The sequence below is a fragment of the Streptomyces sp. NPDC006687 genome (genome assembly GCF_040636215.1).
Taxonomy (GTDB): Bacteria; Actinomycetota; Actinomycetes; order Streptomycetales; family Streptomycetaceae; genus Streptomyces.
The window spans coordinates 56,310-113,980 of record NZ_JBEYJJ010000004.1 but is presented as its reverse complement, the minus strand read 5'-3'; the positions used below and the strand labels follow the sequence as shown (position 1 = coordinate 113,980).

Annotated in this window: 45 protein-coding genes (2 of these 45 cut by a window edge); 18 read left to right on the top strand and 27 right to left on the bottom strand. The window is 72.6% G+C overall.

From position 1 onward, the window contains the following. Nucleotides 1-507, top strand: partial view of a dipeptide ABC transporter ATP-binding protein gene (locus tag ABZ716_RS06970; protein WP_351880312.1) — the end only. Its footprint begins 516 nt before the window's first position; the window shows 507 of its 1,023 coding nt (coding positions 517-1,023); its start codon lies beyond the left edge, outside the window; it ends in the stop codon at nt 505-507. A 74-nt stretch (nt 508-581) separates the two neighbouring features. On the opposite strand, the gene ABZ716_RS06965 is transcribed toward ABZ716_RS06970, so the two are convergent. Then, on the bottom strand, nt 582-2,645 hold the full coding sequence (locus ABZ716_RS06965) for a prolyl oligopeptidase family serine peptidase (protein WP_358957233.1): 2,064 nt from the start codon (nt 2,643-2,645) through the stop codon (nt 582-584). Nucleotides 2,646-2,775: 130 nt separating this feature from the next. On the opposite strand from ABZ716_RS06965, the gene ABZ716_RS06960 reads away from it, so the two are divergent. Next, the gene (locus ABZ716_RS06960) at nt 2,776-4,320 is read left to right on the top strand and encodes an MFS transporter (RefSeq protein ID WP_358957454.1); all 1,545 of its coding nucleotides are present in this window, start codon (nt 2,776-2,778) and stop codon (nt 4,318-4,320) included. A gap of 34 nt (nt 4,321-4,354) precedes the next feature. Then, on the top strand, nt 4,355-4,825 hold the full coding sequence (locus tag ABZ716_RS06955; protein ID WP_358812178.1) for a hypothetical protein: 471 nt from the start codon (nt 4,355-4,357) through the stop codon (nt 4,823-4,825). A gap of 40 nt (nt 4,826-4,865) precedes the next feature. Here the strand turns inward: ABZ716_RS06955 and ABZ716_RS06950 are convergent, their stop codons facing one another. The 17 genes from ABZ716_RS06950 to ABZ716_RS06870 all read right to left on the bottom strand — a co-directional run bounded on the left by ABZ716_RS06950 (nt 4,866) and on the right by ABZ716_RS06870 (nt 24,366). Next, nucleotides 4,866-5,264, bottom strand: a complete 399-nt coding sequence (locus ABZ716_RS06950) for an excalibur calcium-binding domain-containing protein (protein WP_358957231.1) — start codon at nt 5,262-5,264, stop codon at nt 4,866-4,868. Nucleotides 5,265-5,375: 111 nt separating this feature from the next. Next, the gene (locus ABZ716_RS06945; RefSeq protein WP_358957229.1) at nt 5,376-6,320 is read right to left on the bottom strand and encodes a cupin domain-containing protein; all 945 of its coding nucleotides are present in this window, start codon (nt 6,318-6,320) and stop codon (nt 5,376-5,378) included. Between the two features lie 44 nt (nt 6,321-6,364). Next, nucleotides 6,365-8,089, bottom strand: a complete 1,725-nt coding sequence (locus tag ABZ716_RS06940) for an AMP-binding protein (RefSeq protein ID WP_358957226.1) — start codon at nt 8,087-8,089, stop codon at nt 6,365-6,367. Beyond that, nucleotides 8,086-9,498 (bottom strand): AMP-binding protein, encoded by a 1,413-nt coding sequence (locus tag ABZ716_RS06935; RefSeq protein WP_358957223.1) that lies wholly within the window; start codon nt 9,496-9,498, stop codon nt 8,086-8,088. Before ABZ716_RS06935 ends, ABZ716_RS06940 begins: the two co-directional genes overlap by 4 nt. A 6-nt stretch (nt 9,499-9,504) precedes the next feature. Then, nucleotides 9,505-9,765 (bottom strand): acyl carrier protein, encoded by a 261-nt coding sequence (locus tag ABZ716_RS06930; protein WP_358812173.1) that lies wholly within the window; start codon nt 9,763-9,765, stop codon nt 9,505-9,507. Nucleotides 9,766-9,802: 37 nt separating this feature from the next. Beyond that, nucleotides 9,803-11,140 carry a condensation domain-containing protein gene (locus ABZ716_RS06925; protein ID WP_358957220.1) on the bottom strand — a complete coding sequence of 446 codons (1,338 nt, stop codon included), beginning with the start codon at nt 11,138-11,140 and terminating at the stop codon, nt 9,803-9,805. After that, entirely contained in the window at nt 11,128-13,410 is a 2,283-nt protein-coding gene (locus ABZ716_RS06920; protein WP_358957218.1) for a peptidase domain-containing ABC transporter, read from the bottom strand. Before ABZ716_RS06920 ends, ABZ716_RS06925 begins: the two co-directional genes overlap by 13 nt. Before the next feature lie 79 nt (nt 13,411-13,489). Continuing rightward, entirely contained in the window at nt 13,490-13,612 is a 123-nt protein-coding gene (locus ABZ716_RS06915) for a hypothetical protein (protein WP_358957216.1), read from the bottom strand. A 308-nt stretch (nt 13,613-13,920) separates the two neighbouring features. Beyond that, nucleotides 13,921-14,823, bottom strand: coding sequence for a class I SAM-dependent methyltransferase (locus tag ABZ716_RS06910; protein ID WP_358957214.1), 903 nt, complete (start codon nt 14,821-14,823; stop codon nt 13,921-13,923). Nucleotides 14,824-14,892: 69 nt separating this feature from the next. Then, nucleotides 14,893-16,101: a cytochrome P450 gene (locus ABZ716_RS06905; RefSeq protein WP_358957212.1), complete on the bottom strand. Its 1,209-nt coding sequence runs from the start codon at nt 16,099-16,101 to the stop codon at nt 14,893-14,895. A gap of 11 nt (nt 16,102-16,112) precedes the next feature. Continuing rightward, complete coding sequence (locus tag ABZ716_RS06900) at nt 16,113-17,186, bottom strand: Gfo/Idh/MocA family oxidoreductase (protein WP_358957209.1); 1,074 nt, start codon at nt 17,184-17,186, stop codon at nt 16,113-16,115. Nucleotides 17,187-17,232: 46 nt separating this feature from the next. Next, nucleotides 17,233-18,060 carry a phosphotransferase gene (locus ABZ716_RS06895; protein WP_358957206.1) on the bottom strand — a complete coding sequence of 276 codons (828 nt, stop codon included), beginning with the start codon at nt 18,058-18,060 and terminating at the stop codon, nt 17,233-17,235. A gap of 43 nt (nt 18,061-18,103) precedes the next feature. Beyond that, nucleotides 18,104-19,714, bottom strand: coding sequence for a radical SAM protein (locus tag ABZ716_RS06890; RefSeq protein WP_358812166.1), 1,611 nt, complete (start codon nt 19,712-19,714; stop codon nt 18,104-18,106). Nucleotides 19,715-19,763: 49 nt separating this feature from the next. After that, nucleotides 19,764-21,029: a radical SAM protein gene (locus ABZ716_RS06885; RefSeq protein WP_358957204.1), complete on the bottom strand. Its 1,266-nt coding sequence runs from the start codon at nt 21,027-21,029 to the stop codon at nt 19,764-19,766. Further along, a complete protein-coding gene (locus tag ABZ716_RS06880; protein ID WP_358957202.1) occupies nt 21,026-22,189 on the bottom strand; it encodes a Gfo/Idh/MocA family oxidoreductase in 1,164 nt (387 codons plus the stop codon). Before ABZ716_RS06880 ends, ABZ716_RS06885 begins: the two co-directional genes overlap by 4 nt. After that, nucleotides 22,186-23,832: an NAD(P)-dependent oxidoreductase gene (locus ABZ716_RS06875; RefSeq protein WP_358957200.1), complete on the bottom strand. Its 1,647-nt coding sequence runs from the start codon at nt 23,830-23,832 to the stop codon at nt 22,186-22,188. Before ABZ716_RS06875 ends, ABZ716_RS06880 begins: the two co-directional genes overlap by 4 nt. Nucleotides 23,833-24,144: 312 nt before the next feature. After that, nucleotides 24,145-24,366, bottom strand: coding sequence for a hypothetical protein (locus ABZ716_RS06870; RefSeq protein ID WP_358812162.1), 222 nt, complete (start codon nt 24,364-24,366; stop codon nt 24,145-24,147). 202 nt (nt 24,367-24,568) lie between these two features. On the opposite strand from ABZ716_RS06870, the gene ABZ716_RS06865 reads away from it, so the two are divergent. Beyond that, nucleotides 24,569-25,645 carry a helix-turn-helix transcriptional regulator gene (locus tag ABZ716_RS06865; RefSeq protein ID WP_358957198.1) on the top strand — a complete coding sequence of 359 codons (1,077 nt, stop codon included), beginning with the start codon at nt 24,569-24,571 and terminating at the stop codon, nt 25,643-25,645. A 69-nt stretch (nt 25,646-25,714) separates the two neighbouring features. Here the strand turns inward: ABZ716_RS06865 and ABZ716_RS06860 are convergent, their stop codons facing one another. Together ABZ716_RS06860 and ABZ716_RS06855 are read right to left on the bottom strand one after the other, a co-directional pair. Further along, the gene (locus ABZ716_RS06860) at nt 25,715-27,244 is read right to left on the bottom strand and encodes a UDP-N-acetylglucosamine 1-carboxyvinyltransferase (protein ID WP_351891788.1); all 1,530 of its coding nucleotides are present in this window, start codon (nt 27,242-27,244) and stop codon (nt 25,715-25,717) included. Nucleotides 27,245-27,393: 149 nt separating this feature from the next. Next, complete coding sequence (locus ABZ716_RS06855; protein ID WP_358957195.1) at nt 27,394-29,286, bottom strand: amidohydrolase; 1,893 nt, start codon at nt 29,284-29,286, stop codon at nt 27,394-27,396. A gap of 156 nt (nt 29,287-29,442) precedes the next feature. Between ABZ716_RS06855 and ABZ716_RS06850 the strand changes: the two genes are divergently transcribed. The 11 genes from ABZ716_RS06850 to ABZ716_RS06800 all read left to right on the top strand — a co-directional run bounded on the left by ABZ716_RS06850 (nt 29,443) and on the right by ABZ716_RS06800 (nt 45,634). Beyond that, the gene (locus ABZ716_RS06850; protein ID WP_358957192.1) at nt 29,443-30,435 is read left to right on the top strand and encodes a LacI family DNA-binding transcriptional regulator; all 993 of its coding nucleotides are present in this window, start codon (nt 29,443-29,445) and stop codon (nt 30,433-30,435) included. A gap of 217 nt (nt 30,436-30,652) precedes the next feature. Beyond that, nucleotides 30,653-33,370, top strand: a complete 2,718-nt coding sequence (gene acnA / locus ABZ716_RS06845; RefSeq protein ID WP_358957189.1) for an aconitate hydratase AcnA — start codon at nt 30,653-30,655, stop codon at nt 33,368-33,370. A 218-nt stretch (nt 33,371-33,588) separates the two neighbouring features. Beyond that, nucleotides 33,589-35,013 (top strand): N-acetylglucosamine/diacetylchitobiose ABC transporter substrate-binding protein, encoded by a 1,425-nt coding sequence (gene ngcE, locus ABZ716_RS06840; protein ID WP_358957186.1) that lies wholly within the window; start codon nt 33,589-33,591, stop codon nt 35,011-35,013. Between the two features lie 39 nt (nt 35,014-35,052). Continuing rightward, the gene (locus ABZ716_RS06835) at nt 35,053-35,997 is read left to right on the top strand and encodes a sugar ABC transporter permease (protein WP_358957184.1); all 945 of its coding nucleotides are present in this window, start codon (nt 35,053-35,055) and stop codon (nt 35,995-35,997) included. Between the two features lie 12 nt (nt 35,998-36,009). Beyond that, entirely contained in the window at nt 36,010-36,936 is a 927-nt protein-coding gene (locus ABZ716_RS06830) for a carbohydrate ABC transporter permease (RefSeq protein ID WP_358812156.1), read from the top strand. Nucleotides 36,937-37,129: 193 nt separating this feature from the next. Next, nucleotides 37,130-38,344 carry an ROK family transcriptional regulator gene (locus tag ABZ716_RS06825; RefSeq protein ID WP_358812155.1) on the top strand — a complete coding sequence of 405 codons (1,215 nt, stop codon included), beginning with the start codon at nt 37,130-37,132 and terminating at the stop codon, nt 38,342-38,344. Nucleotides 38,345-38,472: 128 nt separating this feature from the next. Next, nucleotides 38,473-39,579 (top strand): substrate-binding domain-containing protein, encoded by a 1,107-nt coding sequence (locus ABZ716_RS06820; RefSeq protein WP_358812154.1) that lies wholly within the window; start codon nt 38,473-38,475, stop codon nt 39,577-39,579. A 206-nt stretch (nt 39,580-39,785) separates the two neighbouring features. After that, the gene (locus ABZ716_RS06815; protein WP_351891807.1) at nt 39,786-40,574 is read left to right on the top strand and encodes an ATP-binding cassette domain-containing protein; all 789 of its coding nucleotides are present in this window, start codon (nt 39,786-39,788) and stop codon (nt 40,572-40,574) included. Nucleotides 40,575-40,603: 29 nt separating this feature from the next. Next, nucleotides 40,604-41,863, top strand: a complete 1,260-nt coding sequence (locus tag ABZ716_RS06810; protein WP_358957451.1) for a sugar ABC transporter permease — start codon at nt 40,604-40,606, stop codon at nt 41,861-41,863. 252 nt (nt 41,864-42,115) lie between these two features. Next, on the top strand, nt 42,116-44,032 hold the full coding sequence (gene dxs, locus ABZ716_RS06805) for a 1-deoxy-D-xylulose-5-phosphate synthase (protein WP_358957449.1): 1,917 nt from the start codon (nt 42,116-42,118) through the stop codon (nt 44,030-44,032). 99 nt (nt 44,033-44,131) lie between these two features. Next, nucleotides 44,132-45,634 (top strand): amino acid permease, encoded by a 1,503-nt coding sequence (locus ABZ716_RS06800; protein ID WP_358957181.1) that lies wholly within the window; start codon nt 44,132-44,134, stop codon nt 45,632-45,634. On the opposite strand, the gene ABZ716_RS06795 is transcribed toward ABZ716_RS06800, so the two are convergent. Beyond that, nucleotides 45,631-46,761 carry an LCP family protein gene (locus ABZ716_RS06795; protein ID WP_358957179.1) on the bottom strand — a complete coding sequence of 377 codons (1,131 nt, stop codon included), beginning with the start codon at nt 46,759-46,761 and terminating at the stop codon, nt 45,631-45,633. The two genes, ABZ716_RS06800 and ABZ716_RS06795, sit on opposite strands and share 4 nt — an antisense overlap. A gap of 147 nt (nt 46,762-46,908) precedes the next feature. Here ABZ716_RS06795 and ABZ716_RS06790 point away from each other — a divergent pair, with 147 nt between their 5' ends. After that, nucleotides 46,909-48,036: a hypothetical protein gene (locus ABZ716_RS06790; protein ID WP_358957176.1), complete on the top strand. Its 1,128-nt coding sequence runs from the start codon at nt 46,909-46,911 to the stop codon at nt 48,034-48,036. Here ABZ716_RS06790 and ABZ716_RS06785 read toward each other — a convergent pair. From ABZ716_RS06785 to ABZ716_RS06770, 4 genes are read right to left on the bottom strand one after another with little or no spacing between them, the layout of a single operon-like run. Then, nucleotides 48,010-49,074 carry a hypothetical protein gene (locus ABZ716_RS06785; RefSeq protein ID WP_351891819.1) on the bottom strand — a complete coding sequence of 355 codons (1,065 nt, stop codon included), beginning with the start codon at nt 49,072-49,074 and terminating at the stop codon, nt 48,010-48,012. The genes ABZ716_RS06790 and ABZ716_RS06785 overlap by 27 nt on opposite strands. Continuing rightward, complete coding sequence (locus ABZ716_RS06780) at nt 49,071-49,988, bottom strand: N-acetylneuraminate synthase family protein (protein ID WP_358957447.1); 918 nt, start codon at nt 49,986-49,988, stop codon at nt 49,071-49,073. The genes ABZ716_RS06785 and ABZ716_RS06780 overlap by 4 nt, the downstream gene beginning before the upstream one ends. A 6-nt stretch (nt 49,989-49,994) precedes the next feature. Then, entirely contained in the window at nt 49,995-50,783 is a 789-nt protein-coding gene (locus tag ABZ716_RS06775; RefSeq protein ID WP_358957173.1) for an acylneuraminate cytidylyltransferase family protein, read from the bottom strand. Next, the gene (locus tag ABZ716_RS06770; RefSeq protein WP_358957171.1) at nt 50,780-52,057 is read right to left on the bottom strand and encodes a DUF6716 putative glycosyltransferase; all 1,278 of its coding nucleotides are present in this window, start codon (nt 52,055-52,057) and stop codon (nt 50,780-50,782) included. Before ABZ716_RS06770 ends, ABZ716_RS06775 begins: the two co-directional genes overlap by 4 nt. A 248-nt stretch (nt 52,058-52,305) precedes the next feature. On the opposite strand from ABZ716_RS06770, the gene ABZ716_RS06765 reads away from it, so the two are divergent. After that, nucleotides 52,306-53,283 carry a glycosyltransferase family 2 protein gene (locus ABZ716_RS06765; RefSeq protein WP_358957169.1) on the top strand — a complete coding sequence of 326 codons (978 nt, stop codon included), beginning with the start codon at nt 52,306-52,308 and terminating at the stop codon, nt 53,281-53,283. Next, the gene (locus tag ABZ716_RS06760) at nt 53,280-55,019 is read left to right on the top strand and encodes a polysialyltransferase family glycosyltransferase (RefSeq protein ID WP_358957166.1); all 1,740 of its coding nucleotides are present in this window, start codon (nt 53,280-53,282) and stop codon (nt 55,017-55,019) included. The genes ABZ716_RS06765 and ABZ716_RS06760 overlap by 4 nt, the downstream gene beginning before the upstream one ends. A gap of 63 nt (nt 55,020-55,082) precedes the next feature. Here the strand turns inward: ABZ716_RS06760 and ABZ716_RS06755 are convergent, their stop codons facing one another. Both ABZ716_RS06755 and ABZ716_RS06750 read right to left on the bottom strand, forming a co-directional pair. Continuing rightward, a complete protein-coding gene (locus tag ABZ716_RS06755) occupies nt 55,083-57,212 on the bottom strand; it encodes a 3-hydroxyacyl-CoA dehydrogenase NAD-binding domain-containing protein (protein ID WP_358957163.1) in 2,130 nt (709 codons plus the stop codon). Further along, nucleotides 57,209-57,671, bottom strand: partial view of an acetyl-CoA C-acyltransferase gene (locus tag ABZ716_RS06750; protein ID WP_358812145.1) — the 3' end only. It continues 764 nt past the right edge of the window; 463 of the gene's 1,227 nt are visible here — the last part of the coding sequence; the start codon falls outside the window, past its right edge; it ends in the stop codon at nt 57,209-57,211. Before ABZ716_RS06750 ends, ABZ716_RS06755 begins: the two co-directional genes overlap by 4 nt.

Here is a 57,671-nt window from a genome sequence, read left to right as displayed (position 1 = left end):
TCCGGCGGCCAGGCCCAGCGCATCGGCATCGCCCGCTCGCTGGCCACCAGCCCCCGGCTGGTGATCGCCGACGAACCGGTCTCCGCCCTGGACGTCTCCGTACAGGCGCAGATCGTCAACCTGATGGAGCGTCTGCGCACCGAACTCGGCCTGGCCTACGTGTTCATCGCGCACGACCTCTCGGTGGTCAAGCGGGTCAGCGACCGGGTCGCGGTGATGTACCTCGGCCGGATCGTCGAGATCGGGGACAAGAAGTCCCTCTACGAGAACCCGCAGCACCCCTACACCCGGGCGCTGCTGTCCGCCGTCCCGCTGCCCGACCCGGCGGCGGAGCGGCGGCGGGAGCGGATCGTGCTGCTCGGCGACCCGCCGAGCCCGGCCGCCCCGCCCCCGGGCTGCACCTTCCACCCGCGCTGCCCCAAGGCGCAGGAGATCTGCCGCACCGAACGGCCGCTGCTGCGGCCCGCCGCCTCGCGCGAGGTGGCCTGTCACTTCCCGGGTGACTGACGGGGATCACGGGAAGAAAGGAGGGCCCCGCGGACGCCGGCGTCCGCGGGGCCCTTCACCGTGCCCCGGGGCCGCTAGACCGCGAGGGTGCGGCGGAAGAACTCCAGCTCCAGCGCCATGATCTTCTCCCGGGCGCCGCCCGGGGTCATGTGGGTGACGCCGGGCAGGGCCAGCAGTTCGTGCGGGCGGCCCGCGTCCGTGAGGGCCTGCGAGAGCCGCAGGGTGTGGGACGGGTGGACGTTGTCGTCGGCCAGGCCGGTGACCAGCAGCAGCGGGCGGGTCAGCCGGGGGGCGTCGGGGATCAGGGAGTCCCGCTCGTAGACGTCCGGGTGCTCCTGGGGCAGGCCCAGGTAGCGCTCGGTGTACGCGGTGTCGTAGTGCCGGAAGTCGGTCGGGGCGGCCCCGGCGGCCGCCGCGTGGAAGACGTCCGGGCGGCGCAGCACCGCCATGGCGGAGAGGTAGCCGCCGTAGGACCAGCCGCGGATGCCGACCCTGCCGAGGTCGAGGTCGCCGTGGCGGGCGCCGAGCGCCCGCAGGGCGGCGACCTGGTCGTCGAGGGTCACCTCGGAGAAACCCCGGTACATGGCGTGGGTGTGGGCCGGGGAGACGCCCGCGGTGCCCCGGTTGTCGACGGTGACCACGGCGAAGCCCTGGTCGGCCCACCACTGGCGGTACTGCCAGCGGCGGGGCTCGGCGCTCACGTCCTGGGCGCCGGGGCCGCCGTAGCTGTCCATCAGGACGGGCAGCCGCCGGCCCGGGACGTGGCCGCGGGGCAGCACGAGCGCGGTGGGCAGGGCGAGTTCGGTGACCCGCTCCAGGACCGGCGCCACCCGGTGGGGCAGCGGGGCGGACAGGTCGCGGGGGGTGAGCTCGCGGCCGTCGGCGGTGCGCAGGATCCGCCGGAAGCCGTCGGCGTCGGCGGAGGTCAGCAGCAGCGCCCCCGCCGCCGAGGCGGCCACCGAGTGCACGCCGGGCCCGTCGGCCAGCGGGGTGTGCTCGCCGGTGGACGGGTCCAGCAGGAGCACCTGCTGCTCCGAGGGGTCGCGCAGGGCGGCCTCGACGAGCAGCCGCCCCTGGTGGATCCCGGCCACGGAGCGGATCTGGACCTCCTCGCCGGTGAGCGGCTTGCCGTCCACGGCGAGGCCGCGCGCGGCCTGCCCGGCGATGTCCGCGGAGGTGAGCAGCGCGCCGTCGGGCAGCCGGGCGGGGGTGCCGGGCAGGGGGTCCACCCACTGGGGGTGCGTGGTGCGCGAGAGCTCGCGGGTGCGGCCGGTGGCGGGGTCGGCGCTGAGCAGGAGGACGGTCTGCTGGAGGCGGTCCTGGACGGTCAGCAGGATCTCGTCCCCGGACTCCCAGTCCGCGTCGGAGACGTACGGGTAGGTGTCCGCGTCCCACTCCAGCCGGACCCCCTCGCCGCCGGCGGCGGGCAGGACCCACAGCTGGACGTCGGCGTTGGGGCCGCCCGCCTCGGGGTAGGCGAAGTCCTCGCCCGGGAGCTCGGGATGCGCGGGGTCGGTGAAGTGGCGGCGCTGCAGGGCGCTCTCGTCCACCCGGGCCGCGAGCAGGGAGTGCCCGTCGGGGGACCACCAGTGGCCCCGGGTGCGTCCGAGTTCCTCGGCGGCGGCGAACTCCGCGACGCCCCAGCGGGCCCCGTCGTCGGGGCTGACCCGGCCGCCGGGGACGGTGTACAGCACGTCGTCCGCCACGTACGCGGTGCGCGAGCCGTCGGTGCCGGGGCGGGGGTCGAAGGCGGGGCCGGAGGTGGGCAGCGGCACGGGGGCGCCGCCGCCCTCGCAGGTGACCTCGTAGAGCCGCCCATGGAGGGGAAAGACGGCGCGGCGGCCGTCGCCGGAGAGGGCGTACGTGCCGATCCCGGCGGCCACGAGCCGGGTGCGCTCCCGCAGCCGGCGCTCCAGGACGGGGAGTTCACCGGGTTCGGGGCACAGGGCGTGGGGGTCGGCGAGGAGGGTTTCGACGCCGGTGGCGGTGTCGAGGACCCAGAGGCCGTCGAGGGCGTCGGTGGGGCCCGTCGAGCGCAGGAACCACAGGAGACGGCCGCCGTCCCCGAAGGAGAAGGCGCGGGGAGAGCCGTGGGTGAACCGGGCCGTGGCGGCGGATTGCCTGAGGAAGTCGTCCATGATCTCAGTCTGCCATGTGAAATATCACATGGCCTAGCCCATTCGAGTGGTGACCCGGGGTGGGCGGGCGTAGCGTCGACGGGTGGACCCGAACGCATCGCCGCACAGCACCGGGACCGGCGAGGGCACGGTGCGCGGGGCCGGCAAGGGCAACGGGAGCGGGAACGGCAACGGGCTGGCCCTGTTCGTGATCGCGTCCTGCCAGCTCATGGTCGTCCTCGACGTCACGATCGTGAACATAGCCCTTCCGCACATCCAGACGGCACTGGATTTCTCCACCGAGAGCCTGTCCTGGGTGGTCAACGCCTACACCCTCACCTTCGGCGGCCTGCTGCTGCTCGGCGGCCGCACCGGTGACATCCTCGGCCGCAAACGGGTCTTCATCTCCGGCGTCCTGCTCTTCGGCCTCGCCTCCCTCCTCGGCGGCCTCGCCCAGACCTCCGGCCAGCTGATGGCCGCCCGGGCCCTCCAGGGCGTGGGCGGCGCCATCGCCTCCCCGACCGCCCTCGCGCTGATCACCACGACCTTCCGTGAAGGACCCGCCCGCAACCGGGCGTTCGGCGTCTTCGCCGCCGTCTCCGCCGGGGGCGGCGCCATCGGGCTGATCGCGGGAGGGCTGCTGGTCGAGTGGCTCAACTGGCGGTGGGTGCTCTTCGTCAACGTCCCCATCGCCGTGGTCATCGCCCTGATGGCCCGCAGGGTCCTGCGGGAGTCGGAGCGCCACCCCGGGCACTTCGACCTCGCGGGCGCGCTGCTGGGCACCGCGGGCATGGTCGCGCTGGTCTACGGGTTCATCCGCGCCTCCCAGGACGGCTGGGCCGATCCCCTCACCCTCGGCTCCTTCGGCGCCGCCGCGGTCCTGCTGGTCCTGTTCGTCGTGACCGAACGGCGCTCCCCGCAGCCGATCACCCCGCTGCACATGTTCGCCGACCGCAACCGGGCCGGGACCTACGGGATCATGCTCTTCCTCGCCTGCGCGATCTTCGGCATGTTCTTCTTCCTGACCCTGTTCGTGCAGAACGTCCTCGGCTTCAGCCCGCTGCGGGCCGGACTCGCCTTCCTGCCCGTCAGCGTCATGGTCGCGCTGTCGGCCACCTTCACCTCGCGGATGCTGCCCCGGTTCGGGCCCAAGCCGTTCATGGTCACGGGTGCGCTGTGCTGCGGCGCGGGGCTGTCCTGGCTGACGCGGACCGACGTCCACTCCACGTATGCGGGCAGCATCCTCGGCCCCATCATCGTCTTCGGCACCGGCATGGGCATGCAGTTCGTCTCGCTGACCCTGATGGCCCTGTCCCACGTACCCGACCGGGAGTCGGGCGCGGCCTCCGGACTGCTCAACACCATGCAGCAGGTCGGCGGTTCCCTCGGCCTGTCGATCCTCGTCACCGTCTTCAGCACCGCCAGCCGCAACGAGGCCAAGGCCCAGGCCGTGCCGTTCGTACGCGACTCCAGCCCCGGGCAGAAGGCGTTCTTCGCCCGCACCCACCAGTTCCCCCGGCCCTGGTCCGACCTCGTGCTGACCTCGGGCGTGAGTGCAGCCTTCGTGGCGGCGGCGGCCTTCACCCTGGTCGGAGCGCTGATCGCGGTCGTGGTGATCCAGGTCCGGCCCTCCGACCTCGAACGGCTCCAGGGCAACCACACCCCGGCGGGCATCCCGGGCGAAAGCGGCGGGTAGGGTCGGCTGGTCATCGAACACCGGGGGGAAACCGATGCTCCGACCCATCCTGCGCGGCGCCGCCGTGACGGCCGTGACCGTCGCCCTGGCGGCGTCCACCGCCTCCTGCGACAGCGCCCACCGGCCCGCCTCCGCCGCCGTCCCGGCCGCCTCCGCCGCCTCCGTCTCCGACGCGGGGCCCGCGGAACCGGGACCGCGGCCGGAACGGGTCCGGGACGCCTTCGCCGGGCTCCAGGCCACCCTGAACGACTCCTGCACCCCCGCGAACTGCGCCTACTTCCTGGGCAGGGTCCACGACGAACTCCACCGGATGGACCGCGCCATGAAGGCCGACCCCCAGGGCCCCGCCCACTTCCCCGAGCCGATCGCCCTGATCGCCGGCCTCGACCGGGAACTGGGCGCCGACCACGGCTTCGAGAACCTCAAGCAGCACCAGCCCGCCCTGCTCGCCACCCGCGACCAGATCAACACCTGGATGCAGGACCACCCCGAGGACTACCGCTGACCGGGGCGGCCCCTACCCCTGCGGTAGCGGGGGTGGCGGCCTACTTGTCGCAGGCGATGCCGTCCTTGTCCCGGTCGAGGGCCTCTCGGTAGCCGGGCTGGCCGCGCTGGATGGGCGCCGCCCCGGCCGCCTTCGCGGCGTCACAGTTCTTGTAGTAGACGGCCGAGGGCTCCTGCGTCCTCTCCGGCGCCGGGTACGCCGGGGCGTTCGACGGCTCGGCCGCCGGAGCGGGCCTGGACGGCGCGCCAGCCGCCTTGGACGGCGCTCCCGCGGGCGCGGTCGGCGTACCCGACGGCGACACCGGGGCCGAGGGGCTCGGCGACTGAGAGGCCGACTGCGAGGCCGTGGCCGTGATGGAGGCGCTGGGTCTGCCCTCCGGCGCCCCCTTTCCGGGCGCCGCGTCCTCACAGCCCGCGAGCAGAAGAACAATGGCTCCCACGGCCCCCGCCACGGTGACCAACCGACGATGCGACACGACAACCCCCGGGATCAGCATCCGAAATCGCCGCAGCCTATGCGCACGGATTCCGGCGGGGCAGGCCGTTTCCGGTCATATTCCTCCGGCATGTGTGCCGATGCCGGATCGTTCCGGACCGCCGGAGCCGGCCGCGAGGGCGCTCAGGGAGATCGGCGCGCGCGGGGCGGGCAGTTCGGCCAGCTTCGCGCGCCGGGCGTGGCCCACCAGCTCCTCGGGCTCCAGGGCGGCCACCACCGCGCGGACGTGGTCCAGCATCGCCGCCGCCGCGGCCAGCACGGCGGCGTCGTCAAGAGGCCGGGTCTCCACCGCCATGCCCTGCGCCGTCAGCTTCTGCAGGCTGCGGAACAGGTCGCCCTTGTGGACCTCCCGCACGGTCAGCGACAGGTGCACCGACAGCCCCTCGCTGCCGACGGCCTCGTGCGCGAACCCCCGCGGGATGTACAGGACCTCGCCCGCGCGCAGGGTGGTCCGCAGGACCTCCGCCGGGGGCTCGCCCCCGACCCGGCCGTGCTCCCAGTTCCCGTCCGCGGGCCCCTCGGCGACGTGCCAGGACTTGGCACCGTTCAGCTGGAGGACCAGGACGTCCGCGTCGTCGCGGTGCAGGGGCACGCCCTGGGTGCCCGGGGGCGTCACGAAGCAGAACGCCTCCACCGCGAGGCCGAGTTCGCCCGACAGCCGCGCGAGCAGGTCGCGCGTCGGGCCGTGCCACTGGTCGACCCGGCGCATCAGCAGGGTCGCGCCCTCGTCGAGCAGGGCCCGGATCCTGCGCTCGTCGGCGAAGCCCCCGTGCCGGGCCTGGTTGACCGTGCGCGGTGCCAGGTAGGAATCGCGGCCCAGCGGCTCCTCGGCGCGGGCCATCTCCAGGTAGGGCTCGGACAGGAAGCCGGTGGCGAGCGCCGCGTCGACGTCGGCCAGGGTGAAGGGGCTGCGCGCGCCGCCCTCCGGCCGGAAGACGCCCGGTCGCCGTCGCCAGTACGCGGCGGCGAAGTCGGCGGGGTCGCCGACCCACGCGGCCAAAGTCGGAGAATGCACGGTCCCTCTTTCCTCTCGCTGGTTCTTCCTCACAGGCGCGGGAGCGTCCCGAGGAGCAGGCGCCGCCTGGTCTCCGCGACCCGCACCTTCCCGCTGGTGGTCACGGGCAGCCCGCCCCGGGGCAGCAGCACGACCTCGCGGACGTACAGGCCGAGCGCGTCCGCCAGCCGCCGCCGCGCCCCCGCGGCCACCTCGGCGGGCGGGGGCGCGCCGGGGCCGCCGGCCACCTCCGCGACCAGGCAGACCCGGCCGCCCGGCTCCCCGCCGTCGTCGCCCTCGCCGTCGTCGCCCCCACCGTCCGCCTCCCGGTCCGTGACGCAGAAGGCGGCGCAGCGGCCCGGGCGCAGGCCGGGCACCTCCTCGCAGGCCGCGAGGACGTCCGCCGGGTAGAAGGTGCGGCCGTGGTGGACGAGGACGTCATCCGTCCGGCCCACCACGAACAGGTGGCCGTCGTGCACGAATCCCCGGTCGCCCGTCGCGTGCCACCTCGCCGGCCGCCGCGCGTGGGGCCAGTAGCCGCGGAACAGCTGCGGGCCGCGGACCACGACCTCACCCAGGTGGGGGCCGCTGCCGCGTCCGGGGGGCCGGGGCCGCACCCGGACCTGCGTGCCCGGCAGCGGCGTCCCCGAGGAGAGCAGGACCGTGGCGGGCTTCCCCGGGACGGCGGCCTCCACCCTCCCCGCCCGCAGAGCGGCGGTGCGCACGGCCAGCCGGGCCGGCGGGCTGTCGGGGGTGGAGGCGGTGACGGTGAGGGTGGCCTCCGCCATGCCGTACGAGGGGCACAGGCTCGCCGGGGAGAAGCCGGCGGCGGCGAACCGCGCCGTGAACCGCTCGGCCGTCCCGGCCCGCACCACCTCGCCCGCGCTGCGCGCCACCCGCCAGCGCCGCAGATCGAGCCGGGCCAGTTCCTCGTCGGTGACCTTGCGGGCGCACAGGGCGTACGCGAAGTCGGGCGCGCTGGACAGGGTCCCGCCGTGCTCCGTGACGGCCGACAGCCAGGCCGCGGGGCGCCGGACGAAGGCGTCGGGCGCCATCAGCACGGAGGCGTAGCCGCTGAAGAGGGGCCGCGGGACGCCGGTGACCAGCCCCATGTCGTGGTGGAGCGGCACCCAGGTCACGGCCACGTCGTCCCGGCGCTCGGCGTAGACGCGGGCGGCCTGCGCGCAGCTGGCGTGCAGCGCCCGGTGGCTGATGACCACCCCCTTGGGGGCCCCGGTCGAACCGGAGGTGTACTGGAGGAAGGCCGGGGCGTCCGGCGGCGGCGCGGGCGCCGGCGCGGACGGAGGGGCCGCGGCCCGGGCCGCCGTGGCCGGACCGGGCCAGGCGTGCACCCCGCCGGGGACGTCGAGGTCCCCCAGGGCGGTGAGGACGCAGGCGTGCCAGGGCGCGGTGGTGACGACCAGGGAGGGACGGCAGTCGGCGACGATGCCCCGCAGCCGCCGTCCGAACGCCTCGGTCCGCGTGGTCGCCGGGGTGGCCGCGGGGACCGGCAGGACGCCCCGTCCCATGGCCGCCAGCAGGACGGCGACGAAGGACTCGTCGTTCGGCAGCACCATGACCAGCCGGTCGCCACTCCGGACTCCGAGCGCGCCCAGCCCCGCGCCGACGGCCTCCACGAGGGCGGCCAGCCGCCGGTAGTCCAGCCGCCGGACCTCGTCCCCGTCGAGGCAGGTCAGCGCGGGGGCGTCCGGCCGGCGCAGGGCATGGCGCAGGAGCCGGCCCGGGACGGTCGGGGACCACGGCTCCACGGTCATCCCGGGCCCTCGCCCGCTGCCGCCGGGACCCCGGCGAGGACGGACAGTCCGGCGCGCCGGATCTTGCCGCTGGCGGTGCGGGGCAGCGCTCCGGAGGCGGCCGGGACGACCCGCGGCGCGGGCAGGCCGAGCCGGCGCGCCGACGCCTCCACGGCGGGGACCGGGTCGGGGCCGGCGGGGCCGTGCTCGACGAAGCAGACGGGTGCGCCGGAGCCGGGGAGGACGACCGCGTCCGTGACGCCGGGCAGCAGCCGGACCTCGTGTTCGAGCCGGGCCGCGCGCAGTTCCTGCGGGGTCCCGGCCCGGCCGATGACGAACAGGTACCCGTCGGCGTCGAGGAAACCGACGTCCCCCGTGGCGTGCACGGGCGCCTCGGCCGCGCCCCGGTCGGCGGCGCGCAGCCGGATCCCGATCTCCCCGGCCTCGCCCGGGGGCAGGGCCCGGCCCTCGCGGGTGACCTCGACGCGGATCCCGGGCAGGGGGCGGCCGACGGAGCCGGGCCGCTCCAGCCACTCGGGGGTGGTGATCTCCGTCAGGACGCTCCTGGACGTGCCGTAGTACTCGTGCAGGACCGGCCCGAACAGCTCGATCGCCGCGCGCTTCACCCCGGGCGGGCAGGCCGCCCCGCCGTGGAAGACCACCCGGAACGTCCGCTCCGGCGCCAGGCCCGCCCCGACCAGGGAGGTCAGCCGGTCCGGGCTGAGCATGACGCTGTCGGCCGCGTACCGGTCGGCCAGTTCGGCGAAGCCGGCCGGCGACCAGGTGCGCTGGACGACGACCGCGCTGCCCGCCTGGAGCGCGTACAGGGCCGGCCCCAGGGTGCCGAGGTGGTAGGTGGGGTTGGCCATCAGGTGCGGGCCCCGGTCCGGGCCGGCGGCGTACCGCTCGATGACGGCCACCCCCTTGTAGGGCCGGGCGGGGCGGGTCCGTACGACGGCCTGCGGGAGGCCCGTGGTGCCCGAGGTGGCGAGGACGAGGTGCCCGGCCGCGCGGGGCACGGCCGGGGCGGGGGAGCCGGGGGCGGACAGCAGCTCCTCGTCGCCGACGGCCGGACAGGGCAGCGCGGGGCCGTCCGCCGGAGGCGGTCCGGCGGTGACGTGGAGGGCGGCGCCCGCGTCGGTCAGCAGGGCCGGGCCCCCGGGGAGGGCCAGCAGCTCGGGGGCGACGGGGAAGAGGCCGTACCCGTGCCGCAGCGCGGCCAGGACCAGCGCGAAGAAGCGGGGTCCGGTGGGGATGTCGGTGGACAGGACCGCGCCGTCGGGCAGGCCCCGCGCGCGCAGGGCGCCGGCCAGGGCGTCGGCGCGGCCGGTCAGTTCGGCGAAGGAGCAGGACTCGTCGCCGGCGACGACGGCCGTACGGCGGGGGGCCGTCCGCGCCGTGGCCCACGGGTCCCAGAGGTGGGGGCGCATGGTTCCTCAGCGTCCGGGCGTCGAGGGGGCGGGCACGGCGGTCCCGGCCCGCGCGTGGAGCGCGGCGGCCAGGGCGGCGAAGCCGGGCGTGGCGACGACCAGTTCGGTGTCGACCTCCATGCCCAGGAGCTCCTCCAGGCGGACGGCGAGCTCGACGGCGGCGACGGAGTCCCCGCCGAGCGAGAAGAAGTCGTCGGCGGGTCCGGCCGGCCGGCCGAACACCTCGGCTGCGGCGGTCAGTACGGCGTCGATCGGTGCGGGGGGCATGGCGCCTCCTGTGGTGGGTGGTACGGGTCGTTGCCGCTCAGCGGGCCGGGCGGGCGTCGGCGGCGGCCGCCGCGAGGACGTCGTCGAGGAGGGCCCGCGCCAGCGGCCGGCCCACCCGGCGCCCGTCGTAGACCAGGCCGATGAGGAGCCGGTCGCGGTACTCGGCGCAGCGCAGGTGCAGCGCGTGGCCGTCCGCGAAGGTGATCCGGCGCAGCGGGTAGGCGTCGGCGGTGATCCGCAGTGCGCCCGCCTCCCGGGATCCGCTGTGCGCGCCCTCGAAGCGCCGCAGGTTCACGTACAGGTCCCGGGGGACCGGCGCGCCGTGCTCCGCCTCGGCCCGCCGGGTCAGCTCCGCCGTCTCCCCGGCGGTCAGCCGCTGGTGCCTGAGCGCCTCCAGCAGCCCGGCGCGGACCCGGTCGCGCACCGCGCCGGGGTCGCCCGCGGCGTCGGTGACGGTCAGCGGGCAGGAGCCGGCAAACATCCCGACCACGTCCCGGTCCCGGGACGGCCGGGAGTCCATGGAGGTCCACAGCCCCACCTCCGTCCTGCCGGTGCGGGTGGCGAGCGCGTGGACGAAGGAGCCGACCGTCCACTGGAGCAGGGTGGAGCGCCGCTCCTCGCAGGCGCGGCGCAGCGCGGCGGTGGCGGCGGCGCCGAGTTCGGCCCGCAGGGTGCCGTCCTCGGTGGCCGGCGCTCCGTCCGGGCGGACCCACGGAGTGCGGGCCAGGAAGCCGAGGCGTTCGCGCCAGCTCGCCAGGGCCCGCTCCCGCCGGTCCGGGCCGGTGCCCGACCGCTGGCGGGCGGCGGCCTCCGCGAACGACGGGGCGCTGTCCGCCACGGAGCCGCCGCGCCGCAGGGCCTCGTAGTCGCGCCACACCTCGTGGCCGAACAGGTGGTGGGACCGCCCGTCGAAGACCAGGTTCTGGAAGGTGGCGAGCAGCGCGTGCCGGCCCGCGTCGCCGCGCAGCAGCCGCAGGGCGAAGGGCCGTTGCTCCCCGTACGCCCAGGGGGTGACGGTGTCCCGCGAGAGCAGGGCCGCCGCGTAGCGGGAGAACTGCCCGGGCGAGGCGGCGCCGACCTTGCGGTACTCGACGACCTGCTCGTCCGCGCCGATGGGCCGGGTCCACTGCCGGGGCCGGGGGCCGGGGTCCAGCCGCAGGTGCAGGGCGTCGTGCCGGACGACGAAGGCGCGGACGGCCTCCAGCAGGGCGTCGGCGTCGAGGTCGCCGAGGATCTCGAAGCCGAGCCGGACGTTCTTGTGGGCCCATCCGCCGGTACGGGTCTTGGCGAGGAACCAGTCCTGCTCGTAGGTGAGCGGGACGGGGGTGCCGGGCGCGGGCCGGGCGCCGGCGGGGGCGGTGGTCAGGTCAGGCACAGGTACTCCTCGCCGGTCTCCTTGAGGGCGGCGGGCGCGCCCGCCTCGACGATCCGGCCGTCGCGCATGACGATGACCTGGTCGGCCTCGTCCAGGACGGTCAGCCGGTGGGCGATGACGACGACGGTGATCCCGGCGGCCAGCAGCCCCCGCATGACGGACTCCTCCAGCGCCGGGTCCAGGGCGCTGGTCGCCTCGTCGAGAATGACCAGCTTCGGCTGCTTGGCCAGCGCCCGGGCCAGCACGATCCGCTGCCGCTGGCCGCCCGACATCCCGTGGCCGCCGGGGGCGACCAGGGTGTTGTAGCCCATCGGCATGGCCTCGATCTCGGTGTGGACGTGCGCGAGTTGCACGGCCTTGATCAGGTCGGCGTCGCTGATGTCCTCGGTGCCGAGGAGGATGTTGTCGCGGATGGAGCCGCCGAACAGGTGGGCGTTCTGGTTGACGTAGCCGATGCGCCGCCGGTAGGTCGGCCGGTCCAGCTCTTCCAGGTCGTGCCCGTCGACCGTGATCTCGCCGCCGGTGGGGGAGTACAGCCCGGCGAGCAGCATGCCGAGGGTGGACTTGCCGGAGCCCGACCGGCCGACGACGGCCACGAACTGGCCCGGGCGGACGTCCAGCGAGATGCCGGCGAGGGTGGGCCGGGGGGCGCCGGGGTAGCGGAAGGAGACCTCGCGCACCGAGAGGCGGCCCGGTTCGGCGACGCCCGTCCCGGCGAGTGCGCCGCGCGGTTCGGGCGCGGCGCGCAGCACGTCGTCGAGCCGGGCGAGGGTGGGCCGGACGGCGGCCAGCTGGGAGCCGGCGTCGAACATGCCCTCCAGCGGGACGAACAGGGCGATCGTCAGGGTCATGAAGCCCATGGCCTCACCCAGGGAGTTGCGGCCGCTCAGCACCAGCCAGATCCCCGCGAGCAGGACGCACAGCGGGGCGCCGAAGCGGACGGTGCGGCTCAGGGAGGCGAAGAGGCCGAGGCTGCGGCGGGCGCCCAGGCGCTTGTTGACCTCGTGGACCAGGGTGTGGGACCAGCGTTCGGCGGCCCGGCCCTCCAGACCGCTGGACTTCAGGGAGGAGATGCTCTCCAGCATCTCGACGAGCTCCTCCTGCGCCTTGGTCTGGCGTTCGAGGACCTCCTGGCTCAGCTCGGTCTGGCGGCGCCAGGTGAGGGCGAGGATCCCGGCCTGTACGGCGACCAGGGCGGCGACCAGCGCCGCCAGCAGGGGGTTGGTCAGGAACATCGCGACCAGGTAGGCGACGATCAGCACGCTGTCCAGGCCGGCCGAGACCGCGGTCAGGCTCAGCACCTGGACCAGGACGTTGCTGGCCCGGGCCCGCATGGCCAGGTCGCCGGGGGTGCGCACGGTGAAGAAGTCGTAGGGCAGGTCGGCCAGGTGGCCGACGATCCCCAGGGTGAGCCGCTTCTCGATCACGGCCTGGCGCCGGGCGACCAGGAACGACCGGGCCAGCTGGAGGAGGAAGAACAGCACGCCGAGCCCGGCGAGCAGTCCGGCGGCGCCCCACAGCGTGGCGGCGGAGCCGTCGGGCACCACCCGCTCGACGAGGTACCCGGCGGTGAGCGGCAGCGCGAGCTCGAAGGCCATCAGCCCGGTCGACGCGGCGAGCAGGAGCCCCAGCTCCCTGCGGCCGGGCAGGAACTGCCGCAGCCGGCGCCAGGGGCCGCTCGCCCCGCCGCCGTGGGCGGGGGAGGCCGCGCCCTCCAGGGGCGGGTCGAACTCCAGGGCCACGCCGGTGAAGGACTCGGCGACGGAGGCTCTGCTGAGGCGGCGGCGCCCGTACGCGGGGTCGACGACGTCCACGTACTCCTTGCCGGCGCCCTCCAGGACGACGAAGTGGTTGAAGTTCCAGAACAGGATGGCGCCGGGCCGCAGCCGGGCGAGGGCGTCCAGATCGGCGCGCACGCCCCGGCCCTTGACCCCGTACTCGCGGGCGATCTCCAGCAGGGTGCGGGCCGAGGCGCCGTTGCGGCCGGAGTCGGCGCGGGCGCGGACGGCGTCGAGGGAGACGTCGACGCCGTGGTGGCGCAGGACGGTCACCAGCGCGGCGGGGCCGCAGTCGCTGACCTGGGTCTGGAAGCAGACGGGCAGCCGGCCGGCGCGGGAGCGTCCGGAGAGCCGTTCGCGGAAGGCCGCCGCCCGCGCGGCGAACCCCCGGGGGCGGGCCGGCGCGGGGGTGTGGCCGAGGACCGGCCCGAGGCCGTCGCGCCTGCGGTGATGTTCGAGCGCCTCGCTCCGGAAGCGCGATTCACCGGCCATGGATCCCGGTCCCCTTTCCTGTGCACGTCACCGGCGTGTGCCGAGAAGAAATCCCGGCACACGCCGGTACCCGGCTTTGTTAGATGACGCAGCCGCGCTGGAGCGAGAACTGGCCGCCGACGATGTCGTCCAGCTCCTCGTCGGACAGCTCGGTGATGTCGATCTCGACGTTGTCGATGTTGTTCATGTCGATTCCTTCCATAAGTGGCTTCCTCGTGGCCCGGACCCGGTCCGCGATTCTTCTCGGGATGGCAGCCGGGGGATGGCAACCGGCCGAATTTCGTGGCGGGGGCCGGGGTGCCGGGCGCGGAGAAGCGAATTGATTTGCATTGATATTCCGGTCCGGTTGACCGGACATTTGAACTGTAGGGCTTTTTCCGGCGGGCGGGCAAGACCTTTACCGGGGATATCTTGAATTGATTTTCTTCGCGGAAACCGGGCATGCGGGAATTCCCGCGCCCATAATCTCGGGCACGGGATTTCCGGGAGAGGGGAATTCCGTTCCGGCGGTTACCAGCGGTGGCAGACGGCGAAATGCGCCGTGAGGACGTAGGGCAGGGTGCCGTCGGGGGCGCGCAGGGCCTCCAGGGCGCCGTACGCCGTGGCGCGGGCGGCCGGCAGCCGGCCGGGCGGGACGCTCTCCCAGAAGGCGCGGGCGGCGGTGGACCAGGTCCACTCCCACCAGTGGTCCGGGTCCCGGAAGGTGGCCTCCAGGCGCTCCTCGTACAGCTCGACGGAGGCGAACCCCGCCTGGTAGACGAGCCGTTCGACGCGCTCCGGGGTGAGCGGGGGGCTCTGCCCGGGCACGTCGGTCTCGATCTCCTCGCGTGTGCCCGGGCCGAAGGGCCTGGTCGCCTCGACCACCCGGTTCCAGCCGGGCGCCTCCGCGCCCCACCAGGAGAGCGCCAGCCGGCCGCCCGGGCGGAGCGCCGCGTGGAACCGCCCCAGCGCTCCGCCGGGCCGGCGCAGGAAGCTGAGCAGCATGCCCGCCGTGACGGCGTCGTAGCCCTCGGGGGGCGCGGCGGGAAGCGCGGCCCGCGGGTCCTCGGCGTCGGCCGTGTACGCGCGGACCCAGTCCAGTCCGTGCTCGGCGGCCCGCTGCCGGGTGCGGTGGGTCATCGCCGGGGACACGTCGATGCCCGTCACCGCGCCCCGGGGGCCGACCGCACGGGCCGCGGGGAGCAGACAGGCGCCGGCGCCGCAGCCGGCGTCCAGCACCCGCTCCCCCTCGGCGACGCGGGCGTGACGGACCAGCAGGCGCCCCGCGACGGGCAGCAGGTCGATGCCGACCCGGTCGTAGGTGGCGGCGGCGCGGTCGAAGAGCCCGGCGATGCCGCCGTCCTCGGCGGGGCCGGGTGCCTCGGCGCCTGTGCCCCGGGGGGTGCCGGGCGGGGCGGTGAGGGGACGGGACATGGGGACTCCTTCCGGGCGGGCCGGGACGGCCCGGGACGAACGTGTGCGCGCGTGGAGCGCCGGTGCGGCCTAGTGGATGCGGACGCGGAGCCCGAGGACGCGGTCGGCGCCCATCGGTGCGGCCCGCCGGAAGGTGGCCGGGTCGTGGTCCACGCGGATGCCGTCGGCCGCGAGCACCCGGCACAGGGCCTCGGTCGCCCCGCGCGCCAGGGGAGCGCCGACGCAGTAGTGGGAGCCGGCCCCGAAGGCCAGCTGGAGGCCCTCGCGGGCGCCGGGGCGCCAGTCGAGGGGCTCGGGGAAGGCGGTGGCGTCGAGGTTCGCGGCCGCCAGGATGAGCATGACCCGCTGCCCGGCCTCGACCCGGTGCCCGGCGATCTCCATGTCCTGGACGGCGTACCGGGGCGCGAAGCGGAACGGGCAGCTGATCCGGAGCACCTCCTCGGTGAACTCCGCCCGCCCCTCGCTCCCGGCGACGGCCTCCGCGGGGCCGCCGCCCCGCATGACCACCTCGGTCAGGATCGCGGCGAGCGGGTCGAGGGTGCCGGTGACGATCTGCGCGGTCACCGCCACGGCGACGTCGTGCCCCAGCCGCGGGTCCTCGGCCATGTCCCGCAGGATCCTCGCGAGTTCGCCCTGACCCCCGTCCAGGACGTACGCGCGGACCCCGGCGCGGGCGCGGTCCAGGGAGGCGTTGGCCTCGCGCGCCAGGCCGTCGTCGGTGTACGAGCGGGGCTTGGCCAGGTACGCCATCAGCCCGTCCGTGGCCTCGGCCAGGTCCGCCATGCGCGCGGTGCTCGTACCGAACAGCCGGGCCAGCAGGGCCAGGGAGTACGGCCGGCAGAACGCGGCAGCCCAGTCGCACTCCCCGCCCGCCGCGAGCAGCCCGTGCAGCAGACCGCGGCAGTCCTCCTCCAGCTCCTTGACGAGCGCGGTGACGTTCGCGCGGTCGAGGGCCGGCCGGATGCGGGAGCGCAGGTCCTGGTGGTAGTCGCCGGAGCTGAACACCGGCCACAGGGCCACGAAGTCCCGCACCGGCCGGTGCAGGGCGATCTGCTCCTCGGACAGCCCGGTGCCGGCCAGCGGGTCGCGCAGGGTGGAGCTGGTCAGCCCCGGATGCGTGAGGAGTTCGCGCACCAGGTCGTAGCCGGTGACGAACAGCGCTCCGGAGCGCGGGTCCTTCATGGCCGCGGCCGTCGCCATGGCCCGCAGGGCCTCGCGCGGGTCCGCCTCGGAGTAGTCGCCGTAGAGCAGTTCGGCGAGCTGGTCCGGGTCGTTCATCGGGGTCTCCTTCACGGCGCGCCGGGTCCTTCCGGGCGGACGGTCCGCCCGGTGCGCGCGGATGTGTACAGGGCGAGGGTCAGGGCGAGGGAGCGGCGTGCCTCTTCCCCGCTGACGGCGGGGGGCCGGCCCTCTTCCACGGCCTCGCAGAAGTCGGCCAGCTGGGCGCGGTGCGAGGCGCCGGGCAGGCCCGTGGGGTCGCGCTCGTCGTCGTAGATCACCGGGAGGTCCGCGCTCTGGTCGCCGGCGCCGTACGCGCCGTACGGGTCCTCGGTGTCGCCGTCGGCGCGGGCGTGGTACCAGGCCAGGCGGTCGTCGTCGAGGACCGCCGAGCCCCGGTCCCCGTGGACGGCCAGGCGGGCCGTGCGCCCCGGGTAGGCGGCCGTGGTCGCCAGTACGGTGGCCAGCGCGCCGCCCGCGAAGCGGATCACGGCGGCCGCCGTGTCCTCCACGTCGATGCCGCGGTGGGCCAGCAGGGCCGTGTGGGCCGACACCTCCACCGCCTCGCCCATGACCCACTGGAGCAGGTCGAGGGTGTGGACGCCCTGGTTCATGACCGCGCCGCCGCCGTCGAGGCGGGCCGTGCCGCGCCACTGCCCGGAGTCGTAGTAGCCCTGCGACCGCCACCAGGGCACCTCCGCGTGCGCCGAGGTCGGCGTGCCCAGCGCGCCCGCGCGCACCGCGTCGTGCAGGAACCGGGCGGCGGGGTCGAACCGGTGCTGGAGGACGACGCCCAGGGTGCGCCCGCTCGCACGGGCCGCCGCCAGCAGCCGGTCGGCCGCCTCCAGGCTCACCTCCAGCGGCTTCTCGACGAGTACGTGCTTGCCCGCGCGCAGCGCCGCCACGCCGGTCTCGGCGTGCAGGCCGCTGGGCACGCACACGCACACCGCGTCGATGTCGGGGCGGGCCAGCAGCTCCCGCGCCGACCCGTACCACGCGCAGCCGTGCTCGGCCGCCAGGGCGCGGGCCCGGTCCGGGCCCCGGCCCGCGACGGCCACCAGGGTGGCCCGCCCGGGGAGCCGGGCGAGGGTCCGGGCGTGGACCCCGCCGATCACTCCTGCGCCGATGATGCCGAATCTGAGCATCCTGTCTTCCTGTTGATCGGGGTCGGACGGGTGGGGAGGGGGCCGCTCAGGCGGGCAGGCCGGCCACCGCGAGGGGCTCCCCGGCGGGCGGCCCCTCGTCCAGCAGGGCCGCCGTGAGCCCGTCGTGGTGCGCCTCGGCCCACAGGGCGTCGCGCTCGATCCAGTCGGCGACGCCCGACTCCACCAGCCCGACGAAGGCGGCCTCGCCCTCCGACGCCCGCCGCCGCACCAGGTCCAGCGTGAAGCGGATCCGGGCCGCGGCGAGGGCGGCCAGGCCCGTGCGCCGCTGCGGGGGCAGTCCGTACCCGTCGGCCAGCAGCCGCAGCCGCCGTCCGCGGTCCGGCGGGGTCCGCCAGCCGAAGCCCGCGCACCCCTCGTCGTCCGTCAGGGGCGCGAACTGCCAGGCGGCCTGTGCCAGGTCCCACTCCGGGACCTCGCGCCCGGCGGCCTCCCAGTCGATGAAGGCGACCGGCCGCCCGTCGACGAAGACGGTGTTGCGCGGAGCGATGTCGTTGTGGCAGACCACCGTCTCCGGGCCCGAGGTGGCCGGCTCGAACGCCCAGCGCGCGGGCTCCGGCGAGAACCCCTCGGCGGCCCGGTGCATCCGGCGCATCAGCCGTCCCACCAGGAACACCGCGCTGTCCGACACCTCCGCCACCCGCGGGTTCTCCGGGACGTGGCCCTCCACGTACTCCAGGACCTCGCGCCCCTGTTCGTCGAGGCCCAGCGCCCTCGGGGCGCCCCCGAAGCCGACGCGCTCGAAGTGGCCCAGCAGCCCCTGGACCGCCGGGGTCCACGGGCCGGCCGGACGGCGGACCGTGTCCCCGATCCGCACCACCCGGGACATGCCGGCGTGCTCTTCCCCGTCCTTCACCGCTCCCGCTCCCCTCGTACCGTCCCCGCCCCGCGCGCGCCGCTCACGAGAGGGCGCCCACCGGCGCCATCCGTCCGGCCCCCGGCTCCACGCCCAGGTCGCGCAGCAGCCGCAGCTGCTCGTGGATCCGGCGCGCCCCCGTGTCGACGTCGCGGTGCACCCGGGGCGCCAGGGCCATGCGTTCCATGCACTTCTCCACCCGCAGGTTCTCCAGGCGGCCGCGCTCCGGCATCAGCCAGTGGTCGAACTGGTGCTGCCACAGCAACAGCACCGCGTCGTCGTTGCGTTCGCGGACGTCGTCGAGCGCGGTGAGCTGGAGGCTGCGGGCGTCGTCGCTGTTCATCCCGATGTGCGACCACCAGGTGTGGGTGTCGTCGGGGTCCTCGATCTCGATGCGCAGCCGCTCGCGGTCCTCCCACAGCGGCATGGTCTCGTCGGAGATCGAGAAGAAGTTGAGCATGAAGTGCCCGGAGTACTCGTCCACCAGGAAGTCGCGGGTCTCGCCGAACAGCTCCGGGGTCTCGCCCGGGTAGCCGATCATGAAGAAGACCACGTAGCCCAGCTCGCTGCCGCGCAGCGCGTGGAAGGCCCTCCGGTTCTGCTTCGCCGAGACCCGCTTGCTCATCAGCTTCAGGACCTCGTCGCTCATCGCCTCGAAGCCGATGTGCAGCTTGTAGCAGTGCGCCTCCAGCAGGGCGTCCACCAGCGCCTCGGAGTCCACCGTGTTGGCCCGGCTGAAGCCCTCCCAGCGCACCCCCGCCTCCGGAAGGATCTCCAGGAGCCGGCGCAGCCGGGTGGGCGGTACCGTGAAGGTGGAGTCCATCGCGGAGATCATCCGCGCCTCGTTCTCGTCGGCGTAGGCCAGCCAGTCCTGCTTGATCTTCTCCGCCGACTTGTAGCGCCACTTGGGTGAGGCCGCCGGGAACGAGCAGAACTTGCAGTCGAACGGACAGCCGCGCATCGACTCGTACGGGACGATCGGGTACCGCCCCCTGAGCCGGGGCGAGGGCTGCGCCTCGATGTCCATGTACTCCAGCGGGTTCACCCGGATCCGCCCGCCGTCGCGCCACACGGCGCCGGCGACCTCCTCCAGGGAGCGGTGCGCGCCCACGGCCTTCAGCACCGCCGGCAGGGCCCGCTCGCCGTCCCCGCGCACCACCGCGGTCACGCCGGGGAACTCCGACATCACCTGGTGGAACTTCAGGTTGGTGTACTGGCCGCCGCAGACCACGGGGACCGATGGCAGCCGCTCGGCGATCCAGTCCATGACCGTGGCGAAGATGGCCTTGCTCCACATGTACGTGGTGGACAGCAGGACCACGTCGAAATCACCCGGCGGCAGCTCGGCCTTGCCCGACCACACCCCGGCCAGGTCCATCAGGGCGTAGTCCTGCTCCGCCTCCTGGAGGATCGCCTCCAGCGTGAAGGTGGTCAGGTGCGGCACGGACGTGGTCCGCGGGCGGCACAGCATCCGCCGGCCGCCGCCGTCGGCGTAGGTGAACTCGGAGAAGTCCAGGTCCGGGCAGCCCGCGCGCTCCAGCATGGCCCGCGTACGGGCGTCACGGCCGGCGCCGCTCGTGTCGAACAGCGACCCCCGCAGGTAGTCGAGATTGACGTAGCTCGGTCCCAGACCGCACATCAGCAGGGCGCGCACGGGCTGTCCTTCCCCTCGGTATCGGATACGGGCACCGTGGCGGCGGGCCTCACGCGGCCGCCATGGCGTTGCCCAGGTAGTTGGGCAGGGCGGTCAGCCGGTCCCACTGGGCGTCGAGATCGGCCGGGTACGCCTCCCGGTAGCGCCGGGTGACCTCGGCGGCCTCGGCCCACGAGGCCGGCGTCCGGCCGCCGTTGTAGCCGGGGGCGAGCCGGTCGTAGAGCGTGGTCCCCGGGCGCAGGACCAGCTGGTTGAGCCCGAAGTCGGCGGGCAGCGAGGCCGCCCAGTCCACGAGCTCCCCGCCGGCGCAGGCCGGATCGTCGGGCAGGCCCAGCAGGACGAAGGCGAACGGCTTGATGCCGGCGTCCGCCAGCTTGCGGATCGCCTCGGAGACCTTCTCCGGAGGCACCCGCTTGCCCACCCCGGCGTCGGCGACCCCGGGGGACTCCGCGCCCAGCCACATGCCCCGGCAGCCGGCGTCCGCCCAGCGCCGGACGTCGGTGCGCAGCACCACCTCCGCGCGGGTCTGGCCCGTCCACTCCAGGCCCGAGCCGGCCAGGCCGTCGCACAGGTCGCCGTAGAAGGTGCGGTGCAGTCCGAAGACGTAGTCGAGGAAGAACACCGACTCGGTGCCGCGTTCCTGGAGGGCGGCGGTCTCGGCCAGCGTCTGCGCGGCCGGCCGGTCCCGCATCCGGGCGCCGAAGGGCAGGTGGCAGAAGGAGCAGCCGTAGCTGCAGCCGCGTACGCCCATCACCAGCCCGCAGGCCGCCCGGCGGGTCCGGCCGTCCACCACCACCTCGGCGGTGTACGCCTGTGGGTCCGTCAGCCCGTACGCCGGCAGCGGCCAACCGTCGGCGGGAAGGTCCGGGTAGGTGCCGGCCGGCGGCAGGACGGGGGTCAGGGCGCGCCGGTGCAGGATGTCGCGCACCGCCTGGACGGCGGCGGAGTCGGCCTCGCCGCGCGCGACGTGGTCGACGCCCAGTTCCCGGCGGGTCGCCTCCGGCAGATGGGTGGGGTGCGGTCCGACGGCGAGCACGGGAACGCCCGGCCACAGCCCGCGCACCGCCTCCACGGCCTCCTTCACCCGCCCGAGGTCCAGCGGATAGCACTGGGCCCGGTCGGCCACGGCGGTCACCACGACCACCAGGTCCGGGGCGCTCCCGGCGACCGGGAGGCCGTCCAGCCGCCGGTCCCACAGGCTCACCGCCGTGCCGTCCCGCTGGAGGACCGCCGCGGCGTTGAGGACGTCCAGCGGCTGCTGGAGGAAGTGGCGCTCGAACTCGTCCTGGGCGACGACGAAACACACGTGGGTCATGCGGACTCCTGTCGGGGCGAGAAGACGGACCCGGCGGCCGTACGGGGCGCGGTACGGGCCGCGCCGGCCGGTCGCCCGATCCGCTCCGCCCCGCCCCGGGCCGCCTCGGCGGTCCGCGGCCGGACGGCGCCGACCAGCGAGGCGATCCGGCTCAGCGGGCGCAGGTCGGGCGGCGGGCAGGTGACGGCGGACAGGGAGGCGAGCAGGCCGGTCCAGGCGTTGTCGATGAGGGGGTCGGCGACCTCCAGCCGGCGGTTCCCGGCCGGGGTGCGCACGGTGATGCGGTGCACGTCGCGGCGGACCTGCCCGCGCCCGGGGCCCCCGAGGGGCTCCAGCTCGGCGGTGAAACGGGCCGTGGCCGTCTCCACCCGGACCAGGCGCTGGCGTTCGCCCGTCGCCTTCGGGTAGTCCCGGGTCCAGGCGGGGCGGGGCAGCGCGGCCTCGGCGCCCTCGCCCGCCACCGTGGAGAACAGCTCCACCGCCACCCCGCGCACGGTGGTGCGTTCGTGCGCGGCGGCCAGGGCGAGGGCGGGTTCGTACGCGGTGCGCAGCGCGCCCGGGGCCACGGGGCCGCGCAGGTAGGCGTCGTAGAGGGGGTCGGGCAGGAAGTGCCCGAGGGCGGCCAGCATGTGCAGCCACTCGTAGCCGAAGACCCCGTGGTCCCGGTCGACGAAGCGGCCCCGGGCCACGTCGGGCCTGCGATCCTTGGTGAAGGCCACGCGCAGCGCCCGGACCGGTTCGCCCGGCGCCTCGCGGGCGACCAGGCGCGCCATCGCGGCCAGTACGGCGGAGTCCCGGTACTGGTTCATCACCACGACCCGGGCCGCCGGCAGGGCGGCCAGCAGCTCGGCGAGGGCCCCGGCCTCCGCCGCGCGGCAGGCGGGCTTCTCCACCACGATCCGCGCGGCGGCGTCCAGGGCCAGTACGGAGGCCACCACGGGCAGGTGCGTGTGGGTCGGGGTGCACACCACCCAGACATCGATGTCACGGACGTCGGGGACCTCGCCGAACCCGCGCCACCACGACATCGCCGGGGCGGGGGCCCGCAGGGGTGCCGGGTCCAGGACGCTGACCTTCAGCCCCATCCGGGTGAGCACCCCGGCGTGCAGCCGCCCCACGCTGCCGTATCCGATGACACAGGCGTGTCCGCTCCCGTTCACGGGCGGGCCCGCCCCTGCGCCTGGCCGGGGGGCGTGTCGGCCACGTACGTCGCGTAGTACGTCTCGAACAGGCCCGCGTCCCGGACGGCCTCGTCGACCTCCCGCACGTGCACCCCCGGGGCGAGCGCGCCGGCCCGGCGGCACAGCTCCCGGACGGCGATCAGCGTGCCGGCCCGGTAGGCGTCGTAACCGGAGTTGGGGATGCCCTCGTACTCGAAGAGGTTGAGGGAGCGGCCGTCGCCCAGGAGGGTGGCCAGCCCCCCGCCGGGGAGGCGGTAGCGGGCGCCGACCCCGGTCAGGACGGACTCGGGCAGGCCCGCGCCGCCGGTGCTCAGCAGGCTGAAGTCCTTGGTGGCGAATCCGGCCAGGAGCACCCCGTCCGGCAGCAGCGCCAGGTCCTCGGCGCGCAGCAGCGGCTCGCCCGTGCTGCCCGTCACCAGGAAGGGGGAGCAGCGGCGCAGCGCGGCGTTCAGGGTGGGCTCGGTCTCGAAGCCCTGCTCGGCGGCCTGGATCAGGGTCAGGGTGTCCTGGTCGACCACGGTGACCCGGCAGCCCAGGGAGCGCAGCCGGCGGGCGAGCCGCGCGCCCAGCGTGCCGAAGCCCACGGCGACGACGCGGCGGCCGATGAACTTCTGACCCGGCACCAGCTCGCGCAGCCGCCGCAGACAGGAGTCGGCGATCTCCTCGTACGACAGCAGGCTCTTGAGCTGGGAACGGGCGACGTTGAAGACGGGTACGGCGGGCGGCGGCCCGCTCCCGATCCGCTTGAGCCCGCTGACGGTGAGTTCGACCACGGCGTCCACGGGCTCGCTCACCAGCCGGACGCTCCCGGGGCCGCGGGCGAGCAGCCCGCCGTCGTCGATGACCAGCACCCGGCGGCCGGCGCGGTGGGCGGCGGCGATGAACCGGTCGACGTCGGCGCCCACGCGCCGGGCGGCCGGGACCTCCTGGCCGAGGGCGGTCCCGTCGATGACGGAGTTGTCCAGCACGTCGCTGCGGTACCCCCGGGCGCGGAACCAGGCGTGCACCCGGTGCCGGCCCGCCGTGCGGTCGCCCTTGGCCAGCGCGTAGATCCACTCGCGCGGGATGCCCGCCCGCTCGGCCGCGAGGAGGAAGCCGACGCTGTTCTCCACGTAGTGGTCGCGGAAGACGAGCGCCCAGTCCCCGATCTCCGGCCCCCGGTCCGCGAAGTGGCGCAGCAGCGGCATGGCGGACCAGAGGGCGTCGACCTCCGCGGGGGTGAGCCGGTCGGTCCGCTCGCGTACCGCCTCGACGATCTCCCGTACCCGGGCGGGCAGTTGCGCGCCTTCGGCCACGTCGGCCAGTACGGCGGTGCGCCAGAGCGCGGGCTCCGGTACGACGGGGTCCAGGGTGCGGTGCCGGGCCGGCGCGGCCGGTTCCCAGACCAGGCGCACGTGGTGCCCCGCGATGCGGAGGGCGACGGTGCGGGGTGTGCCGTCCGGGCTCTCGTCCGTGTGCCACGCCGTCACCGGGTGCGGTGCGACGGCCTCGGATACGGCGTCGCGCACCTCGTCGGGCGTGGCCGGTCCGGTCAGCGCCTCGATCAGCCGCAGGGAGGCGAAGTCCCGTCCGCTGTCGGCTGGTTCGCCCCGGACGGTGGTCGTCTCGACCTCGACGGTCACCGCGCCGTCCCCCTCGGTCCGGCGGGCGGCGTGGATGGCATAACAGTCACAACGGACTCCTCGGATCAGGCATGACGAACGGGCGCGCCTGCGCGCGCGGTGATTCGTCAGGGGAGTGGCCGGTCGGTGCCGGGAAGGGGCACGCCACTGATCGCGGGCCGGTGGGTCACGGCCTGGCGTGGACGGCTTCTCCGGGGCGCGGCGGACCGCCGCGCCATCCGGGCGTTTCTTCGGGGCGACCGCCGCGTCCCTCGTGCGATCACGCTCGTACCGGCCCCATCGGGGCCGGTGGCCCCGGTGGGGGCGGTGTGGCTAGAGGGGGTAGTACTGCTTGCAGTCGTGGGTGGGGGTGGGACGGCAGTTGCCCCACGAGGTGTTGGCCGGCTCGGCGGTGCCGGACGCCTGGACGCGGGTGGAGGACGTGCCGGTGGGCGCGGAGGCGGCCTGCCCGGCAGCGACGGCGGGGACCGAGAGGGCGCACAGGGCGGTCACGGTCGTGACGGCGCCGAAGGCGGTGCGGAGAAGACGGTTCACGGCGGGTCCTTCGGTTCATGGGAAGGGAACAGGCGCGAACGGCGGAGGCCCTGTGGGGCGCGGGCGCCGTTACTGCTCCGTTGTCAGGATTGTTTCTGGTGTGTCCCTTGAGGAACAGCCGTGCCGGCTGTCATTAAAGTGACAGATGAGCAGGTGACAGGGGGAGGAACCGCGCGAAGTGGACATATTGAATGGTTCGGGTGTGACGCCCACGGACACGGCGGCGCTGTTTCCGGGTACCGGTGAGCCCGCATCCCGCGCCCCCGCCGACCGCACGACGGCGGACTGGCGGGTGTACGACCACGTCCGCGCGCACGGCCGCACGGCCCCCGACGACCTCGCCCGCGGCCTCGGCATCCGCCCCGAGGAGGCCGAAGCCGCCCTGGCCCGGCTGACCGAAAGGCACCTGGTCCACCGCGACCCGGCCGACCCCCGCCGGGGCACCGCCCTGCTCCCGCAGGCGGCCCTGGCGGACCTCACGGCCGAGGTGGAGGCCCGCATCGCCGCCGAGACCGCCGCCCACCAGCAGCGCCTGGCCGCCCTGCGCGAGGACATCCAGCGCTTCACCCGCCTCACCCACCCCGGCGTCCACGGCACCGAACCGGACGCGGTCCGGCTGCTGCCCGACATCACGGCGGTCCACACCCTCCTCCAGCAGGAGGCCGACCGGTGCCGCCACGAGGTCATCGCCTGCCAGCCGGGCGACGTCTCGCGCAATCCCGAGAACCTCGAACCCGCCCTGGTCCGCGACCGCGCCCTGCTCGCACGCGGCATCCGCATGCGCACCCTCCAGCAGCACGCCGTCCGCTTCCACGGCCCCACCCAGGCGTACGTCGCCGCCGCCACCGCCCTGGGCGGCGAGTACCGCACGGCCCACGAACTCTTCGGCCGCCTCATCGTCTTCGACGACACCGTCGCCTTCCTGCCGGCCGACACCGTCACCTGGGGTGCGGTCGTCGTCCGCGAACCCCACCTCATCGCCTACCTGCGCGGCATCTTCGAACAGGCGTGGACCCACGCCACCGCCTTCGTCGACACCACCACCCTCGGCGCCGAGGCCCTCGAAGAGGCCGCCCGCGAGATCGACAGCACCCTGCTGAGCCTTCTCGCGGACGGCCTCAAGGACGAGACCATCGCCCGCCGCCTGGGCCTGTCCCTGCGCACGGTCCGCCGCCGCGTGGCGGACATCCTGGAACGCCTGGGCGCGGAAAGCCGCTTCCAGGCGGCGGTCATCGCCACCCGCACGGGCCTCCTCGACCCCCCGGCGGGGGACGGCTGACCGCGGACGACGCTGCGCCCCCTGCTCCTGGTGTCCGGAGAGGGGGCGCAGACGGGAACGGCCGGCCGGCTAGATGTCGCGGAAGATCTCGATCTGGGCGCCCACCGAGTTGAGGCGTTCGGCGAGTTCCTCGTAGCCGCGGTTGATGACGTAGACGTTGCGCAGGACCGAGGTGCCCTCCGCCGCCATCATCGCCAGCAGGACGACCACCGCGGGGCGCAGGGCAGGCGGGCACATCATCTCCGCCGCGCGCCAGCGGGTGGGGCCCTCGACCAGGACGCGGTGGGGGTCCAGCAGCTGGAGGCGGCCGCCCAGGCGGTTGAGGTCCGTCAGGTAGATGGCGCGGTTGTCGTAGACCCAGTCGTGGATCAGGGTCTGGCCCTGGGCCACCGCCGCGATGGCGGCGAAGAAGGGGACGTTGTCGATGTTCAGCCCGGGGAAGGGCATCGGGTGGATCTTGTCGATCGGCGCTTCGAGCTTGGAGGGGCGGACCGTGAGGTCGACCAGGCGGGTGCGGCCGTTGTCGGCGACGTACTCCGCGGAGCGGTCGTGGTCCAGGCCCATCTCCTCCAGGACGGCCAGCTCGATCTCCATGAACTCGATCGGCACCCGGCGGATGGTCAGTTCGGACTCGGTGACCACCGCGGCGGCCAGCAGGCTCATGGCCTCGACCGGGTCCTCGGAGGGGGAGTAGTCCACGTCCGCGTCGATGACCGGCACACCGTGCACGGTGAGGGTGGTGGTGCCGATGCCCTCGACCTTGACGCCCAGCGCCTCCAGGAAGAAGCACAGGTCCTGGACCATGTAGTTGGAGGAGGCGTTGCGGATGACGCTCACGCCGTCGTGGCGGGCCGCGGCCAGCAGGGCGTTCTCGGTGACGGTGTCCCCGCGCTCGGTCAGCACGATCGGGCGGCCGGGGGAGACGCCGGGCTCGACCTTCGCGTGGTAGATGCCCTCGGTCGCGGTGATGTCCAGGCCGAAGCGGCGCAGGGCGATCATGTGCGGCTCGATGGTGCGGGTGCCGAGGTCGCAGCCGCCCGCGTAGGGCAGGCGGAAGGAGTCCATCCGGTGGAGCAGGGGGCCCAGGAACATGATGATGCTGCGGGTGCGGCGGGCCGCGTCCGCGTCGATCGCGTCCATGTCGAGGCGGGCCGGGGGGACGATCTCCAGGTCCACGCCGTCGTTGATCCAGCGGGTGCGGACGCCGATGGAGTTGAGGACCTCCAGGAGCCGGTAGACCTCCTCGATGCGCGCCACCCGGCGCAGCACCGTACGGCCCTTGTTGAGGAGGGAGGCGCACAGCAGGGCCACGCACGCGTTCTTGCTCGTCTTGACGTCGATCGCACCCGACAGCCGGCGGCCGCCGACGACGCGCAGGTGCATCGGGCCGGCGTAGCCCAGGGAGACGATTTCGCTGTCGAGCGCTTCACCGATCCGGGCGATCATCTCAAGGCTGATGTTCTGGTTGCCGCGCTCGATGCGGTTCACCGCGCTCTGGCTGGTGCCGAGTGCTTCGGCGAGCTGGGTCTGGGTCCAGCCCCGGTGCTGCCGGGCGTCACGGATGAGCTTGCCGATGCGTACGAGGTAGTCGTCTGCCATGGGGGCACGGTATCTCAGATATGAGATGGTGATCGAATCGGGCGGTGCAGATGTGGGCCATACGGGTGACACGGGCGAAAAGGTGCTTACCGGCCGTCAGCTCGCCCTGGGGCAGGGGGTGGGGGCGCCGCCCCCACCCCCTGGCCGCCTCAGTGCTGCGTACAGCCGCAGGCGCGGTGGCGGCCGCCGTGGACCGCCGTGTACGAGGCGGAGCGCGGGCCCGCCGCGCCACGGGCCAGTCCGGCCGCGGCCGCGCGGCCCGCCGCCGAGCCCGAGTCGTGCACCACGCGTCCGCCGACCAGGGTCATCCGTACCTGCGTCCCGCTGATGTCGGCCACCGGGCAGCGCGTCACATCCCGGTCCAGCAGCACCAGGTCCGCCGCCTTGCCCCGTTCCACCGTGCCGGTCAGCCCGTCCTGGCGCAGCTGCCAGGCGGTGCCCAGGGTGTGCATCCGCAGCGTGGAGGTCCGGCTCAGGGACTCCAGCTCCGGGTGGAGCGCGCCCGCGCCGTACGCGCCCTGGCGGTCGATCGCCGTACGGAGCTGGTTCCACACCTGGAGGGCGTCCACCGGCCAGTCGGAGCCGCCCGTCAGCCGGGCGCCGGCCCGCTCCAGGCTGCGCGCCGGGTACATCCGCCGGTGCCGCTCCGGCCCGATGTACGGCAGCAGCGCCTCCACCGTCCAGATGTCCGCGCAGGCCCACTGGAGCTGCATGCAGGCGGCCACGCCCAGCCGGGCGAACCGGCCCAGGTCGGCCGGGTCCACCAGCTGGAGGTGCGCGATCGTGTTGCGCAGGTCCTTCGCGCCGGTGATCCGGCGCGCGGCCTCGTACCCGTCCAGCGCGGTACGGACCGCGCGGTCGCCCAGGCCGTGGGCGTGCATCTGCCAGCCGATCCCGTTGAACGCGGCGGTCAGCCGCCCGTAGTCGGCGGCCGAGGTGTACAGCTCGCCCCGGTTGCCGGTGGGCCGGCCGGAGGCGTCGAGGTACGGCTCCAGCAGCGCGGCCGTCTGGGCGGGGTACTCGATGACCCCGTCCAGGAACACCTTCACGGTGCCGAAGCGCAGCCCCGCCACACCCCGGAACTCCCGCTCCAGGCCCAGCGCGTAGCTCTTCGAGGCCGCCGGGTCCTTCGTCTGCTCCACGTCCAGCCGGATCGCCGGGACGATCCGCTGCGGCAGCCGACCGGCGGCCGACAGGGCCTGGTAGAGCTCCAGTTCGTGCCGTCCGACCAGGGCGTCCATCATCGTGGTCACGCCGGAGGCCGCCGCCTGGGCCAGCACCTTGGCGCACGCCTCGACCAGCTCGGCCCGGGTGGGCGCCGGGATGAGCCGCTTCACCAGCTCCTGCGCGTCGTCCTTCAGCACGCCCGTCGGCTGCCCGTCCGCGCCCTTGACGATCCGGCCGCCCGCCGGGTCGGGGGTGGCGGCCGTGATGCCCGCGAGGTCCAGCGCCCGCTGGTTGGCCCACAGGTTGTGCCCGTCACCGCCGACCAGGACCACCGGCCGGCGGGTCGGCAGCGCGTCCAGCAGCGCGTGGTGCGGCAGGGTGCCGGCGGGCAGCAGCCCGACCGGGTTCCAGTCCTCCACCACCAGCCAGGTGCCGGGCTCCGCCCCGGCGCCGCCGGTGTCGGCGAGGAAGCCGGTGAGGATCGCCGTCAGTTCGGCGGCCGTCGTCTCCGCGCCCTCCAGCGAGGGCCGCAGCGACCGGTCGCCCGCGCTGAGCGGGTGGACGTGCCCGTCGTGGATCCCGCTCATCAGGGTGGCGCCGCGCCCGTCGACCACCTCGGTGTCCCGGCCCGCCAGCCGGCGCACCTGCGCGTCACCGCCGACGGCCAGGATCCGCCCGTCGCGGCCGACCGCGACGGCCGTCGCCGGAGCGCCGCCCGGCGTACCCGTGAACACCCGCGCCCCGTGCACCACCAGGGCGGCGGAGCCGCGTGAGGGCCCCGTCTGGGCGGCGGCGGTGCCGGCGCCCACCAGACCGGCCGCGCCGGCGGCGCCGGCCGCCGCGAGGAGCCCGCGCCGGGAGAGAGAAGACGTCATGACCACTCCAAAGGTTGGCTGTGGCCAGGACACTGGGTGATTAACCCCTTAACCAGAACCCGCCCGCGGCGACGGATTCCGCACGCCGGCCCGTACCCCCCGCCCCGACGGATTCCGCACGCCGGCCCGTACCCCGCCGGCGCCCGGATCCGTACGATGACCCCCGTGCCGCCCGGACCGACCCTCGCCGACATCGCCCGCGCCGCGGAGGTGTCCACCGCCACGGTCTCGCACGCCCTCAACGGCACCGGCCGGCTCGGCGAGGGCACCCGCCGCCGGGTCCGCGAGATCGCGACCGGCCTCGGCTACGGCGCCCCCCGCGCCCCGCGCACCCGCACCCTGGGCCTGGCCGTGACCACCTTCGCCGGCTCCCCCTGGAACTACCTGGCCGTCGCCTACTTCTCCCGCTGGCTGACCGCGGCCACCGCCGCCGCCCACGCCCACGGCTACGCCCTCACCACCCTGCCCGCCGACCGCGGCGCCGCCACCTCCTGGCACCACCTCGCGGTGGACGGGATGCTGCTGCTCGACAGCCCCCACGACGACCCGGTGCTGCGCGCCCTGCGGGCCCGGGGCATCCCGCTGGTCTTCGACGGGCGCCCCGCCGACCCCCGTCCGGGCGAGGTCTGGGTGGACAACGACCACACCGCCGCCACCCACGAGGTGCTCGACCACCTCGCCGCCTCCGGGGCCCGCCGTATCGCCCTGCACGCCGGCTTCGGCGACGAGCACTACACCCGGGCCGTCACCGAGGCGTACGGGCACTGGTGCGCCCGCCGCGGCCGCACCCCGCTGCCGGTCCGCTTCGACCCCCACGACGGCCCCGGCCACGCCTTCGACCGGGTCTTCGCCGGGGGCGGAGTCGACGCCGTGTACTGCCTCTACGACCCCGGCGGCCGCCAGGTACTGGCCGCCGCGGCCCGGCACGGCCTGTCGGTACCGGCGGACCTGCTGCTGGTCTGCGCGAGCGAGGACCCGGCGTACGCGGACTGCCGGCCCCCGGTCACCACGCTCACCCTCCACCCGGAGGCCCTCGCCGAAGCGGCGGTGTCGGCCCTGGTCGCCCTGCTGGAGCCGGGCGACCCCGCCGCCCCCGGCGGGCTCGTCGTCCCGGCGACCCTGCTCCAGCGGACCTCGTCCGTTCGTTGAGCGCGGGGTGACGAGATGTGCGGCAGCGGTGGCGTGCTGACCCCAGGCGCGGCCATGTACTAGAGTTATCTCGACATCGAGATATCTGCCGAAGGCGTACCGCAGCCGCCCCCATGGGTAAGGACTACCTAACTTAGCCTTACCTTGGCGGATTGGCCCCAGGGCGTGGCGGCAGGATGCGGTAATACGCGCGAAATCATGCATGAAGGAGACTGTCGTGTCGGCGAACAGCTTCGACGCCCGCAGCACGCTGCAGGTGGGCGACGAGTCGTACGAGATCTTCCGGCTGGACAAGGTCGAGGGCGCCGCGCGCCTTCCCTACAGCCTGAAGGTCCTGCTGGAGAACCTGCTCCGCACCGAGGACGGCGCGAACATCACCGCCGACCACATCCGGGCGCTCGGCGGCTGGGACTCCCAGGCGCAGCCCAGCCAGGAGATCCAGTTCACGCCGGCCCGCGTGATCATGCAGGACTTCACCGGCGTGCCCTGTGTCGTGGACCTCGCCACCATGCGCGAGGCCGTGAAGGACCTCGGCGGCGACCCCTCCAAGATCAACCCGCTGGCCCCGGCCGAGCTGGTCATCGACCACTCCGTCATCGCCGACAAGTTCGGCACCCACGACGCGTTCGCCCAGAACGTGGAGCTGGAGTACGGCCGCAACAAGGAGCGCTACCAGTTCCTGCGCTGGGGCCAGACCGCCTTCGACGAGTTCAAGGTCGTCCCCCCGGGCACCGGCATCGTCCACCAGGTCAACATCGAGCACCTGGCCCGCACGGTCATGGTCCGCGGCGGCCAGGCGTACCCGGACACCCTCGTCGGCACCGACTCGCACACCACCATGGTCAACGGCCTCGGCGTGCTCGGCTGGGGCGTCGGCGGCATCGAGGCCGAGGCCGCCATGCTCGGCCAGCCGGTCTCCATGCTGATCCCGCGCGTCGTCGGCTTCAAGCTGACCGGCGAGCTGCCGACCGGCACCACCGCCACCGACCTGGTGCTCACCATCACCGAGATGCTGCGCAAGCACGGCGTCGTCGGCAAGTTCGTCGAGTTCTACGGTGAGGGCGTCGCCGCCACCTCCCTCGCGAACCGCGCCACCATCGGCAACATGTCGCCGGAGTTCGGCTCCACCGCCGCCATCTTCCCGATCGACGAAGAGACCCTGAAGTACCTGCGCCTGACGGGCCGCGACGCCCAGCAGGTCGCGCTGGTCGAGGCGTACGCCAAGGAGCAGGGCCTCTGGCTGGACCCGAAGGCCGAGCCCGACTTCTCCGAGAAGCTGGAGCTCGACCTCTCCACGGTCGTCCCGTCCATCGCCGGCCCCAAGCGCCCGCAGGACCGCATCGTCCTCGCGAACGCCGCCCAGCAGTTCGCGCAGGACGTGCGCAACTACGTCGACGACGTGGACGAGGCGGGCATCGAGTCCTTCCCGGCCTCCGACGCCCCGGCGAACCACCCGAACGGCACCCCGTCGAAGCCGACCCCGGTCACCCTGGCCGACGGCACCTCCTTCGAGATCGACCACGGCGCCGTCACCGTCGCCGCGATCACCTCCTGCACCAACACCTCGAACCCCTACGTCATGGTCGCCGCGGCGCTCGTGGCCAAGAAGGCGGTCGAGAAGGGCCTGACCCGCAAGCCGTGGGTCAAGACCACCCTGGCCCCCGGCTCGAAGGTCGTCACCGACTACTTCGACAAGGCCGGCCTGACCCCGTACCTCGACAAGATGGGCTTCAACCTCGTCGGGTACGGGTGCACCACCTGCATCGGCAACTCCGGTCCGCTGGACGAGGAGATCTCGAAGGCGATCAACGAGCACGACCTCGCGGTCACCTCGGTCCTCTCGGGCAACCGCAACTTCGAGGGCCGCATCAACCCCGACGTCAAGATGAACTACCTGGCCTCCCCGCCGCTGGTCGTCGCGTACGCCATCGCGGGCTCCATGAAGGTGGACATCACCACCGAGGCCATCGGCACCGACACCGAGGGCAACCCGGTCTTCCTCAAGGACATCTGGCCCTCCGAGGCCGAGGTCAACGACGTCGTGGCCAACGCCATCGGCGAGGACATGTTCAACAAGTCCTACCAGGACGTCTTCGCGGGCGACGCCCAGTGGCAGGCGCTGTCGATCCCGACCGGCAAGACCTTCGAGTGGGACCCGCAGTCCACCTACGTCCGCAAGCCCCCCTACTTCGAGGGCATGACGATGGAGACCACCCCGGTTTCCGACATCGCCGGCGCCCGCGTGCTGGCGAAGCTGGGCGACTCGGTCACCACCGACCACATCTCCCCGGCGGGTGCGATCAAGGCCGACACCCCGGCCGGCAAGTACCTCACGGAGCACGGCGTCGAGCGCCGCGACTTCAACTCCTACGGTTCCCGCCGCGGCAACCACGAGGTCATGATCCGCGGTACCTTCGCCAACATCCGCCTGCGCAACCAGATCGCGCCGGGCACCGAGGGCGGCTTCACCCGGGACTTCACCCAGGAGGACGCGCCGGTCTCCTTCATCTACGACGCCTCGCAGAACTACCAGGCCGCCGGCATCCCGCTGGTCATCCTGGCGGGCAAGGAGTACGGCTCGGGCTCGTCCCGCGACTGGGCCGCCAAGGGCACCGCGCTCCTCGGCGTCAAGGCCGTCGTCGCCGAGTCCTACGAGCGCATCCACCGCTCCAACCTGATCGGCATGGGCGTCCTGCCCCTGCAGTTCCCCGAGGGCGCCACCGCGGCCTCCCTGGGCCTCACCGGCGAGGAGACCTTCTCCTTCACCGGTGTGGAGGAGCTGAACAACGGCACCACCCCGCGCACCGTCAAGGTCACCACCGACACCGGTGTCTCCTTCGACGCGGTCGTCCGCATCGACACGCCGGGCGAGGCCGACTACTACCGCAACGGCGGCATCATGCAGTACGTCCTGCGGAACCTCATCCGCGGCTAAGGGCGCGCCAGGCGGAGTGATCCGCCGTCAGTCGGCACCATAGGGCCGTATCCCCGTTAAGGGGGTACGGCCCTTCCGCTTTCTGGGCCGGAGGTTCCAGATGACGGACAGGTCTCAACTCGGAAAAGCCGGGAACGATCCGTGCGCACGATCTTGCTGAGCGGAGCGGAAGTGGACTATACCTGTGCCCCACTCCTGACGAAGGCGAGGACTTGAGCATGGGATCCACCGGTGAGGGCCTCGGCCGCCGTGATCTGATCAAGCGCTCCGCAGCGCTCGGACTGATCACCGTGCCGACCATGAGCTTCCTGTCCGCCTGCGCCTCCGGCGGCGGGGGCACCACGAAGGGCCCCGGCCAGGGGGCCGTGTCCAAGGAGAACCCCTTCGGCCTGGCCAACGGCGGCAAGCTCGACGTGGTCATCTTCAAGGGCGGGTTCGGCGACGACTACGCCAAGGCGTGGGAGGCCGCCTTCGACAAGAAGTGGGGCACCGCCACCTCCCACCTGGCCACCCAGGAGATCGCCGCCAAGCTCCAGCCCCGGTTCAACGCGGGCAGCCCGCCGGACGTCCTCAACGACTCCGGCGCCCAGATGATCAAGATCGACGTCCTCGCCAAGGGCAACCAGCTCGCCGACCTGACCGCCCTCCTCGACGCCCCCTCGCTCGACGACCCGGCCAAGAAGATCCGCGACACCCTGATCCCCGGCACGGTCCAACAGGGCACCCAGGGCGGCAAGTTCGTCGCCCTGAACTACGTCTACACCGTCTTCGGCCTCTGGTACTCCGGCAAGCTCTTCAAGGAGAAGGGCTGGAGCGAGCCCAAGACCTGGGACGAGTTCCTGGCCATCTGCGCCAAGGCCAAGGAGGCCGGCATCGGCGGCCTGGCCCACCAGGGGAAGTACCCGTACTACATCAACGTCGTGATCATGGACCTGATCGCCAAGAAGGGCGGTCTGGAGGCCATGAAGGCCATCGACAACCTGGAGCCCAACGCCTTCGAGGGCAACCCCGCCGCCCTGGCCGCCGTCGAGGCCGTCTACGAGGTGGTCGAGAAGGGCTACTTGATGCCCGGCACCAACGGGCTCACCCATACGGAGTCACAGACCGCCTGGAACCAGTACAAGGCGGTCTTCATCCCCTCCGGGTCCTGGCTGGAGAACGAGCAGCTCAAGCAGACCCCGGCCGACTTCGACATGACGTTCCTGCCGGTCCCGCTCCTCGCCGACAGCAAGCTGCCCTTCACCGCCATCCGGGCCGGCGCCAACGAGGCGTTCGTCGTCCCCGAGAAGGCCGCCAACAAGGCCGGCGGCCTGGAGTTCCTGCGCTCCATGCTCTCCCGCGAATGGTCGACCGTCTTCGCTCAGCAGGCCAACTCGCTCACCGTCGTCAAGGACGGCGTGGACCCCTCCGTCAAGCTCCGCCCGGGCACCCGGTCGGCCGTGGCCGCCGTCAAGGCGGCCGGGGAGAACACCTTCAACTACCTGTACCCCGACTGGTACAGCGAGATGGACAACGAGATCCAGAACGCTTCCAATGAGCTGATGGCCCAGCGCATCCAGCCGAAGGAGTGGATCAAGCGGGCGCAGGCCGCGGTGGACAAGGCAGCCAAGGACCCGAACGCCAAGAACAACCACCGCAGCTGACCCCCCACGCCCACCGGCGGCCCCCCAGGGACGGACACCATGAGCCAAGCAGCCCGCGGCAGGGGACGGACCGGCTTCATCGTCGGCTTCCTCTTCCTGCCGCTCGCCCTGTACCTAACCTTCGTCATCTGGCCGTACGTCCAGACGTTCGGCTACTCCTTCACCAACTGGTCCGGCCAGTCCCCGACCTTCGACTTCGTGGGCCTGGAGAACTACGCGGCCCTGATGGAGGACGAGGTCTTCCGCGGAGCCCTCTGGCACAACCTGCTGCTCCTGGTGTCCGTCCCCGTCATCACCATCCTGCTCGCCCTCTTCTTCGCCTTCATGGTGAACGCGGGAGGGCGCAGCGGGGCCGGCGGGGTGCGGGGCGTCCGCGGTTCGGGCTTCTACAAGATCGTCTACTTCTTCCCGCAGGTGCTCTCCCTCGCCATCCTCGCGGTCCTCTTCGGAGCGGTGTACCGCAGTGACACGGGCGGCCTGCTGAACGGGTTCCTCGCCAAAGCCGGCCTGGTCGACCCGGCCCGGCCCGTCGAATGGCTCAACCAGCCGAACCTCGTCCTGGCGTGCCTGCTGCTCGTGGTGGTCTGGCACGGGGTCGGCTTCTACCTGGTCCTCTTCTCCGCCGCCATGCAGTCCGTGCCGAAGGACATCTACGAGGCCGCCCTGCTCGACGGCGCCGGGCGTGCCCAGACCTTCCTGAAGGTCACGCTGCCCCTGCTGTGGGACTCCGTACAGACCTCGGCGGTCTACCTGGGCATCGCCGCCATGGACATGTTCGTCCTGGTGTCCACCATGACCTCCGGCCAGTTCGGCGGCGGCCCGGACCACCACAGCGAGGTCATGGCCACCGTGCTGATGCGCAACTTCCTGTACTTCGGCAAGAGCGGCTACGCCTGCGCCATGGGCGTCGTGATGCTGCTGCTCACCATGATCCTCTCCGTCGTCACGCTGCGTGCCACCCGCCGCGAGCGCATCGAGTTCTGAGCGGGAGTCCCGATGACCACAGTGATCAAGGCACCCGGCGAGCCCGCCGCCGAGCGGCCGCGGGGCGGCGGCCGCCCCGCGGGCGGCCGCAAGGCCCGCTCCGACGGCATGGTGCTGAACGTCTTCTCCCACGGCTTCCTCGCCGTCTGGGCGGTCCTGATCGTCCTGCCCCTGGTGTGGCTGGCGCTCGGCTCCTTCAAGACGGACTCCCAGATCGGCGCCTCGGCCCTCAGCTGGCCCTCCCACTGGCACTTCGACGCCTTCGGCCGGGCCTGGGACAAGGGCATCGGCGGCTACTTCGGCCACACCCTCATCGTGCTGGCCGTCTCCGTCCCGCTGACCATGCTGCTGGGCTCCATGGCCGCGTACGTCCTGGCCCGCTACCCCTTCCCGGGGAACCGGATCATCTACTACTTCTTCGTCAGCGGGGCCATGTTCCCCGTGTTCCTGGCGCTCGTCCCGCTGTTCTTCATGGTCAAGCGGCTGGACATGCTCAACACCTACCAGGGCCTGATCCTGGTCTACATCGCCTACTCGATGCCCTTCACCGTCTTCTTCATGCACTCCTTCTTCCGCACCCTGCCCACGGCGGTGCACGAGGCGGCGGTGATCGACGGGGCCTCCGACACCCGGATCTTCTTCCAGGTGATGCTGCCGATGGCCAAGCCCGGCCTGATCAGCGTGGGGATATTCAATGTCCTGGGCCAGTGGAACCAGTACATCCTGCCCTCCGTGCTGATGCAGCCCCAGAGCGGGTCGGACCCCGAGCGCTACATGCTCACGCAGGGCCTGATCCAGCTCCAGTACCAGATGGGCTACGAGACGGACCTGCCGGTGCTCTTCGCCGGCGTGACCATCGCCATGATCCCGATGCTGGTGGTCTACCTCTCCTTCCAGCGGCAGATCCAGGCGGGCCTGACCTCCGCCACCCTTAAGTAACCTGGGAGGGTCGGGCCTTATAGCCGACTGTGTCTCTTTTGTTCTGTCTCAGGGTCTTGACGTCTCCGGGGCCAAAGGCTCGACTTAAGGTTCACAAGTTGGAGAGAGGCCGGAGTCCCGGAGCGCGCTGCCGCGCGACGGCCGGCCGGGGGGCGACGGCTGGCCGTCGTTCATGGGCAGGAGTGGATGAGTCGTGCAGACTCCCGGATCGCAGTCCTCGCTGCATCGCGCGAATCTCGAACGGGTCGTGCGGGCGGTGCGCCTCGCGGGTTCGCTGACCCAGGCGGAGATCGCCCGGACGACCGGACTGTCGGCGGCCACGGTCTCCAACATCGTCCGCGAGCTCAAGGAGGGCGGGACCGTCGAGGTCACCGACACCTCCGCCGGCGGCCGGCGCGCGCGCAGCGTCTCGCTCAGCGGGGACGCGGGCATCGTGATCGGGGTGGACTTCGGCCACACCCACCTGCGGGTGGCCGTGGGCAACCTCGCGCACCAGGTGCTGGCCGAGGAGTCCGAGCCGCTGGACGTGGACGCCTCCTGGGTGGACGGCTTCGACCGGGCGGAAGCGCTGGTCGGACGGCTGGTGGCGCAGATCGGCGTGGCCCGTGACAAGGTCATCGGCGTCGGGCTCGGCGTCCCCGGGCCCATCGACGTGGAGTCCGGAACCCTGGGCTCCACCGCCATCCTGCCGGGCTGGGCCGGGATCAACCCGCGCCAGGAGCTCTCCCAGCGTCTCGGCGTCCCGGTCCACGTGGACAACGACGCGAACCTCGGCGCGCTGGGCGAACTCGTCTGGGGGAGCGGGCGCGGGGTCCGCGACCTGGCGTACATCAAGGTGGCCAGCGGTGTGGGCGCCGGCCTGGTGATCAACGGGCAGATCTACCGGGGGCCCGGCGGCACCGCCGGGGAGATCGGGCACATCACCCTGGACGAGTCGGGCCCGGTCTGCCGCTGCGGCAACCGCGGCTGCCTGGAGACCTTCGCCGCCGCCCGCTACGTGCTGCCCCTGCTCCAGGGCAGCCACGGGCCGGAGCTGACGATGGAGAAGGTGGTCGAGCTGGCCCGGGAGGGCGACCCGGGCTGCCGGCGGGTCATCACCGACGTGGGCCGGCACGTCGGCAGCGGTGTCGCCAGCCTCTGCAACCTGCTGAACCCCAGCCGGATCGTCCTCGGCGGCTCGCTCGCGGAGGCCGGTGAGCTGGTCCTGGCGCCGATCCGCGAGTCCGTGGGCCGGTACGCGATCCCCAGCGCCGCGCGGCAGCTGTCGGTGCTGACGGGGTCCCTGGGCGCTCGTGCGGAGGTACTCGGCGCACTCGCCCTCGTACTCAGCGAGATGGGCGATTCGACGGTTTTGGCGGAAAATGGACGTGGAGTGCGCGCCCCCGCTGTCCTGTCTTCATTTAGATAACGGATGACTCCGTTGTCATCTCGTTAAGGATTCACTCCTTGACGGCAAATCGCGGCCGGGGTTGACTCACACCACCTCGGCCGCGACGGTGCGGCCTCGTCAGGGAGGTTCACTTCATGAACACGCGTATGCGGAGAACCGCCGTGGCCGTGGCCGCCGGCGCCATGGCCGTCTCGCTGGCCGCCTGTGGCAGCGCCAAGGAAGCGGGGGGCGGCGAGAAGAAGCCCTCCGGCTCCGCGGCCGCCGGTGACGCCATCAAGGTGGGTCTGCTCCTGCCCGAGAACCAGACCGCGCGCTACGAGAAGTTCGACAAGCCGCTGATCGAAAAGAAGATCTCCGATCTGACCAACGGCAAGGCCCAGGTGGTCTACGCGAACGCCAAGCAGGACGCGACCACGCAGAACTCCCAGGTCGACACGATGATCACCAACAAGGTGAACGTCCTGATCGTCGACGCCGTGGACGCCAAGGCCATCGCGGGCTCGGTCAAGAAGGCCAAGGACGCCGGCATCCCGGTCGTCGCCTACGACCGCCTGGCGGAGGGCCCGATCGACGGCTACACCTCCTTCGACAACGAAGAGGTCGGCAAGGTGCAGGGCAAGGCCCTGCTGGAGGCCCTCGGCGACAAGGCCAAGGACGGCCAGATCGTCATGATGAACGGCTCCGTCACCGACCCGAACGCCGCGCTGTTCAAGAAGGGCGCGCACTCCGTCCTGGACGGCAAGGTGAACATCGGCAAGGAGTACGACACCAAGGAGTGGAAGCCGGAGAACGCCAACACCAACATGGCGGGCGCCCTCTCCGCGCTCGGCAAGGACAAGGTCGTCGGCGTCTACTCCGCCAACGACGGCATGGCCGGCGGTGTCATCACCGCCCTCAAGGCGGCCGGCCTCAGCCCCCTGCCCCCCGTCACCGGCCAGGACGCGGAACTCGCCGGTGTCCAGCGCATCGTGGCGGGCGAGCAGTTCATGAGCGTCTACAAGCCGTACGCCCCCGAGGCCGCGGCCGCCGCCGAGATGGCCGTCGCCCTCGCCCAGGGCAAGAAGGCCGACGACATCATCAACAACAAGGTCGACAGCCCGACCACCAAGGGTGTCCCCGCCGTGCTGATCCCGGTCGTCTCCCTGACCAAGGACAACATCAAGGACACCGTCGTCAAGGACGGCGTCTACACGGTCGACGAGATCTGCACCGACAAGTACGCGGCCGCCTGCGCCACCCTCGGCCTCAAGTAGGCCCCCCGTGCCGCCTCCCTCCGCCCGGAAGCGGAGAAGCGGCCCTCCCCGCCCTGCCCGGCGCCCCGCCCCTCATGCCCCCGCCACCCGCGGGGCGCCCGGCAGAAACGTTTCGTCTTTCTGTTCCGCCTTTTCTTCCTCATATCCCCATCCGCCCCGCTCCTGCTCTTTTGCACGACATCCCCGCCGGTCAGGCGGCGAAGGAGATGGTTCATGTGTCCGCTGCGCCCGTGCTGGCGTTGCGAGGGGTCTCGAAGCGGTTCGGCGCCGTCCAGGCCCTGACCGACGTAGAACTCGAGATCCACTCCGGTGAGGTGGTCGCCCTGGTCGGCGACAACGGCGCCGGCAAGTCCACGCTGGTCAAGACGATCGCCGGCGTGCACCCCATCGATGACGGGGTCATCGAGTGGGAGGGCCGCCCGGTCTCCATCGGCAAGCCCCACGACGCCCAGAACCTCGGCATCGCGACCGTCTACCAGGACCTCGCGCTGTGCGACAACATCGACGTCGTCGGCAACCTCTTCCTGGGCCGCGAGCTCAAGCGCTACGGCGTGCTCGACGAGGTGGAGATGGAGCGCCGCGCCCGCGAGCTCCTGACCACCCTGTCCATCCGGATCCCCAGCGTCCGGATCCCCATCGCCTCCCTCTCGGGCGGCCAGCGCCAGACCGTGGCGATCGCCCGCTCGATGCTCGGCGAGCCCAAGCTCGTGATCCTCGACGAGCCCACCGCCGCCCTCGGCGTCGAGCAGACCGCCCAGGTCCTCGACCTGGTCGAACGGCTGCGCGAGCGCGGCCACGCCGTCATCCTCATCAGCCACAACATGGCCGACGTGAAGGCCGTCGCCGACAAGGTGGCGGTGCTGCGGCTGGGCCGCAACAACGGTGTCTTCGACGTCGCCGACACCTCGCAGGAAGAGATCATCTCCGCCATCACCGGGGCCACGGACAACGCCGTGACCCGCCGGGCGGCCCGCACCGGGGAGGCCCGCAAGTGAGCACCGAACACCACACCTCGGCGCAGGACGTGGCCAAGCTGGCCAACCCGTCCGCCCCGGCGGACGCGATACCCGTGGTGGACCCGCGCCTGCTCGTGCGCGAGCAGGGCCTGTCCGGCTACCTGAGCGAGTTCGGCCGCAAGATGAAGGCCGGCGACCTGGGCTCCATCCCGGTCGTCCTCGGCCTGATCATCATCTGGGGCATCTTCCAGGGGCTGAACTCCAACTTCCTCTCCCCGGAGAACCTCTCCAACATCGCCATCACGATGGTCGCCACCGGCATGATGGCCGTCGGCATCATCTTCGTGCTGCTGCTCGGCGAGATCGACCTCTCGGTCGGCTCGGTCAGCGGCGTCTCGGGCGCGATCGTCGCCGTCCTCGCCGTCACCCACGGCGTCAACGAATGGGTCGCGATCCTGGCCGCGGTCGCCGGCGGCGCCCTCATCGGCGCCCTCCACGGCTTCTTCTTCGCCAAGATCGGCGCCCCCGCCTTCGCGGTCACCCTCTCCGGCCTGCTGTTCTGGTCCGGCGCCATGCTCCAGATCCTCGGCAGCAACGGCACCATCAACCTCGACCCCGACGGCGTGGTCGGCAAGCTCACCACGTACTACTTCTCGGACGTGGCCGCCGGCTACGGCCTCGCGGGCCTCGCCACGGTGGCCTACTTCCTGTCCGCCTACTTCGACAACCGCCGCCGGGAGGCCGCCGGGGTCCCCTCGCGGCCGCTGAGCGAGATCCTGCTGCGCACGGGCCTGCTGGCCGTGTTCACCTTCGGCCCGGCCGTGGTGTTCAACCAGTACAAGGGCCTGCCGCTCGCGGTGGTGCTCTTCGTCCTGGCGCTGGTCGCCACGGACTTCGTCCTGCGCCGCACCACCTTCGGCCGCAACGTCTTCGCCCTCGGCGGCAGCGTCGAGGCGTCCCGCCGCGCCGGCATCAACGTCAACGGCATCCGGATCGCCGTCTTCGCCATCTCCGGCACCTTCGCCGCCATCGGCGGCCTCTTCTGGGCCTCCAAGATCGCGGCGGCCAACCAGAGCGCCGGCGCCGGCGACCTGCTGATGAACGTCATCGCGGCGGCCGTCATCGGCGGCACCAGCCTCTTCGGCGGCCGCGGCCGCACCTGGAACGCCCTCCTCGGCGTCATGGTCATCACCTCCATCCAGTACGGTCTGGCCCTGGAAGGGATCGCGACCCCGATCCAGTACATGATCACCGGCGCGGTGCTCCTCGCCACCGTGGTCATCGACTCGGTCACCCGCAAGACCCAGAAGACCGCCGGACGCGCCTGACCGCGCGTCCGGGCGTCGCCCGGACGGTAAGACCCGTCACAGTGCCCGGTGCCACTGCGTGTGGCACCGGGCACCTGTGCGTACATATGCACGTATGCATGTGCGGTCATACGTCCGTTTGGGAGGTGTGAGTACGCCGCGAGGTGTACAGGTATGACAAAGGGCGTGCCGCTCCCGGTGCCGCCCGATGATTCCGCCCGCGAGCGGAACATTAGACTCGACAGACCAGCCAGCAACTGCAAGGAGGCACGGGTGCTGCTGCCCCGCATCAAGGGACCGCGCGATCTGGACCGGCTCAGCCAGGAGGAGCTGACTCAGCTCGCCGCCGAGATCAGGTCCTTCCTGGTCGATGCCGTCTCCAAGACCGGCGGGCACCTCGGCCCCAACCTCGGCGTGGTCGAACTGACGATCGCCTTGCACCGGGTCTTCGAATCGCCGAAGGACAAGGTCCTCTTCGACACCGGGCACCAGGCATACGTCCACAAGCTGCTCACCGGCCGCCAGGACTTCGCCGGGCTGCGCTCCAAGGGCGGACTGTCGGGCTACCCCTCGCGCGCCGAGTCCGAGCACGACGTGATCGAGAACTCCCACGCCTCGACGGTCCTCGGCTGGGCCGACGGCCTCGCCAAGGCCAACGAGGTCCTCGGCCGCGAGGACCACCACGTCGCGGCCGTCATCGGCGACGGGGCCCTCACCGGCGGTATGGCCTGGGAGGCGCTGAACAACATCGCCGCCGCCAAGGACCGCCCGCTGGTCATCGTCGTCAACGACAACGAGCGCTCCTACGGCCCCACCATCGGCGGCCTCGCCAACCACCTCGCCACCCTGCGCACCACCGACGGCTACGAGCGCTTCCTGGCCCGCGGCAAGGAGCTCCTGGAACGCACGCCGGTCGTCGGCAAGCCGCTCTTCGAGACCCTGCACGGCGCCAAGAAGGGCCTCAAGGACTTCATCGCCCCGCAGGGCATGTTCGAGGACCTCGGCCTGAAGTACATCGGCCCCATCGACGGCCACGACATCGAGGCCCTGGAGTCCGCCCTGACGCGCGCCAAGCGCTTCAGCGGCCCGGTCATCGTTCACTGCCTCACCCAGAAGGGCCGCGGCTACACGCACGCCGAGCAGGACGAGGCCGACCGCTTCCACGGCATCGGACCGATCCACCCCGACACCGGCCTGCCCGTCAAGACCGCCGCCGCCAGCTGGACCTCCGTCTTCGCCGACGAGATGGTGAAGCTCGGCCACGAGCGCGAGGACATCGTGGCCATCACCGCGGCCATGCTCCACCCGGTCGGCCTGAAGAAGTTCGCGGACACCTTCCCGGACCGGATCTACGACGTGGGCATCGCCGAGCAGCACGCGGCCACCTCCGCGGCCGGCCTGGCCACCGGCGGCGTCCACCCGGTCTTCGCCGTCTACGCCACCTTCCTCAACCGCGCCTTCGACCAGGTCCTCATGGACGTCGCCCTGCACAAGTGCGGGGTCACCTTCGTCCTCGACCGGGCCGGAGTCACCGGCGACGACGGCGCCTCCCACAACGGCATGTGGGACATGTCCATCCTCCAGGTCGTCCCCGGGCTGCGCCTCGCCGCCCCGCGCGACGCCGAACAGCTGCGCGCCCAGCTGCGCGAGGCCGTCGAGGTCAAGGACGCCCCCACCGTCGTGCGCTACTCCAAGGGCGTCGTCGGCCCGGCCGTCCCGGCCGTCGGGAAGGCCGGCGGCATGGACGTCCTGCGCGCCCCGGCCCCCGAGGTCACCCGGCCCGACGTCCTCATCGTCTCGGTCGGCGCGCTCGCCCCGATGTGCCTGGAGATCGCCGGTCTCCTCGACAAGCAGGGCATCTCCTCGACCGTGGTCGACCCCCGCTGGGTCAAGCCCGTGGACGAGGCCCTGGCCCCGCTCGCCGAGCGGCACCGGGTGGTGGTCACCGTCGAGGACAACGGCCGCACCGGCGGTGTCGGCGCCGCCGTCGCGCAGGCCCTGCGGGACGCGGGCGTGGACGTGCCGCTGCGCGACTTCGGCATCCCGCAGCGCTTCCTCGACCACGCGCTGCGCAAGGAGATCATGGCCGAGATCGGCCTGACCGCCCCGGACATCGCGCGCCAGGTCACCGGCCTGGTCGCCAAGCTGGACGGCCGCTACGAGAACGAGCCGGCCGCCACCGTCGACTAGCCCGGGCAGCGGGCGCGCGGTTGCAGGTCACGGGCCGGGAGATCACTCTTGAGGGGTGGGCCTCCCGGCCCGTTTGCGTACTTCTTGGGAGGTGCGTCGGTGAGCTCGGACCTGAACAGCCCGTTCCGCACCAAGACGGTGGAACAGTCCATCCGGGACACGGAGGAGCCGGAGCACGCGCTCCGCAAATCGCTCTCCGCCTGGGACCTGACCGTCTTCGGTGTCGGCGTCATCATCGGTACCGGCATCTTCGTCCTCACGGGCATCGCCGCCCGCAACAACGCCGGGCCCGCCACCGCGCTCTCCTTCGTGGTATCGGGCGTCGTCTGCGGCCTGGCAGCCCTGTGCTACGCCGAGTTCGCCTCCACCGTCCCGGTGGCCGGCTCGGCCTACACGTTCGCGTACGCCTCGATCGGCGAACTGCCCGCCTGGATCATCGGCTGGGACCTGGTCCTCGAATTCGCCCTCGGCACCGCCGTCGTGGCCGTGGGCTGGTCCGGGTACGTACGCCACCTGATGCACACGAACCTCGGCTGGGACATGCCCGCCGCGCTGACCGCGCGCGACGAGGGCGGCAGCTTCGACCTCCTGGCGTTCCTGCTGGTCCTGGTGCTGACCGCGATCCTGGTCATCGGGACCAAGCTGTCGGCCCGGATCACCGCGATCGTCGTCGCGATCAAGGTGACGGTCGTGCTGCTGGTCATCGTCGCGGGCGCGTTCTTCATCAAGGCCGACAACTACTCCCCGTTCATCCCCCCGGCCCAGGCGCAGAAAGCCGGGAGCAACTGGGAGACGGCGCCACTGGTGCAGCTGATGTTCGGCTACCAGCCCACCAACTTCGGCGTCATGGGCATCTTCACCGCCGCCTCCCTCGTCTTCTTCGCCTTCATCGGCTTCGACGTGGTGGCCACCGCGGCCGAGGAGACCAGGAACCCCCAACGGGACATGCCCCGCGGCATCCTGGGCTCCCTGCTCGTCTGCACCCTGCTCTACGTCGCCGTGACCGTGGTCGTCACCGGCATGCAGTCCTACAAGGAAATGTCACCGAACGCCCCGCTCGCCGAGGCGTTCAGAGCCGTGGACCAGCCGTTCTTCTCCGGTGCCATCAGCCTCGGGGCGGCGGTCGGCCTGATCACGGTGTGCATGATCCTGCTGCTGGGCCAGACCCGCGTGTTCTTCGCGATGAGCCGTGACGGGCTGCTGCCGCGCGTCTTCTCCGTGACCCACCCCAAGTTCCGCACCCCCTACCGGGCCACCGTGCTGCTCGGCGTCATCATCGCCGTGGTCGCGGGGTTCACCCCGCTGGAGAAGCTGGCGGAACTGGTCAACATCGGCACCCTGTTCGCCTTCGTCATCGTGGCCCTCGGCGTGATGATCCTGCGCAAGACCCGCCCCGACCTGCACCGGTCCTTCCGCACCCCGTGGGTGCCGGTGGTCCCGATCCTCTCGATGGCGGCCTCGCTGTGGCTGATGCTCAACCTGCCGGCCGAGACCTGGGTCCGGTTCGGGGTCTGGATGGTGATCGGGCTCGTCGTCTACTTCCTGTACGGCATCCGCAAGAGCCGGCTGGCCCAGGCGGCGGCCGAGGGCGTCAGGCGCTAGGCCGACGGGGACGGCGCGGGCGCCGGGGACTTCGGCTTGGCGCCCGAGCCGCCCTTGGCGGGGGAGTCCTTCGCCGACGCGGGCACCTTCTGGTCGGTGCGCAGGGCCTCCCACAGCTGGGACGCCTGCTCCTGGGCGATCACCACCCGGTTCGGGTCCACCTTGTCGTACGCCACCGGCAGCATGATGGTCTCCATCGTGGACGGGTCCACGCCCTTCATGCTCTGCGCGAAGTCGGCCAGGGCGCTGAGCGAGGCCAGGTCGGAGTCCGTGGTCAGGGACTTGGTGCCGGCGTCGGCCAGCTTGTAGAGCCGGGCCGGGTTGCCGAGGGCGTCCTGCTTCTTGATCTCGGCGAGCATGGCCAGCATGAACTGCTGCTGGAGCCCTATGCGTCCGAGGTCGCTGCCGTCGCCGTAGCCGTAGCGGGTCCGTACGAACTTCAGCGCGTCCGTGCCGTTCAGCCGGTGCGTGCCCGCGTCCAGCTTGAGGCCGCCCTTCGCGCCCGTCATCGGCTGGTCGAGGGTGACCGTGACCCCGCCGAGGGCGTCCACCAGGCCCTTGAACCCGGCGAAGTCCACCTCCACGAAGTGGTCCACGCGGATCCCGGACAGCTGCTCGACGGTCTTGACCACACAGGCCGGACCGGCCACCGAGTAGACGGAGTTGAACATGACCCGGTCGGCCCCGGGTACGGTCTTGCCGTCCTCGTCCTTGCACTCGGGCCGGGTGATCAGGGTGTCGCGGGGGATGCTCACCGCGGTGGCCCGGGACCGGCCCTCGGGTATGTGGACCAGCATCGCCGTGTCGGAGCGGGCCCCGCTGACGTTGCCGTGGTCGAGCTCGCCGTTGGCCCCGGCCCGCGAGTCGGAGCCGAGCACCAGGACGTTCTGGGCCTTCTCCACCACCTTCGGCGGGCGGTTGTCCGTACCGATCGCCCGGTCCAGGTCCACGCTGTCGATGTTGCCTTCCAGGTGGCTGTAGACCCACCAGCCGGCCCCGGCCGAGCCGAGGACGAGGACGGCCGCCGTCCAGGCCAGCCCCCGGCGGATCCGGCTCGCGCGCGAACGGGCCGGTTTCTGCGGGGGTTCCGGGGTGGTCGTGGCGGTGGCGGTGGCGTCTGCGGTCATGCCCGGGGACCGGTCCTTCCGAACGGGTGACGGGGGCGCGCGGCGGGAGCGCGCGCTCCAAGATAGACGCCGGAACCCGCCGGAGGACCCCCGGGGTATCCTGCTCCAGTTCGAATTGAGGTGCAGGGGAAGGGTTGCTTGCGGTCCATGGCGACGCGATCCAGACGCAGTCCGAACAAATCCCCCGCCCGCACGGCGGGCCCCGGCCAGGCACCCGCCCGCGACTGGAACCGGGTGGCCCTGGGCCCCGTGACCGGACGCTGGGTCCTCGCCGGCAAGGACGGCCGGCTCACCGCGTACGCACGCACCGAGAACGGCCTCCTGCGCTGGACCGAACGCGTCCCCGGCGGCCCCGACTGGAGCGGCCCCGACCTCTTCCCCGCCGACGGCCTGACCGACCTCGCGGTGGGTCAGGGCCCCGACGGGTACGCCCACTTCGCGGGCCGGCGCCGGACCCGCACCGAGGGCGCCGAGACCGTCAGCTACCACCACGCGGTGCAGTACCAGAGCGGCCGCCCGATGGGCCCCTGGGAGTCCCTCGGCCCCCTCTACCGCAACCCCGACATGGCCCATCGCGGCGGCCCCCCGGCCGTGGCGGTGGACGCCCAGGGCGCGCCGCACGTCTTCGTCCGCAACGCCGGGCGCGGAATCCACGTCAAACGCCAGGACAAGAAGGGCAAGTGGGCCGGGTGGGAGGACCTGCGGGGCAGCAAGGCGTTCGAGGGCGTCTGCGCCTCCTCGGACGGCGACGGCCGCGTCCGGCTGGCCGTCCCCGGCGAGAAGGGGCTGGCCCTGTGGGCCCAAAGCGGACCGGGCGGCCCCCTGAAGAAGGGCGAGGACATCCCGTACCTCGCCCAGGACGGATCGGTGCGGACCCTGGAGACGGCTCCCGGCCGGGTCACCCACTTCTGGCACGCGGCCGACGGCAGCGGGGTGTTCGCCTACCGTGAGGGTGCCGGGGTGCTGGCCCTGGGCGGCGGGCCGGCCTACGGGACGGTGGCCGCCGTCCGCGCCCTGGTCGACGGGTACGACTGCACCGTGCTGGCCCACCGCGCCGTGGACGGCCGTACGGCGCTGGCCGCGTACCCGACGGAGCACGAGGCGGCCGGACTGTGGTGGACGGCGATCGGCGAGGAGTGCCTGGAGTCCCCGGCCCTCGCGGTCGACGCCCACGGCCTGGTCGTCATCGCCTCGATCAGCGCCCGCGGGGAACTCCTGGTCAACCGGCAGAAGGACAGCTCGGGCCTGTCACTGGGCCGCTGGCAGCGCTTCTGACCGCTCTCCCGTCCGGCGCCGGCCCTGCGGCGGGATGCTGGCCAGGCCGTGCCGGGCGATGGCCAGGCTGGAGATGCGGCGCAGGAAGTCCACCGAGCGGGCCGCCGTGTCCGGGGTGATCCAGGCGTCGTCGATCTCGCACAGCTCCACCCGTACCGGGGCCCCGCGCAGCACGATCGGCAGGGTGTAGGCCACGGTGGAGGCGAAGGTCAGCAGGGACAGTCCGATGGGCTCGGTCAGCGCCGTCAGCTCCAGCGGCAGTTCGGGGTGGACGATCTCCATACCGGTCAGCCCGGCGATCCGCTCCAGCTTCTGCGGGCTCTCGCGGCGGTGCGCCAGATAGCGGCCGGCCGCCCGGGTGCGGGCGATCCAGGCGACGGCCTCGATGTAGCGGTCCTCGTCGATGACCCCGGTCTCGACCAGGGAACTGCCCGCCAGGTCCGCACCGGGCCGGGGGCGCGCCGGGCCGAAGGTGGCCCGGCTCCAGGCGTACTCGTTGGGCCGCACCTCGGCGCCGGGCGGCGCGGCCACCGGCATGCAGGTGAAGAAGACGGCCCGCTCCAGCTCCTCGCGGGCCAGCCACTTGTTCACCGGGCCGCCCTTGGCGGAGCGGGCGTCACCCTGGTGCCACCGGGTCAGCTGCTGACCGCTGGTCAGGAGGGCCACCAGCTCGGTGGTGGCCGTGCCGTCGTCGACGACGACCACCTCGCGGGCCCGCGAGCGCGGCAGCAGCAGCTGGATGGTGCGCGAGAACAGGTCCCCGATCACCAGGCGCCGGGCCGCCGCCACGGCCCGGCCGAGGCGCACCAGCTCGCCGGCCCTCCCCAGGTACCCCGCGCGGACCTCGTAGCGCCGCCAGGCCACCTTGGCCTGCGAGGCGAACCGGCACAGCCGGCGGACCTGGGCGCGCGAGCGCGGGTCCACCGGCTGGAGGACGGCGATGGTGAGGGACGCTGCCTCGCCCGGGTGGGAGTGGGCCCACTCCAGGACATTCAGTAGTTGAGCCGGGCTCTCCACCAGGGCGAGGGTCTCGCTCATGCCGAGGCCGTCACGCCCTCGGCGGACAGCGTGCCCTGGACGCGGCGGAGCTTCTTCATGGGGCCGAGCTCGGAGTCGTAGACCTTCTTGACGCCGTCGCCGAGGGCGGTCTCGATGGTGCGGATGTCGCGCACGAGGCGGGCGAGGCCGCCGGGCTCGACGGAGGCGGCCTGGTCGGAGCCCCACATGGCCCGGTCGAGGGTGATGTGCCGCTCGACCGCGCAGGCACCCATGGCGACGGCGGCCACGGTGGTCTGCAGGCCCGTCTCGTGGCCGGAGTAGCCGATCGGAACGTTGGGGTAGGCCGCCTCCAGGCTGTTGATCACCCGCAGGTTGAGCTCCTCGGCCCTGGCCGGGTAGGTGGAGGTGGCGTGCAGCAGGATGATGTTCTCGCTGCCGAGCACCTCCACCGCGTGCCGGATCTGCTGCGGGGTGGACATACCGGTGGACAGGATCACCGTCTTGCCCGTGGCGCGCAGGGCCAGGAGGAGCTCGTCGTCGGTCAGGGAGGCGGAGGCCACCTTGTGGGCGGGCACGTCGAACTTCTCCAGGAAGGTGACGGCCTCGGTGTCCCACGGGGAGGCGAACCAGTCGATGCCGCGCTGCGCGCAGTGCTCGTCGATCGCCCGGTACTCGTCCTCGCCGAACTCGACGCGGTGGCGGTAGTCGATGTACGTCATACGGCCCCAGGGGGTGTCCCGCTCGATGTCCCACTGGTCGCGGGGGGTGCATATCTCGGGGGTGCGCTTCTGGAACTTGACCGCGTCACAGCCGGCGTCGGCGGCGGCGTCGATGAGCGCGATGGCGTTGGCCAGCTCGCCGTTGTGGTTGATCCCGATCTCACCGATCACGTAGGCGGGCCGGCCGGCGCCGACCTCCCTGTCGCCGATACGGCGGATCCGGTTGCTGTGCACCACTGTTCAGAGTTCCTTTCCGGGGTACTGCTGGGGTTGCGGCGAGGGGCTCGCCGAAGTCTGCGGGGGGTCCAGGAGCGGGGCCAGGGCCCGGGCCCGGTCGAGGTCCCCGGGCTCGTCGAGCTCGATGGCCCGCTCGGGGGCGGTGGGGACGAGCTGGGTCCGGCCGAAGAAGCGGTGGCCGCTGCGCCGGAAGCCCTCGGCGCGCATCGCGTAGACGGCGCCCGACTCCAGGTACTCGGGCCTGCGGTCCTGGCGGCGCAGCCGGACCGCGCTGTCGTGGTTGACGCCCCGCGCCCGGTGGCCGGGCCCGGCGCCGGGGTCGGCGGTCCATAGGAAGCCGTGGAAGGGCACGGCGGTGAAGGCGGAGTCGGCGCCGTCGCGGACGATCGCCAGGACCGCCTCGTCCACCTCCTCGGAGGTGAGGAAGGGGCTGGTGCACTGGACGAAGACCAGGACGTCCACGGTTTCGGCGTGACGTTCCTCCAGCAGGTCCAGCGCGTGCAGCAGCGCCGACTCGCTGGACGCCCGGTCCGAGCCCAGCTCGGCGGGACGGTCCACCACCTCGGCGCCGGCCTCCCGGGCGGCCCGGGCGATGGCCGGGTCGTCGGTGGACACCGCCACCCGGGTCACCCGGGCGGCGCCCAGGCAGGCCCGTACGGCGCGGGCCACCAGCGGGACCCCGCCGACCTCGGCGACGTTCTTGCCGGGGATGCCCTTCGATCCGCCCCGGGCGGGTATGACGGCGGTGACGTTCACAGGGCTGCTCTCCTGGGAGGGGGAGGGGAGGCTCATACGCCGCCCCACTGCTGGATCTTCGGGGCCACGCGCTGGACCCCGAACTGGTAGGCCACCTTGAGCACGCGCCGCGAGGTGCGCTTCATCGGGCCGCGGGAACGGGCCGCGGCGGCGCCCGCACCGGGGGAGCCGTCCGGATTGAGGCCCCGGCGGCGCAGCAGCGTTCCGACGTATTCCGGGGCGCTCGCGGCGGTGTAGTAGGGGGAGATCGGCGGCAGCGGGCGGCCGCGCAACGCGGCGATCCGGTCGCGGAGTTCCCCGAAGGGATCGGTGGAACGGATTCCCTGGTCGACCGTCCACGCCTCGTTCGCGATCGGGGCCGCGCCCTCGTCTATGGCGGTCCAGTCGGTGACGCAGCCCGAACCCGTGAAGTAATGGTTGCCGTGGATCTCCCGTACGCCGAGATCACTCAGGATGGCGGTCGGCATTCCCCGGTGCATGGATTCGAGGGCGGCCGTGGAACTCACGGTCACCAGGAGATCGGTGCGGTCGAGGGTCTGCGACATGTTCCCGTACACGAAATGCAGGTTGGGCGGCAGCGGTTCGTCCAGCTGCTCCGCCAGGACCTGATAGTGGTACGCCTCCACATGGGTGGTCGCCTCACCCGGCCGGCTACGGAGTTTGACCAGGACGTCACGCCCGGGCCGCAGCCGGGCGTGGGATATCGCGCGGCGCAGCAGATAAAGGCGTCCACCGCGGTCCGCGGGCACGGAGGGCTGCACGGCGAAACACACGGTATAGGGGTGTTCGGCGAAAGTCCGGGCCGGGTCGTAGGGCCTCTGGTCGAGAAAGGGCAGCGCCGTCTGCACGATGCTGGAGGCGGGAATTCCGAGAGGTTCGTACACCTCGGTGAAACGGCGCCTGTCGAAAGGGCTGTTGGCGAGGACGATATCGGCGCCCGCGCGCAGCAGCAGGCCGTCGGCCATCTTCTCGTAGACCACGCCGACATATCCGGTCATCAGCACCGGCCGGTGCGCGGCGCCGGCGAAACGGTGGGCCAGCGCGTGCAGGGCCGCGTGGGTGGCGCCGCCGACCGTGCCCAGGATGATCACGTCCGCGGTGGCGAGCGAGGGCTGGGCCGCGAACTCGGCGAGCGTGGTCTCGGTGAGGGAGGAGGGGGTGATGCCGACCTCCGCCAGCTGGCGCGCCGTGGGTGTGCTGCGGCCGCGCAGCATGTGCGCGTGGACCTCGCTGCCCGGCGCCAGCCCCACCGCCAGCCCCGCACCCCATTTCCAGCGGGTGTCGGAGTCTGCGAGCACGTGGATGCGCACTGGTGGATTCCCGGTCGGTCGGCGAAGCCCGACTGCCGTCGGCAGGGCCGCAGCCGGGCACGGACACGGGCGGGATGGCCGCTCGGCCCGTTAGACCTTACCTCCTCACCTGAGCCTTATGTGTCACGAATTGGCCTCGACCCCCGGGGGAGTTGTACGTCACACCCCAAGCGCCGTTCGGGTTCTCCGGGAGGCTCTGACATGATGGCGCCAGTGTCGGTGAATGGGGAGAAGGTGGGTGCCGGCCGATGGTGACCCTTTCGGTAATCGTCGCGATGTGTGACGTGCGCGACTTCTGTCGGACGGCGCTCAAGTCCTTGGCTCTGAATGCCCGGGAGGACTTCGAGTTCATCGTGGTGGACGACGCGTCCGTTGACGGGACATCAGAGGTCCTGCGGGAGACGGTGCCCGGCATTCCCGGCGCCGTCCTCATCCGCAACGAACACAACCTGGGAATTTCCGCGACCCGCAACATAGGTCTGGCCGCGGCCCGCGGACGTTTTGTCACCTTCCTCGACGGGGACGACTGGTACGCACCCGGATATCTCGCCCAGCTCGTCGGCTGGATGAGCCAGTCCGGCGTCGATTTCCTGCGCACCGGCCATGTCCGGGTGTACGGGCGGAAACGCAAGATAGTGGCGGCTCCGCTCGCCCCCAGGGCCCTTCCGCTGAATCCCGCGGACTACATAGGCCCGGTCGACGCCTCCACCTTCATGGACTACCCGCAGTCCTGGGCCGGCATCTACGACCGCGAACGCCTGCGCGAGGCCGACGCGCTGTTCTTCGACGAGTCCCTGCGCACCGCCGAGGACCGGCCCTGGTTCTACAAGCTGCACCTGCGGATGCGCTCCTTCGGCGTGGTCGACCTCCACGGCATCTTCTACCGCCGGGACGTCTCCACTTCGCTCACCAAGGTCCCCGACGAACGGCAGCTGGACTTCCTTCCCGCCTTCCGGCTGATTTTCGACGAGCTGGCCCGCCACCCGCGCGGATATGAACTGTCGTTCAAGGCGATGCGCACCCTGTGCGCGCTCATCGTCATTCACCTGGACCGCGCCGAGGACTACGAGGAACTCACCCGCGCGCTCCTGTGGGAACGCGGCGCGCAGACCCTCTTCGACCTTCCCCAGGACATCCTGGAAGGGACCCTGGCAGGAATGGACTCCGCACGCGTGAACAAGCTCAGGGCACTGATGTCCCAGCACCAGGGTGCCGCCGCCCGATGACCCGTATCTTCGCCGCCTCCACCCTCTACGGCGCCATGACGGTGGCCGCCGCCATCGACGCCGGCCAGCTCGGCCGGGACGACCGCGAGCGCATCCTGCTCGTCTGCAACAACGTCGACATCCCCGAGGTCGCCACGCCGCTGCACCACATGCCCGGCGCCGCCGCCGTCCTGAAGCGCTTCCACCGCGTCGTCTACTGGAACGACCTCATCTACCCCTTCCACCCCGCGCTGTGGGCCCCCCGCGACGAGGACGCCCCCCTCTGGCGCACCGTCATGGGGGAGAAGATGGGCATCCGGCCGGGCCCCCTGGAACTCGTCGTCGAGTCCATCCAGGTCAAACCCGCCCAGACCCTCTGCAAGATCTTCTCCGACGCCAGCCTCGCCGTGTACGCCGACGGGGTCATGAGCTACGGCCCCACCCGCAACGACCTGCCCCGCTCCCTCCACGGCCGCATCGAACAGGTCCTCTACCTCGACCTGATCCCCACTCTGCTCCCCATGCTCCTCACCGAGTACGGGACCCCCTCGCAGCCCGTGCACACCGGCGCCGTCCTCAAGCTGATGGCGGAGCTCACCGAGGAGTGCCGCCCGATCCTCGACCGGGTGATCCCGCCGCAGCTCGCCGGACTCGGCCCGCAGACCGCGCTCCTCCTCGGCCAGTACCTCTCCCCCCTCGGCATCCTCACCGAGGAGGAAGAGGAGGAGCTGCACCGGCGCATGTTCGAGCACGCGGTACGGCTCGGCCACACCTGCGTGGTCTTCAAACCCCACCCCAGCGCCCCCTCCAGCCTCTCCGACGCCCTCGCCGGGGCCGCCAGGGAGGCCGGCGTCCCCTTCCTCGTCCTGGACGTCCCCGTCCTCGCCGAGACCGTCTTCGCGTACCTGCGCCCCCGCCAGGTGATCGGCTGCTTCTCCACCGGCCTGTTCACCGCCCGCGCCCTGTACGGGATCCCCGTCGCGCAGATCGGCGCGCTGGAGGTCGTCCGGCGGATGCGGCCCTACGCCAACAGCAACCGCATCCCCGCCACCCTCACCCACGCCCTGGTTCCCGACCTGGACGTGCCGACGGCCGCCCCGGCGGACCGGATCCTCGACGTGGAGCACATCCGCACCGAGGTCACCCCGTACGTCCAGGCCGTCGGGTACTGCATGCAGCCCAAGCGGTACGCCTTCCTGCGCCCGGTGGCGGAGCAGTACATCGCCGCGGCCGTCGACCAGTGGGAGGGCCGGCCCGAGCTGGCCATGCACTTCAACGAGCGCACCCGCACCCGTCTGGAACTGCCCGGCCCGCGCACCTGGAAGTGGCGGCGCGGCCTCGGCTGGACCCTGCGCAGCACCGGCGAGCGCAGCCGGCCGGACGAGGTCCCCTTCACCGACATCACGATGAGCGGGTTCGCCTCCCTGCTGGAGGCCAAGGACGACCGGGGCGTCCTGGAGGTCGGCGCCCGGCTGCTCGCCGAGCAGGAGAACCTCGACCTGCTCCTGGGCATGGCCCAGGCCCACATCCGCCGCAAGGAGACCGACCAGGCCCGGCGGCGGATCGAGCGGGCCGTCCAGATCTCCGAGGACAGCGGGCGCGCCCTGGTCTGGCTGCGGATCGCCGAGACCGCGGCCAAGCTCGGCCGGCACGGGGACGACCTGCGCCGCCAGGCCGGCCAGCGGGCGCTGAGCATCAACCCCGCGTCGCCGGCCGCGCAGCGCCTGGTCAAGGGCGGCCGGCTCGGCCGGAGGTGAACCACGCGAGAGGGCCCCGTCCGCGAACCGCTGCGGACGGGGCCCTCTCGTGGTTCCGTGGCGTTACGCCGGGACGCTCGCGACGCCCGGGGCGAGGAACTTCTTGCCGTTCACCCGCTCGGAGACGCCCTCACGGTCCAGGTACGGGGTGATGCCGCCCAGGTGGAAGGGCCAGCCCGCACCGGTGATGAGGCAGAGGTCGATGTCCTGGGCCTCGGCCACGACACCCTCCTCCAGCATCAGACCGATCTCCTGCGCCACCGCGTCCAGGACACGGTCGCGGACCTGCTCCTCCGTCAGGACGGAGTCGCCCTGCACCAGGAGCGCGGCGACCTCGGGGTCCAGCTCCGGCTTGCCGGAGTCGTAGACGTAGAACCCGCGCTTGCCGGCCTCGACGACCCGCTTGAGGTTCGGGGAGACGGTGAAGCGCTCCGGGAAGGCCCGGTTGAGGGTCTCGGAGACGTGCAGGCCGATCGCCGGCCCGACGAGCTCCAGCAGCACCAGCGGCGACATCGGCAGGCCGAGCGGCTCGATGGCCTTCTCGGCGGTGGCCACCGGGGTGCCCTCGTCGATGACGTTCTGGATCTCGCCCATGAAGCGGGTCAGGATGCGGTTCACGACGAACGCCGGGGCGTCCTTCGTCAGCACGGCCGTCTTCTTCAGCTTCTTGGCGACACCGAAGGCGGTGGCCAGCGAGGCGTCGTCCGTCTGCTCACCGCGGACGATCTCCAGCAGCGGGAGGATCGCGACCGGGTTGAAGAAGTGGAAGCCGACCACGCGCTCCGGGTGCTGGAGCTTGGAGGCCATCTCCGACACCGACAGCGAGGAGGTGTTGGTGGCGAGGATCGCGTGCGCCGGGGCGACCGCCTCGACCTCCGCGAACACCTTCTGCTTGACGGACATCTCCTCGAACACGGCCTCGATGATGAAGTCCGCGTCCGCGAAGCCCTCGGCCTTGTCCAGGACACCGGTGACCAGGGCGGTCAGGCGGTTGGCCTTGTCCTGGTTGATCCGGCCCTTGGCCAGCAGCTTCTGGATCTCGGCGTGGACGTAGCCCACACCCTTGTCCACGCGCTCCTGGTCGATGTCGGTGAGCACCACCGGCACCTCCAGGCGGCGCAGGAACAGCAGCGCCAGCTGCGAGGCCATCAGGCCCGCGCCGACCACGCCGACCTTGGTGACCGGACGGGCCAGGGACTTGTCCGGGGCGCCGGCCGGGCGCTTGGCGCGCTTCTGGACCAGGTTGAAGGCGTAGATGCCCGAGCGCAGCTCGCCGCCCATGATGAGGTCGGCGAGCGCCTTGTCCTCGGCGTCGAAGCCGGCCTGGAGGTCGCCGTCCTTGGCCGCGGCGATGATGTCCAGCGCGCGGTAGGCGGCCGGGGCGGCGCCGTGCACCTTGGAGTCCGCGATGAAGCGGCCCTTGGCGACGGCCGCGTCCCACGCGTCACCGCGGTCGATCTCGGCCCGTACGACCTCGGTCTCGCCCCCCAGGACCTTCGCGGTCCAGATCAGGGACTGCTCCAGGAAGTCGGCGCCCTCGAAGATCGCGTCGGCGATCCCGAGCTCGAAGACCTGCTTGCCCTTGAGCTGGCGGTTCTGGTTGAGCGAGTTCTCGATGATCACCGAGACCGCGCGCTCCGCGCCGATCAGGTTCGGCAGCAGGGCGCAGCCGCCCCAGCCCGGAACCAGGCCGAGGAAGACCTCGGGCAGGGAGAAGGCCGGGATGGCCTTCGAGACGGTGCGGTAGGTGCAGTGCAGACCGACCTCGACACCGCCGCCCATCGCCGCGCCGTTGTAGTACGCGAAGGTGGGCACGGCCAGCGCGGCCAGGCGCTTGAAGACGTCGTGGCCTCCCTTGCCGATGGCCAGCGCCTCGTCGTGGTTCTTCAGCAGCTCGACGCCCTTGAGGTCGGCGCCGACCGCGAAGATGAACGGCTTGCCGGTGATGCCCACGCCGACGACGGAGCCCGCGAGGGCCTCCTGCTCGACCTGGTCGATCGCCGCGTTGAGGTTGGCGAGGGACTGCGGGCCGAAGGTGGTCGGCTTGGTGTGGTCGAAGCCGTTGTCCAGCGTGATGAGCGCGAAGCGCCCGGCGCCGAACGGCAGGTCCAGGTGGCGGACGTGCGCGGACGTGACGACCTCGTCCGGGAACAGCTCGGCCGCGCCCTTCAGGAGCTCAGCGGTGGTGCTCACTTGGAGTCTCCCTCGGCGTCGAAGTGCGGGTTCTCCCAGATGACGGTGGCGCCCATGCCGAAGCCGACGCACATCGTGGTCAGGCCGTAGCGGACGTGCGGCTGCTCCTCGAACTGGCGGGCCAGCTGCGTCATCAGGCGGACGCCGGAGGAGGCCAGCGGGTGGCCGAAGGCGATCGCGCCGCCGTACTGGTTGACGCGGGCGTCGTCGTCGGCGATGCCGTAGTGCTCCAGGAACGCGAGGACCTGGACCGCGAAGGCTTCGTTGATCTCGAACAGGCCGATGTCCTCGATGGACAGGCCCGCCTGGGCGAGGGCCTTCTCGGTGGCCGGGATCGGGCCGTAGCCCATGACCTCCGGCTCGACGCCCGCGAAGGAGTACGAGACGAGGCGCATCTTGACCGGGAGGTTGTTCTCGCGGGCGAAGTCCTCGGAGGCGATGATCGCGGCGGTGGCACCG

What these genes read in the sequence shown, in the direction of transcription:
- ABZ716_RS06965 (WP_358957233.1), bottom strand. Translation starts at nt 2,645, where the DNA reads ATGGACGACTTCCTCAGGCAATCCGCCGCCACGGCCCGGTTCACCCAC.
- ABZ716_RS06760 (WP_358957166.1), top strand. Translation starts at nt 53,280, where the DNA reads ATGACCCGTATCTTCGCCGCCTCCACCCTCTACGGCGCCATGACGGTG.
- ABZ716_RS06930 (WP_358812173.1), bottom strand. Translation starts at nt 9,765, where the DNA reads ATGCCCCCCGCACCGATCGACGCCGTACTGACCGCCGCAGCCGAGGTG.
- ABZ716_RS06955 (WP_358812178.1), top strand. Translation starts at nt 4,355, where the DNA reads ATGCTCCGACCCATCCTGCGCGGCGCCGCCGTGACGGCCGTGACCGTC.
- ABZ716_RS06885 (WP_358957204.1), bottom strand. Translation starts at nt 21,029, where the DNA reads ATGACCCACGTGTGTTTCGTCGTCGCCCAGGACGAGTTCGAGCGCCAC.
- ABZ716_RS06915 (WP_358957216.1), bottom strand. Translation starts at nt 13,612, where the DNA reads ATGGAAGGAATCGACATGAACAACATCGACAACGTCGAGATCGACATC.
- ABZ716_RS06910 (WP_358957214.1), bottom strand. Translation starts at nt 14,823, where the DNA reads ATGTCCCGTCCCCTCACCGCCCCGCCCGGCACCCCCCGGGGCACAGGC.
- ABZ716_RS06855 (WP_358957195.1), bottom strand. Translation starts at nt 29,286, where the DNA reads ATGACGTCTTCTCTCTCCCGGCGCGGGCTCCTCGCGGCGGCCGGCGCC.
- ABZ716_RS06940 (WP_358957226.1), bottom strand. Translation starts at nt 8,089, where the DNA reads ATGACCGTGGAGCCGTGGTCCCCGACCGTCCCGGGCCGGCTCCTGCGC.
- ABZ716_RS06905 (WP_358957212.1), bottom strand. Translation starts at nt 16,101, where the DNA reads ATGAACGACCCGGACCAGCTCGCCGAACTGCTCTACGGCGACTACTCC.
- ABZ716_RS06765 (WP_358957169.1), top strand. Translation starts at nt 52,306, where the DNA reads ATGGTGACCCTTTCGGTAATCGTCGCGATGTGTGACGTGCGCGACTTC.
- ABZ716_RS06820 (WP_358812154.1), top strand. Translation starts at nt 38,473, where the DNA reads ATGCGGAGAACCGCCGTGGCCGTGGCCGCCGGCGCCATGGCCGTCTCG.
- ABZ716_RS06795 (WP_358957179.1), bottom strand. Translation starts at nt 46,761, where the DNA reads ATGACCGCAGACGCCACCGCCACCGCCACGACCACCCCGGAACCCCCG.
- ngcE (WP_358957186.1), top strand. Translation starts at nt 33,589, where the DNA reads ATGGGATCCACCGGTGAGGGCCTCGGCCGCCGTGATCTGATCAAGCGC.
- ABZ716_RS06835 (WP_358957184.1), top strand. Translation starts at nt 35,053, where the DNA reads ATGAGCCAAGCAGCCCGCGGCAGGGGACGGACCGGCTTCATCGTCGGC.
- ABZ716_RS06900 (WP_358957209.1), bottom strand. Translation starts at nt 17,186, where the DNA reads ATGCTCAGATTCGGCATCATCGGCGCAGGAGTGATCGGCGGGGTCCAC.
- ABZ716_RS06785 (WP_351891819.1), bottom strand. Translation starts at nt 49,074, where the DNA reads ATGAGCGAGACCCTCGCCCTGGTGGAGAGCCCGGCTCAACTACTGAAT.
- ABZ716_RS06775 (WP_358957173.1), bottom strand. Translation starts at nt 50,783, where the DNA reads ATGAGCCTCCCCTCCCCCTCCCAGGAGAGCAGCCCTGTGAACGTCACC.
- ABZ716_RS06790 (WP_358957176.1), top strand. Translation starts at nt 46,909, where the DNA reads ATGGCGACGCGATCCAGACGCAGTCCGAACAAATCCCCCGCCCGCACG.
- ABZ716_RS06830 (WP_358812156.1), top strand. Translation starts at nt 36,010, where the DNA reads ATGACCACAGTGATCAAGGCACCCGGCGAGCCCGCCGCCGAGCGGCCG.
- ABZ716_RS06860 (WP_351891788.1), bottom strand. Translation starts at nt 27,244, where the DNA reads ATGGCAGACGACTACCTCGTACGCATCGGCAAGCTCATCCGTGACGCC.
- ABZ716_RS06920 (WP_358957218.1), bottom strand. Translation starts at nt 13,410, where the DNA reads ATGGCCGGTGAATCGCGCTTCCGGAGCGAGGCGCTCGAACATCACCGC.
- ABZ716_RS06815 (WP_351891807.1), top strand. Translation starts at nt 39,786, where the DNA reads ATGGTTCATGTGTCCGCTGCGCCCGTGCTGGCGTTGCGAGGGGTCTCG.
- ABZ716_RS06850 (WP_358957192.1), top strand. Translation starts at nt 29,443, where the DNA reads ATGACCCCCGTGCCGCCCGGACCGACCCTCGCCGACATCGCCCGCGCC.
- ABZ716_RS06935 (WP_358957223.1), bottom strand. Translation starts at nt 9,498, where the DNA reads ATGCGCCCCCACCTCTGGGACCCGTGGGCCACGGCGCGGACGGCCCCC.